Raw genomic sequence first — 57,671 nt, 5'->3', positions numbered from 1 at the left:
GATCCCGGATGATATCGCGGGCCCAGCCTTCGGCCTCCAGTTCCTCGGTGACCACCGAATCCAGCACCACCAGACCGGCATTCCCGGGCAGCGCCGCGGTGGATTCCGGTTCCGCGGCCACGAGCCGCTGGGTGTATTCCTCCGGCAACAGCTCGATTCCGGCCACACTGACCACACCGTCGGCGTTCTCCGACCATTCACCGGCCTTGACCGCCTTGATCACCTGCTGAACCGCCCGCCCCAGCCGCGGCCCGGCGGCCCTGGCGTTGACTGCCAGCTCGAACCGCCCGTGCGCGGCGATATCGGTGGTGAGATCGACCTTCTTGACGTTCACCTCGTCAGCGATGATGTCGGCGTACGGAGCCAGACGGCCGGCATCGGGGGCGGCGATGGTCACCTCCGCCAGCGGCAGCCGGACCCGCAGCTTCTGCGCCTTGCGCAGACTCAACACAGTCGAGCACACCATGCGTGCCTCGTCCATCGCCGCGACCAGTTCCGGGTCGTCCGGCAGGACATCGGCGGTCGGCCAGTCGGCCAGGTGCACCGAACGCCCACCGGTGAGACCGCGCCAGATCACCTCGGTAACCAGCGGAAGCAGCGGTGCGGCCAGCCGGGTCGCCACTTCCAGAACGGTGTGCAGAGTATCGACCGCGTCACGGTCCTCGGCCCAGAAACGTGAACGCGACCGGCGCACATACCAGTTGGTGAGCGCGTCGGCGAAGGTGCGCAGTTCTTCACAGGCACCGGCGATATCGAGGTCCTGCAACGCGGTGGTCATCCGGTCCCGGGTCTGTGCCAGTTTCGCCAGGATGTACCGGTCCAGCACATTCGCCGAATCCGTTCGCCACACACCCGGTTCGACCGCGTAGAGCTGCAGGAAGGTCCACGCGTTCCACAGCGGCCGCAGCGCGTGGCTCGCACCTTCCCGGATCCCGCGTTCGGTCACGATGAGGTTCCCACCGCGCAGAACAGGTGAACTCATCAGGAACCAGCGCATGGCATCGGAGCCGTCGCGCTCGAACACCTCGTTCACATCCGGGTAGTTGCCCTTGGACTTGCTCATCTTGAGCCCGTCGTCGCCCAGCACGATGCCGTGCGCGACCACGTTCGAGTACGCGGGACTGTCGAACAGCGCGGTGGCCAGCACATGCAGTGTGTAGAACCAGCCGCGGGTCTGCCCGTTGTACTCGACGATGAAATCGCCGGGGAAGTGGGTATCGAACCAGTCCTTGTTCTCGAACGGGTAATGCACCTGGGCGAACGGCATGGACCCCGATTCGAACCAGCAGTCCAGTACCTCCGGCACCCGGCGCATGGTGGAGCGACCGGTCGGATCGTCGGGATTGGGCCGGGTCAGCTCGTCGATCATCGGCCGATGCAGATCAGTCGGCCGGACCCCGAAATCGCGTTCCAGCTCGTCGAGGGAGCCGTAGACATCGATCCGGGGATAGTCGGGATCGTCGGAGGTCCACACCGGGATCGGGCTGCCCCAGTACCGGTTACGACTGATGTTCCAGTCCCGGGCGCCTTCGAGCCATTTACCGAACTGCCCGTCGCGGATATGCTCCGGCACCCAGTTGATCTGCTTGTTCAACTCCACCATGCGGTCGCGGAACTCGGTCACTCCGACGAACCACGACGGCACCGCCATATAGATCAGCGGCTGCCCCGACCGCCAGCTGTGCGGATAGGAGTGCTCGATGGTCTCGTGCCGCAACAGTTTCCCGGCGGCCTTGAGGTCCTTGATGATCACCGAGTTGGCGTCGAACACCATGAGCCCCTCGTACGGGGGCACCATCGAGGTGAACTTGCCGCCCGGGTCGAGCGGCTGTACCAGCTCGATCCCGTTGGTGCGGCACACATCCATATCCTCTTCACCGAACGCGGGCGCCAGATGTACCAGGCCCGTACCGGAGTCGGTGGCGACATAGTCCGCCGAGAGCACCCGGTGCGCGCGCGGATGTCCGCGGAAGAAGTCGAACGGCGGCACATAGTCGAGGCCGACCAGTGCGGCGCCGTCGTATTCGCCGAGCACCGCCGGTTCCTCGCCGAGTTCCCGGGCATAGTGGCCGAGCCGTTCGGCCGCCAGCAGGTAGCGCTTACCGTCGACCCCGCGCACCTGCACGTACCGCACATCCGGATGCACAGCGACGGCCAGGTTCGAGGGCAGTGTCCACGGGGTGGTGGTCCAGATCAGTGCCGCCGCGCCGTCGAGCTCGGCCAGCGGATGCTCGGCCGGTACCCGCAGCTCCATATCGACGGTGACTGCCGGATCCTGACGCATCTTGTAGGCGTCGTCGAGGCGGGTTTCCTGGTTCGACAGCGGTGTCTGCTCGTACCAGCTGTAGGGCAGTACCCGGAAACCCTGGTAGACGAGGCCCTTGTCGTACAGCGATTTGAATGCCCACATCACCGACTCCATGAAGTCGAGATCGAGGGTCTTGTAATCGTTGTCGAAGTCCACCCAGCGTGCCTGGCGGGTGACATAATCGCGCCATTCGCCGGTGTAGCGCAGTACCGAATTCTTGCACGCGGCATTGAATTCCGCGAGACCCATCGAGTCGATCTGTGATTTGTCCGTGATACCGAGCTGCTTCTCCGCTTCTATTTCCGCGGGCAGTCCGTGGCAGTCCCAGCCGAATCGCCGATCGACCCGTTTCCCCCGCATGGTCTGAAAACGTGGGATGACATCCTTGACGTATCCGGTGAGCAAATGACCGTAATGCGGCAGACCGTTGGCAAACGGCGGGCCGTCGTAGAAGACGAACTCCCCGTCCCCGGTCGCCCGGTTGTCGACGCTGGCGCGGAACGTTCCGTCGGCGGCCCATGCGTCCAGGACGGCCCGCTCCAACTCGGGGAAGGTCGCGCCGGATCCGCCGCCGAGATCGACACGCGGATATGCGCTGCTACTGGAATTCTGGTCCGCCATCGCGGATTCACGTCTCCTCGTGCCCGGCGCCGCAGCGCGCTGTATACGGCACGGGGACGACGACCGGCACAATCGGTGCGCCGGTACCGCGGTACCACCCCGCTTGTCCACCGGCCCGACGGCCGGTTGGACCTCTCGTTACGAGCTGTGACGGGCTCACCCGTTCGGTTCTAATGAGCGTGCGCGGCCCGGCGGATCATGGGCTGCACGGCGCCGTTCTTCCGAAAGCTCCCCGGTGATGGCCGGATCGTCGCCGACTTACAGGTTTGATTCTAACCGTGACGGTCAACCACTTATACAGCGCCCGCGGAGCCGCACGACCCCGCAGACCCCGGAAGGACGATTTATCTTCGCTCGTAGCAGTTTCGGCTCCGGCATCGCGAGTTCTCGTCAGCGTTTCGCGTGCTGGTCCCGCGGTGGCAACTCTTCATCGGGTGCGCGCATCGACAACGCGCTCACCAGCAACAGCACAGCACCGAGTCCGCACACGACGATGCAACCCCAAGCCCAGATCACCGAACCGGTGGCCAGGGACAGGATCAGCAGGACCAAGCCGATCGCGGCGAGCGCCAGTGTCAAGACAAGCATGATGACCCCCAGGACAGCAGGCCGGGTGCCCGTTCGCTCCCAGCGGTATCGAGCGCTTACTCGCCCTGACCGAAGGACGCGGGTGCGAGCTGGTTGGCCCCGGTATCGAAGCCGTCACCCTCGTCCACCGGTACGGCCGAGCCACGGTTCTCCAGTTCCTCGAGCTGCGATTCCAGATACGATTTCAGGCGCACCCGATACTCGCGTTCGAAGGTTTTGAGTGTCTGGATCCGGCTCTCGAGAACATTGCGCTGCTGGGTGATGGTGCCCATGATCTCGGTATGTTTGCGCTCGGCGTCGGCCTGCAGGGCATCGGCCTTCTCTTTGGCCTGCCGCAACTGGCTGTCCGATCGGGTCTGGGCGTCGGAGAGCATGGAATCGGATTTGTGCCGGGCGTCGGCGATCATCTCGTCCGACCGGGCCCGCGCGTCGTTGACCAGCCGCTCGGAATTGGCCCGCGCGCTCGCCAGCAAATTCTCGGCTTCCGATTTGGCGTCGCTGGTGAGACGGTCCGCCATCTCCTGCGCCAGGCTCAGCACCTTGGCCGCCTGCATATTCGCGTCGGCACCGGCGTCGGCCTGGGCGGGCGCGGCCGGCACCGCCGGGATGGGCACCGACGGCGGAGCCTGGACCGGCGGTTTGACGGGTTCCGGTGGCGGTGCCTGCTGGACCGGTTTCCCGAGCCCGGGACCACCCGAGTTGCGGTTGTTGCTCTTGGCATCGGCCAGTTCCGCGTCGAGCTCGGCAACCCGCTGGCGAAGGTCCGCGTTCTCCTCGATCAGCCGGGAGAGTTCCTGCTCCACCAGATCCAGGAAGGCATCTACTTCGTCCTCGTTGTAGCCGCGTTTGCCGATAGGCGGTTTGCTGAACGCGACGTTGTGCACATCGGCTGGGGTCAGCGGCATGGAAGGATCCCTTCGCGCGTTGTCAGATCTAGCGGCTCTGGCAAGTCTTCTCGGACCATTCTGTCACACCGGAGTTACCGACCCGCCGAGGCTGCTGACGACGGACATGAGGATGAAGACCAGGAACAGCAGGACCATAATCGACAAATCCAGCCGAATTCCGCCGAGCGAGATCGGCGGAATCAGCCGTCGGAGCAGCTTCACGGGAGGGTCGGTGATCGTGAAGATCACCTCGAGGATCACGACGACCACCCCGGTGGGACGCCAGTCGCGGGCAAAACTCCGGATGAACTCGACGATCACCCGGCTGATCAGCAACAGCCAGAAGATGAACAGTACGAAGTACAGCACCGCGAACAAGGCCACGATCTCACTCTGCCGCAAAATCGGCGCGGTGCAAAATGCCCGCGCCGACTGCGTCCCCGACACCCCGCGCCCCGGACGGACGCGGTGCTCGCTATTTCTGGTTGTAGAAGCCGGTTTCCGCGATCCGGCGGCGTTCCTCGGCCGATACGTCGACGTCGGCCGGGGAGAGCAGGAACACCTTGGTGGCCACCTTGTCGAACGAGCCACGCAGCGCGAAGGCCAGACCGGCCGCGAAATCGACCAGGCGCTTGGCATCGGCGTTGCTGAGGTCGACCAGGTCCATGATCACCGGGTTGCCCTCCCGGAACCGCTCGCCGATGATCGCGGCCTCGCTGTAATCACGCGGGCGCAGCGTGGTGATCTTGGACAAGGGACCTCCGTCCTCGAAGATCGCAGGACGGCGGGCGGCAGCCGGTTCGGGACGGACCCGCTCGGCCAGCCGTCGCTCCTCGGCGTCGGGATCGACTGCCAGCGCTCCCCTGGTCGCGCCGCGTAGGGAGGCACCGCCGCCCGGACGATACCGGCCGGAGGCGGCGGCGTCGATCCGGGTGGGGCGGCGCGGGCCCTCGTAATCGTCGTCGTAGGCGTCGCCCGGGTAGTCGTCGCGCCGGGGCGGCGGGTAGCTGGGCTGGTAGGACGGCTTGTACGGCGCGTCGCGGTAGTCGGGGCCGTCGTAACGGTCCTCGGCGTACCGGTCGTAGTCCGGACGATCGTCGTAGTCGCGGGGAGCGCGGTCGGAGTAGTCACGCGGCCGGCGCACGCCACGGTCCTCGACCCCGCGGGGGGTGCGATCGTCGACGTAGTCGTCTTCGTAATCCTCGAGCGGGACCATGCCGAAGTACGCCTTGAACTTGTGCAGCGTGCTCATGCCTGCACCTCGCTGTCGCTCGGCTCCGTCATGATCACGATTGTGGCTGCGCCGATTACTCGCTCGCTGCGCTCGCTCATTCTGGTCGACCTTCCTTCGGCCCCGGTGGCGGCCGGGTGTTGAAGTCTTGCTCAGCCCTCGTCGTGTCCCAGCATATGTGTCGAATGTGACTGATGAGGTTTGTTTGCTACGCCGAGGTTATCGGTCGCTCGCCCATGAGGGCGGTACCGACACGCACACACGTCGATCCATGGGCAATAGCTCTTTCAAGATCGTTTGACATTCCGGCGGACAGCTCCGTGGCCGCCGGGTGTTCGGCACACAGCCGGGTATGTAGTCCGGCCAGGCGCGCGAATTCCGCATCGGGGTCGGCGGCCAGCGGCGGAATTGCCATCATCCCTGCTAAACGCAGTTCTGCCGATTTCGCGATACGGTCCGCCAAGGCGGGCAATCCGTCGGGTCGCACCCCACCGCGACCCGGGTCGGCGTCGAGGCTCACCTGGATCAGCACCTCCAGCGGCGACTCCCGCTCCCCCGCGTCCAGGGCGGCCGCGACAGCCGATTCGAGCGCGGTCGCCAAACGTTCGCTGTCCACCGAATGGACCGCGTATGCCCATCGCGCCACCTGCCGCGCCTTGTTCCGCTGCAACCGGCCGATCAGATGCCAGCGCAGCGGCCGCAATTCGCCCAGTTCGGCCGCCTTGGCGTCCGCCTCCTGAGGACGGTTCTCACCGAAGTCGCGGCGGCCCAGACGATGCAGCTCGGCGATATCGGAGGCGGGAAAATATTTCGTCACCGGCAGCAGCCGCACATCACCGGGATCACGCCCCGCGGCCGCACACGCTGCGTCGATCCGCGCGAGCAGACCCTTCAGCCGGCGCGCCAGAACCTCGGCCCGCACAGGACTTCCGGCCCCGGCCCGTTCGGTGTCCGGGACACCGGACGCCGAGGCACTCACGCGGGGGCCTCCATCCAGATCACGCTGCCCAGCCGGCCGGTGGGCGCGCCGCGGCGATGGCTGAACAAGGTCGCGTCCTCGATAGTGCAGCGGGGATCCTCGGCAATGGCCCCGACCCCCGCCGCCGTGAGCTGGCGGCGGATTCCCGCGCGCAGATCGAGCCCGGGCGTGCCCCGCACGGTGGTGGTGGCGCTACCGGGCAGATGCGCCTCGACATCGGCGCGCATCTCGGCGGGCACCTCGTACTGCCGGCCACTGGCCGCGGGCCCCAGCAGCGCACCGATCCGTTCGGGCCGCGCGCCGGCGGCGATCATCGCGTCCAGGACTCGTCCCACGATCCCGATCCGCGCCCCGACCCGGCCGGCGTGCACCGCCGCGATCACGCCGGCTTCGTCGTCGGAGAGCAGGATGGGCACACAATCCGCGGTCAACACCACCAGCGCCAGACCCGGCCGGGCTGTCACCACTGCGTCCGTGCCCGGGACCGGTTCGGTGCGCGGGCCGTCGACCGTCGCCACGGTACGGCCGTGGATCTGATCCATCCAGATCAGATGATCGGTGGGCAGACCGAGCGAGGCGGCGAGCCGGGCGCGATTGCGCCGCACCGCTTCCGGATCGTCGCCGACATGGTCGCCGAGGTTGAACGAATCGTAAGGCGGCGCGGAGAAACCCCCCGCGCGGGTGGTCACTACTCGTCGAACCGTGAGTACCGGTGCCGCAGTCATGGTGTCGAGCCTAATAGCAACGGCCCGGGACGCTCCGCTGCCGACCACGGGGTGGCGTCCACGCGGCCGGACAGCCCGGTGGCCCGTACCCGCGCGCTGATCGGCGCGAGTACGGGCCACCGGGAGCGATCAGGATCGACCGACCAGATTCAGCGGCGCATGAAATCCGGAACGTCGACGTCATCGTCGTCGTCGGGCAGATCCTGGGTGGGCGGCTGCTGGATATGCGACCGGCTGTTGTGGGTCAGCGTCGGATCCACCGGTCCGCGACCGCGTTCGGTATCCCGGTAACTCGGGGCCGGCCCGCGAGCGACAGCCGAACCAGGGTCGGTCGCCCGCGAGGGCGCGGGTTCCTCGGAGTGCCCGCGGCCCGCGCCGAGTTCGGCGGTACGCGAATGGCCGAGTTCGGCGGTGCGGGTGGATTGCGCGGAGATCTCCGAAGGTCGCCCGGAACCCAGCGAACCCCGGCCGGCCGTTGTCTCGAAGGTACGCCGGGTCGGACCGCCACCGTCGAATCCGGCGGCGATCACGGTCACCCGGACCTCGTCGCCGAGCGAATCGTCGATCACCGTACCGAAAATGATGTTGGCCTCGATATGCGCGGCTTCCTGCACCAGCGATGCGGCCTCGTTGATCTCGAAGAGACCCAGGTCCGAACCGCCGGCGATCGAGAGCAGCACACCGTGCGCGCCGTCCATCGACGCCTCGAGCAGCGGCGAATTGATCGCCGACTCGGCCGCTTTGACCGATCTCCCCTCTCCGCGGGAGGAGCCGATACCCATCAATGCGCTACCGGCCCCGGACATCACACTCTTGACGTCGGCGAAGTCGACGTTGATCAGCCCCGGGGTGGTGATCAGATCGGTGATGCCCTGAACACCGTTGAGGAGTACTTCGTCGGCCGAGCGGAACGCGTCCATCAGGCTCACCGCGGCGTCGCCGAGCTGCAGCAGCCGATCGTTGGGGATCACGATCAGGGTGTCGCAGGATTCGCGCAGCAGGTTTATGCCCACCTCGGCCTGGTTCCCGCGCCGTTTTCCCTCGAACGAGAACGGCCGGGTGACCACGCCGATGGTCAGCGCGCCGAGTTTGCGCGCGATACTCGCCACCACCGGGGCGCCGCCGGTACCGGTACCGCCGCCCTCGCCCGCGGTCACGAAAACCATATCGGCGCCCTTGAGCACCTCTTCGATCTCGTCCTTGTGGTCCTCGGCGGCCTTACGGCCGACCTCGGGGTCGGCGCCGGCGCCGAGCCCTCGGGTGAGCTCCCGCCCGACATCGAGCTTCACGTCGGCATCGCTCATCAGCAGTGCCTGGGCGTCGGTGTTCACCGCGATGAACTCGACACCCTTCAGGCCCTGCTCGATCATTCGGTTGACGGCGTTCACACCGCCGCCGCCGATACCGACGACCTTGATCACGGCAAGGTAGTTGTGCGGGGGCGTCATGAGCTCTCGCCTTCCTTCGATCCCAAGTCTGTCGTTTTCGGATACCCGGTTCCGGTCCGCGGAATATCGATCCGCGGTCCGCGATCCGGACGAACCCTGAACCTCAACCATAGGGTTGGAGTTATGTCAAGTATCCGGCTGGTGCCGAACGCTATTCGCCGCCGTCGCGATCCGCTCGCAGGCGCGCCGAGACGAAAACCAGTTTCTTCGGCGAACGTGCTTCTGCTGGGACGCCGTGCGTCGTATCGTGAACGGTTGCCGTGCGGCCGGCGCCCACATCGTGGGACACCCCCGGCTCCCGCCGTGAGTATTCGCCACCGCGCGGTCGACCTGGGCCGTCGCGGCGCGCCGAACCGAACAGGGTCGAACCGAACAGGATTGCTGGAGTTCATTTTACCGTGACCAGACTGGGACTCGAGACGTCGAACACGGATCCCGGACGCGTCAGCAGCGGCAGCACCACCGCCGATTTGCGTTCGCCGTCCTCGCTGCTGCCCCAGAGTACCGTGCGACCGTCGCGCAATGTCAGCGAAATATCCGAGACGCTCTCGGCGTGCACACTCTCCACCTGCACCGCCAATTCCGGTGGCAGCACTGCGACCACGGCGATCGCCGCCCTGGTCAGGGTATCCGCGGTGCCCGGCCTGGCGGTCAGCAACTCCGGCACCCCGATCGGCGCGGGCTCGACGGCGTACTCGACCCCGTCCGCGTCGAGCAGATGCGCGCCGTCGGGACTGTCGTAGTACAGCACCGGAGTTCGTTCCTCGATCCGGACCCGCATCGTCGACGGCAGCACCCGTTGCACTCGCGCACTGCGGACTTTCGGAATGCTCGCCACCCGCGCGGCCATCGCGGCGGTATCGATCCGCAGAATCGACCCCTGATCCGGGAGTTGCAGCAGCTCCCGGATCTGATCCTCGGATATCGTGCCCGCTCCCTCGATCCGCACCGTCCGCACCGACAGCACCGGCGTGAACCAGGCCAGCGCGACGAACGTGATCACCAACGCCACCGCGACCACCGACCACAGCCGGAACCGCCGCAATCCGCCCACCCCGAACCGTCGCGTCCCGGACCGCACCCCGCGTCACCGCCCGTACTGCGGACGCGCGCGTAGTCCGTCCAAGATCTGGCTGCCGAGCATGGTGACATCCCCGGCGCCCATCGTGATCACCACATCGCCGGGCTGGGCGAGACCGGCGACCTGCCGGCCCACCCGCGACATATCGGGCTGGTAGTGCACGGGTTTGGCGACCGCCTGGGCGACGAGGGCGCCGTTGACCCCCGGCAGCGGTTCCTCCCGCGCCCCGTACACGTCCAGCACCACGACCTCGTCGGCGAGGTCGAGAGCCGAGCCGAATTCGGCGGCGAAAGTCGCCGTGCGGCTGTACAGATGCGGCTGGAAAACCACGATCACCCGGCCCCGGCGCGAACGGGCGCCGTCGCGGGCCTCCTGTTCGACCAATTCCGCGGCGGCGCCCAGAACGGCGCGGACCTCGGTGGGGTGGTGGGCGTAATCGTCGAAAACGCGGACACCGTTCTCCCGGCCCACGAACTGGAACCGGCGGTGTACGCCGCCGAAACCCTCCAGGCCCTGGATGATCTCGTCGATATCGGCGCCCGCGGCCCGCGCCGCCAGCAGCGCGGCCAGCGCATTGAGGGCCATATGCCGGCCCGGAACCGAGAGCCGCAGCGTGCGCGGTGCCGGTTCACCGGTGAGCTGGAACTGGGCGATACCACCGACATCGCGCGGCTCCCAGCTGTGCAGCCGGACACCGACGGGGATGGTCGCGTCGAGCAGATCCCCCGACCCGTAGCCGAGGACCCGGACACCGCGCTCGGCCAGGCGCCGCCCGGTCCGCTCGGCGAGCGCCCGCGCACCCGGATCGTCCAGGCACACCACGAGCAGGCCACCCGTGGCGAGCCGGTCGGTGAAATCGTCGAATACCTGGATATAGGCGTCGTCGGATCCGAAGAAGTCGAGGTGGTCGGATTCGATATTGGTGACCACGGCGACATCCGGGTCGTATTGCAGCAGCGACCCGTCGCTCTCGTCGGCCTCGGCGACGAATGTATCGCCGCTGCCGTGATGGGCGTTGGTTCCCGCCTCGTTGAGTTCACCACCGACCGCGAACGACGGATCCAGTCCGCAATGTTGCAGCGCGACGATCAACATCGAAGTGGTCGAGGTCTTACCGTGCGTCCCCGAGACCAGCAGGGTGCGGTGGCCTTTCATCAAGGCGGCCAGCACGGCCGGCCGCAGCAGCACCGGAATATCGCGGCGGTGGGCTTCGACCAGTTCGGGATTGGTTTTCGGGATGGCGGCGTAGGTCGTCACCACCACCGTCGGGCCGCCGGGCAGCAGGTCCAGCGCACCGGCGTCGTGACCGATCCGCACCTGCGCGCCGCGCGCCCGCAACGCCAGCACACCACGGCTCTCCTTGGCGTCGGAACCGGATACGGCGCCGCCGCGTGACAACAGGATCCGGGCGATACCGGACATCCCGGCGCCCCCGATTCCGACCATATGCACCCGGCTCAGTTCCGGTGGTAGTGCACCCGGCCCGGTGGGGACCGCGGTCGCCTGGTCCTCGCTCACCGGCCCGCCGCCCGCAGCACGATCCGCGCGACTTCGTCGGCGGCGTCGCGGTGGCCGGCGCCGGCGGCGGCGCGGCCCATCTCGGCAATGCGTACTGGATCCGTGAGCAGTGGTATCACCTCGTCGATCACATACTTCGCGGACAGTTCCGGGTCACCGACGATTCTGCCACCACCGGCGGCGACGACGGGTCGCGCATTGAGTTCCTGTTCGCCGTTGCCGTGCGGGAGCGGTACATACACCGCCGGCAGGCCCACCGCCGACACCTCGGCCACGGTCATCGCGCCGCTGCGGCAGACCACCGCGTCGGCGGCCGCGTACGCGAGGTCCATCCGGGAGAGATAGGGCACCGCGACATAGGGTGCGCGAGAATCCGCTGTCGCCACCTCGACGGTGTTCTTGGGGCCGTGCGCGTGCAGCACAGAGACACCCGCCGCGGCCAGTTGCGGCGCGGCACCGGAGATGGCGTCGTTGATCGAACGGGCCCCCTGCGAGCCACCGAACACCAGCAGCACCGGCCCCTCGGCGGGCAACCCGAAATGCTCGCGGGCCTGCGCCCGCAACGCGGCCCGGTCCAGTGAGGTGATCGCCGAACGCACCGGGATGCCGACGATATCGGCGGTCAGCCCCGAATCCGGGACGGCCGCGAGCACCTCGGCGGCGCGCCGGGCGCCCACCTTGTTCGCGATCCCGGCTTTCGCGTTCGCTTCGTGCACCACAACCGGGATCGCGCGCCGGCGGCGCAGCACACCGCGTCCGGCGGCGAGATACGCGGGCAACGCGACATATCCCCCGAACCCGACGACGACATCGGCGCCGACCGCGTCGATGATCTCCCGGGTCCGTGCCACCGAGGCACGGACGCGGCCGGGCAGCCGCAGCAGATCCATGCTCGGCTTCCGCGGCAGCGGCACCGGCGGGATCAGCTCGAGCGGATAGCCACGCTCGGGGACCAGTGTCGTTTCCAGCCCGCGCCGGGTACCCAGCGCGGTCACCCGGATCCGCGGGTCCAACCGGCGCAGCGCGTCGGCGACGGCGAGGGCCGGTTCGATATGTCCCGCGGTGCCGCCACCTGCGACGATCACCGATATCCCGTCCGCCCGGGCCGAATCCTGCCGCTCCGAACCCGCGGCGGCGGAATCCTGGTGGGTCCCGTCCTCGCGGGCGGGATCCTTGTGCGCCGAATCCTCGTGGGCCGAATCCTCATGGGCGGACTGAGGTGCGCTCACCTGTACTTTCCCCGTTCTCGTGCGTGTGTCACCGAATAGGTGGGTTCCCAGGCCCGGGTCGCTCGCAGCGTATCGGTACCCCGGCTGTTCGCCCGGGTGCGGGTACGCGGCCGGTCGTCGGCCCGGGACCGGTCACGTGGCGCCCCACCGGCGGGCCCTTGCCCGCTCTTACCCGGCGCGCCCGAGCGGGACCGGGGCGGATGGTAGACCTCCGGTTTGGGCAGCCGCAGGAACCGGCTGACCCGGCCGTCCTGTCCGGCGTGCAACGCCGCGACCGCCTCGGGTTCGTGCCGGGCGGCATTGGCGAGGATGCCGAACATCAGCAGAGTCAGCGACAGCGACGAACCACCCGCCGACACCAGCGGCAGCTGCAGTCCGGTGACCGGCAGCAACCCGACGACGTACCCGATGTTGATCAGCGCCTGCCCGGTGATCCAGGTGGTCGCGGTGGCGGTCACCAGCCGTAGAAAAGGGTCCACCGAGCGGGCCGCGATCCGCAGCCCGGTGTAGACGAACAGCGCGAACAGCCCGAGCACCAGGGCGCACCCCAGGAAGCCCAGTTCCTCACCGATGATGGCGAAGATGAAATCGTTGTGCGAGTTGGGCAGATAGCTCCATTTGGCCCGGCTCTGGCCCAGGCCACGACCCCACAGCCCGCCGTCGGCGAGCGAGTAGGTCGCCTGGCGGGCCTGGTAGTTGATGCCCTGCGGATCGTCGCCGGGATTGAAGAAGGCCCGCATCCGGTCGGAGCGATACCCGGCCGACAGTGCCAGGACCAGGGCCGCGATCGCACCGGAGGCGAGGATCGCGACGAAAAGCCGCATCGGCAGTCCGCCGAACCACAGCAGCGCCAGCAGCACGATACCCAGCGCGATGGTGGTGGACAGGTTCGGCTGCAACACGATCAACAGGCAGACCAGCAGACCGGCCGGAACCAGCGGTACCAGCAGATTCTTCAACCCACCCGGATCATTGGCCGCCCGGGCCGCGGCGCGCCGCGACACCAGCAGGTGCGCGCCCCACACCACGAAGGTCACCTTGACCAGTTCCGAAGGCTGGATCGAGAACACACCGAGGTCGATCCACCGCCGCGCCCCGTTCGCGTTGGTGCCGATACCGGGAATCAGAACCAGCACCAGTAACAGCACCGACACACCGAACAGCGGAAAAGAGGCCTGTCGCAGCCACCGCAGCGGGATGCGTAGCGCCAGGTAGAACAGCAGCGCGCCGATCACCGCGAACTTGGCCTGATCCATGAACAGTGAATAGGCCGAGCCGTCGTCGGCGTAGGCTTCCACGCTCGAGGCCGACAGCACCATCACCAGGCCCAGCACCGTGAGGAGGGTGGCGATGGTGACCACCAGGTGGAACGAGGCCAGCGGCCGCGCCAGCCAGGCGCCGAACCGGCCCACCTGTAGCTGTCGCATGCCGCGCGGTCTCATAACCGCCGCCCGAGGTCCTCGTCCTTCAGCTCCTCGACCGCGCCGGCGAAGCTGCGGCCGCGGTGGGTGTAATCGATGAACATATCCAGCGAGGCCGCGGCCGGGGCCAGTAGCACCGTATCGCCGGGGCCGGCGAACGCCGCTGCCTCACGCACCGCGCGGGCCATGACCGCGTCGGCGATATCGGTATCCCGCGTGCCGATGATCGCTTCGTCCATAACCGCCTGGCCCATGCCGGAATAATCCCGCGTATCCAGCTCGACCACGGGGACTTCCGGCGCGTGTCGCGCCAGTGCGGACGCGATCACCGGCGCATCCGCCCCGAACAGCACCACGGCGACCAGCCGATCGGCGACCTCCGCCACCAAGTCCTCGACGTGGGCGCCCTTCAACTGACCACCGGCCAGCCAGATCACGTGCTGATGGGCCAGGATCGACGACCGCGCGGCATGCGGGTTGGTGGCCTTGGAATCGTCGATGAAATCGACTCCGCCCAGTTCCCGCACCAGTGCCGACCGATGCGGCCCAACTTTGTGCTCCACCAGGCCTTCGCGCACGAATTGCGGTGCCACGTCGATGGCCCGGGTCAGCGCGGCGGCGGCCAGCGCGTCGGCGATACCGGCCGGACCGGGCGGGCTGATCTCCTTCGACTCGGCCAGGATCGCCGCCTTGGTGAACGCGCGGTCGAGCAGTTTCCCGTCGACCACACCGAGTTCTCCGTCGGCGGGTACACCGATCCGGAAACCGATGGTGCGGCGCGCCTTCGACCGGCGGGCCAGGCCGGCGGCGATCGGATCGTCGAGTCCGACGACCCCGATCCGGCCCAGCAGCGCCCGGGCCTTCGCCGCCGCATAGGCGTCGAGTCCGCCGTGCCAGTCCAGATGATCTTCGGCCACGTTCAGCACCACTCCGGCCTCCGGGCGCACCGAAGGCGCCCAGTGCAGCTGGAACGACGACAGTTCCACCGCGAGTACCTGGGGCCCGGGATTGCGGCGCAGCGCGTCGAGAATGGGCAGGCCGATATTTCCGCAGGCCACGCTGGGAATACCGGCGGCCCGCAGGATGGCGTGGGTCATCGAGGTCGTGGTGGTCTTACCGTTGGTGCCGGTCACCACCAGCCATTTGCGTACCGGTCCGTAGATCCGGGCCTGGTCGACCCACCACGCGAACTCCACATCACCCCAGACCGGGATCCCCTCGGCGACCGCCGAGGCCAGTACGGGCGAATCGGGACGCCAGCCCGGACTGGTGATCACCAGCGCGAACCGCGACCAGTCGGTGTTCTCCAGTTCGGGAGTGGGGGCGATATCGAGCCCCAGCTCGGCCGCTTCGGCCAGCGCGTGCGCGCCACTGTCGGTGACCACCGGGCGGGCGCCGATATCGCGCAGCGGTGCGATCAGCGAACGCCCCGAAACTCCCCACCCCGCGACCAGCACTTCGCGACCGCGCAGGAATTCCAGCATCGGCCCCGGCGAACGCAGGGCCCGTGGTACGTGCTCCTCCATCGTCAGCTCACCCGACCGCCGAGAGATATTCGCTGTAGAACAGGGCGAGTCCGGCCGCCGAGGCCATGGCGGCCAGCAACCAGAACCTGATGATCACGGTCGTCTCCGCCCATTTACTGAGCTCGAAATGATGATGGAACGGCGCCATTTTGAACAACCGGTTGCGGGTGGTCCGGAACACCGCGATCTGCAGTGCCACCGACGCCGCCTCGGCGACGAACAGCGCGCCGATGACGACCATCAGCAGCTCCGTGCGGGTGGTAACGGACAGACCCGCCAGCAGACCACCCAGCGCCAGCGATCCCGTATCGCCCATGAAGATCTTGGCGGGCGCGGCGTTCCACCACAGGAAGCCGATACACGCCGCGGTCCCGGCGGCGCAGACCAGCGCCAGGTCCAGGGGGTCGCGAACGTTGTAGCAACCGGTCTCGGGCTTCGTCTCGCACGAGTGGTAGTACTGCCAGAACGTGATGACCACATAGCCGCCCAGCACCAGGCTCATCGACCCGGCCGCCAGACCGTCCAGGCCGTCGGTGAGGTTCACCGCGTTGGACCAGGCGACGACGATGAAGCAGATGAAGGCCAGGAACACCACCACGCTCATGGTGACGGTGTTGATATCGCGCACATACGACAGTTGCCGGCCGGCCGGGGAAAGCCCGCTGCCGCCAGGGAATTGCAGGGCGAGCACGCCGAAGACAACCGCCGCGGTCACCTGCCCCAGATATTTACCCGCGGCCGTGAGCCCCAGATTGCGGCCCTTGCGGATCTTGATGAAATCGTCGATGAATCCGACCACGCCCAGCGCCGTCGCCAGCCCGAGCACCAGCAGCGCAGACGCCGTGGGCCCCTCGGCCTCGTAACCGATACCGATCAGGTGGGATCCCAGATACCCGGCCCACATACCGATGATGATCGCGACCCCGCCCATGGTGGGTGTGCCACGTTTGGACTGGTGGCTGGCCGGACCGTCGACCCGGATCTCCTGCCCGAAGCCGCGCCGGGCGAATATCCGGATCAGCAGCGGGGTCAACAAGATCGACACCGTCAGTGCGATCGCCGCCGCAAACAAGATCTGTCTCAACGCACTGCCTCCGTGCTCACCCCACCGGCGGCGCCGGCGCCGCCCGGTGCCGGCGTACCGGCACCCGTATTCTCTCCCGCGGCCAGCAGTTGCTCGGCCACGGCCCACAGTCCGACCGACTGCGATGCCTTCACCAGCACCACGTCACCCGCTTCGACTTCGGCGTCGAGCAGTTGTACGGCCGCTTCGATATCCGGGACGAGCACCGACTCCTCACCCCATGAGCCTTCCATGACCGCTCCCTGGTGCATGCCCCGGGAGGGCCGTCCGGTGCCGACCACGATCAGCCGGTCCACATCGAGCCGGACGGCCAGGCGGCCGATCGCGTCGTGTTCCACCACCGATTCCGGGCCCAATTCGGCCATTTCACCGAGTACCGCCCAGCTGCGGCGCGGCGTGTCACCGGCCCGCGCCATGGTGACCAGCGCCTTCAGCGCGGCTCGCATGGAATCCGGGTTGGCGTTGTAGGAATCGTTGATCACCGTGACCCCGTTGGTACCGGTGCGCACATCCATCCGGCGCGCCGACGCCGCGCGGGCACCGGCCAGCGCGGTCGCGAGGGTGTCGAGATCCGCACCGCACTCCAGCGCCACCGCCGCGGCCGACAGCGCGTTACCCACCTGATGTTCGCCGTGCACCGCCAAGGTGATGTCGCGATCACCCGCGGGCGTGTGCAGGGTGAACGAGGCACGGGCCCGGTCGTCGAGAGTGACCCCGCTCGCGCGGATCTGCGCGCCGGCGGCGTGGCCGACCATGACCACCCGCGCGGCTGTCCGGGAGGCCATCGCGCTCACCTGGTTGTCGTCGGCGTTGAGGACGGCCAGCCCGGTTTCCGGCAGGGCTTCCACGAGTTCACCCTTGGTCCGGGCGATCGCCTCCCGGCTGCCGAACTCACCGAGATGCGCGGTCCCGACATTGAGCACCACACCGACAGTCGGTGGCGCCACCCGCGCGAGCGCGGCGATATGACCGGGGCCGCGGGCCGACATCTCCAGCACCAGGAACCGGGTGCTCGGATCGGCGCGCAGGGCGGTCCACGGATGGCCGAGTTCGTTGTTGAAGGATCCGGGCGGGGCGACCACCGGGCCCAGCGGCGCCAGCACCGCCGCCAGCAAATCCTTCGTCGAGGTTTTGCCCGACGAACCGGTCACACCCACCACGGTCAGCCCGCCGGCGGCCACCAGCCGGGAGACGCTTTCACGGGCCAGCGCGGCCAGCGCGTCCAGCACCGCGGCGCCGGCTCCGGTCGAATCATGGCTGAGCGCCAGCGACCTCGACGGCACCACATCGGACGCGGGTGACACGACAATGGCGGGCACACCCACGGGACGGGCGGCCAGTACCGCGACCGCGCCCGCCTCGACCGCCGCGGCCGCGTAATCATGGCCGTCCACACGCTCGCCCGGCAGTGCGAGGAAGATATCGCCGGGACCGATACGGCGCGAATCGAATTCGATCGAACCGGTCACCCGCATCTCCGGGTCACCGATATCGTGCAGCTGTCCGCCCACGACCTCGGCGATATCCCGCAGTGTCATTTCGATCATGAAACTGTCAAGTCCTCCGCGCCCGCCGGCCACGAACCGTTGCCCGATCCCCCGGAACCGTGCGGCCGTGTCGAATCGATCGCCGCCGCGAGTACCCCGCGGTCGTCGAACGGATATTTCACCCCGTTGATCTCCTGCCCTGTTTCGTGACCCTTACCGGCCACCAGCACCGCGTCACCGGCACCTGCCCAACCGACCGCGGCCTCGATCGCCGCGGTCCGATCGCCTATATCGCGCACCTCGCCGCGCTGTTCCTCGGGCACGCTCTGTGTGCCCGCCACCAGCGCCGCGCGGATCGCGGCGGGGTCTTCGGTGCGGGGATTGTCGTCGGTGAGGATCACCAGATCCGCGCCGCGCGCCGCCGCCGCACCCATCAGTCCGCGCTTACCGGGGTCACGATCACCACCGGCGCCGACCACAACAGCCAGCCTGCCTCCGCTGCCCGCGGCGGCGAGGTGGGCACGCAGGGTCGCGATCACCGATTCCACAGCGGCCGGTTTGTGCGCGTAGTCCACCAGCGCGAGGAAATCCTGCCCACGCTCCACCCGCTGCATCCGGCCCGGCACGTCCACGGCAGCCAGCGCGGGCGCCGCCGACGCGGGCTCGACCCCCGCCGCCGCGCACACCGCGAGCGCGAGCAGACCGTTGGCGACGTTGTAGTCGCCGGGCAGCCGCAACCGCACGGGGGTCTCCCCCTCGGGGCCCACGGCGGTGAATTCCTGTTCACCGCCGTGCGCGCGCGCCGGACCGGCCAGCGACCAGTCCGCGGGCCCGGTCGTGCAGACCCGGACCGGCTCGGCCAATCCGTCGGCGAGACGCCGGCCCCAGGCATCGTCGATATTCACCACCGCGGTGCGCGCGGCCACCGGCGAATCGGATTCGAACAACCGGCGTTTGGCAGCGAAATAGTCTTCGAAATCGGCGTGGAAATCGAGATGGTCCTGGGAGAGGTTGGTGAACGCGCCCACCGCGAACCGCACGCCGTCCACCCGGCCGAGCGCCAGCGCGTGACTGGACACCTCCATCACCACCGCGTCCACACCCTGTTCCACCATCAAGGCGAAAACGGCGTGCAACTGCGGCGCTTCCGGAGTGGTGAGCGCACTGGGTACGCGGCGGCCACCGATCCGGGTCTCGATGGTGCCGATCAGCGCCGTGGACCGGCCCGCGGCGGCCAGCCCGGCCTCGACCAGGTACGAGGTGGTCGTCTTTCCGGAGGTGCCGGTGATCCCGATGATCGACAACCGCTCGGACGGATGACCGTAGATCGCTGCCGACAGCTCGCCCAGGACCGCGCGCGGATTCTCCCGCACCAGCACCGGCACGCCGAGCTCACCGGCGGTCTCGGCGCCCGCGGCATCGGTCAGCACCGCGGCGGCACCCCGCGCCACCGCATCGGCTGCGAATCGTGCGCCGTGCGCACGCGCACCCGGTAGCGCGGCGAACAGATCGCCGGGTAGTACCGCGTCGGAGCGCTGTTCGATACCGGTGATCCGCAGGTCGGCGGGCACCGGCGACCGAGGGTCGGCGGCGATCGTTTCCAGCAGATCGGACAAGGGTGTCGACGGCGGCCGGGCGGGCCGCAGCACGTTCTGGCTGGACTGCGCGGGCACGGGGTTCCTCTCTGCGTGATGAAGCGCGCGGATACGACGACGAGTCAGGGTACCGACGCCGGGTCTCGGCCGGTGCAGCCGGTTCGCCGAATCACGACGCCTGCAGGACGAACTGCCGTTGCGGTTCACTCGACGGCGGTATGCGGTCCCGCTGCAACGCCCAGGACGCGATATCGTGGAACAGCGGCGCGGCCGACTGCCCACCGCCACCGTCGGAGCTGCGTACCGGCGCATCCAGCATCAATCCGATCACATAACGCGGATCGTCGGCGGGTGCGATACCGGTGAAAGTGATCCAGTACGAATCGCTCGAATAGCAACCGCAGTCCGGGTTCACCTTCTGCGCCGTTCCGGTTTTCCCGGCGATCCGGTAGCCGTCCACCGCCGCGGCCGCGCCGGTACCCATCTGAACGCCGGTCGGGTCGTTCTGGACCACCGACTGGAACATCGACCGCACGGTGCGGGAGGTCTGCGGGCTCACCACCCGGACGCCCTCGGGCGCCGGCTCCTCGGTCCGCGAACCGTCCGGCGCGACGGTGGCGCGCACAATCCGCGGCGGTACCCGCACACCGTCGTTCGCAATAGCCTGATACATACTCGCCATCTGCAATGTGGTCATCGAAAGGCCCTGCCCGATAGGCAGATTCGCGAATGTACCACCGGACCACTGGTCCCGGGCGGGCACCAGGCCCGAACTCTCCGCGGGTAACCCGACCTCGGTCCGCCGGCCCAGGCCGAACCGCTCGAGCATATCCGCGTACCGATCCTCGCCGACGCGCTGTGCCAGCATGAGAGTGCCGACATTGGAGGATTTGCCGAAGATCCCGGTGGTTGTGTACGGCGCGACGCCGTGTTCCCAGGCGTCACCGACCGTCACCCCCGACATCTGGATCCGGCCGGGCACCTGGTGCACCTCGTTCGGGTCGGTGAGACCGTATTCGATCGCGGCCGCGGCGGTCACCACCTTGTTCACCGAACCGGGTTCGAAAGGCTGGGTCACCGAGGGATTGTCGAGCCCCGCGGGGTCCCAGTGCTCCGGCCCGAGTGCCGGATTGAACGTATTGTCGTTGGCCATGGCCAGCACCTGGCCGGTTTTGGCGTCCAGGACCACCGCGGAGGCCGATTTCGCACCCGAGCGGTCCTTGGCCTGCTGGGTCTGCTGCTGCACGTAGTACTGCAGATACGAGTCGAGGGTGAGCTCGATATCGTTTCCGTCCACCGCGGGCTGGCGGTCGCGCCAGCTCCCCGGGATCACCGCGCCGTCGGAGCCGCGATCGTAGGTGTACGAGCCGTCCGTACCGGCGAGGACCGAATCCAGGGCCCCCTCCAGCCCCACCCGGCCGTGCCCATCCCAGCCGGTGGCCCCGACGATATTGGCCGCGAGCGAACCGCCCGGGTATTCGCGCAGATCCTGCCGCTCCGCCCCGACCTCGGGAAATTCGGCGGTGATCGCGTCGGCCTTGCGGGGGTCGACATTGCGGGCCAGATACACGAACGTATCGTCGCCGCGCAATTTTGCCAGCAGTTCCGCTTCGCTCGGGCCGTCGGAGCCGAGCACACGGTGCACGGTGCGCGCGATGTCCTGAAGCCGCTTATCGGGTTCGGGCGCCGAATCGTCCTTGGCCCGCGCGTCCGCGAGATCCTTACGCACCCGGACCGGCTGGAAACTCAGCGCCTGGGCGATAACGGTGAGCGCCAGCGATTTCCCGTGCCGATCGGTGACTGTCCCGCGGGTGGCGGGCAGATCCTGATAGGTGGTCCGCTGGCCGGCCGCCTGTGCCGACAGTACCGGCGCGGAAATGGTCTGTATATACAGCAGTTGCACTGCCACCACGGTCAACGCGATGAACATGATCACCCGGCCGACACCCAGCCGGAGCCGCACCGGGCCGTCCTTCTTCGCACCGGTCCGCGCCCGCGGCGGCCGGCTCGCGGGAGGCGCCGAACGAGCGGGTACCGATCGGTTCTTCGCGGTCTCCCGGTTCGCCGCGGTGCGGGACCGCGGCGAACCGCGCTCGCGTCCCGACCCGCGCCGATTCATCGCATTCCCTCCCCGGCAACGGCTCCCGGGGCCCCGCCGGGAACCCCGGCCGGTACCGGTACGGCCACCGACGTCGGGACGGCGGGAGCGGTGTCACCGCCGGCCGCCGCCGGATCCGCCACGCCGGGCCCCTCGGCGATCGGCGCCCCGGGCGCGGGAGGCGTAACCGGAGTGGAGGGCTCGGGCGCGGGGGCCGCATCCGGAGCCGGAACACCGGAATCGGCCGGAACGCCCGCTCCACCCTCCGGGGACACCGCACCTTCACCGGGAACGGGCGCGTCCGGAGCCGCCGGCGGCATTTCGGCGTTCAGCGGAGCCGGAGCATCCGGCGCACCAGCGGTTTCCGGACCCGGAAGCACCCCGGCGGGTGACTGTCCCGGCACCGGCTCACCGGGAACCGGTGCCGGGCCGGACTCCGGTGGGGCCTGCCCCTGCGGCTGAGCGGGATCGATACCCGGCGCCGCGAGTACCGCTCCCGGACCGGCTTCGGCGGGTTGCCGCGGGGGCGAGGACGGCACCGGAACGACCCGCTCCCCCGGATCCGCACCACCATGCGGCCCGCTGCGGGGCGGCGGGTTCAGCGGTGGCGCGGCCGGACCCTGCGCCGGGGCGGGTTCCCCGATCACGGTGACCGTTCCGTCCGGTGCGACCACCAGGCGCGCCGGGTCGTCGGCCGGGATCATGCCCAGTTCCCGTGCACGGGTGGCGAGTTCAGGTGCGGAATCGGCCGCGGCCACTTCCCGCTGCAGTGCGGCGCGTTCGTCGGAGAGCACCCGGTTGGCTTCCCGCGCATCGCTGAGGTGGTAGCTGTCCTCGGCGGCGCGAGTGGTCAGGACCAGGGTGAGAGCGAGACCGCAGCCGAACATGGCGAGGATCGCGGCGACGAACGGCACCCGCCCGGTCAGCTCCGTGCCTGCCGGGGCGGTAGGTGTCGCGACACGTTGTCGCCGCCGGGCGTAAGCGCGTTGCGCCGCACCGGATTTCACCCGCTCCGCGTCGTGTACCCGCCGGGCCGGCCGGGTCGGCCGCCCCGTTTCGGTCCGTGTTCCCACGCTCATACCAGACACCCCCGTATCGGTGTGATGGCCCGCGGTTCCGTTCCGCGTGGCCCTGTGCCGCGGTCCGTCGTGCCCGACCGCTGCTCCGATGCCGGGCCCCACCGGCATCCGCTGTTGCGATACCCGGGTATCGCATACACCCTGTCGTACTGGAAAAAACCCTCGGAGACAATCGAATTCAGTCCCGCGCGGCCCAGCTTTCCCGAACTTTCCGTGGTTGCGGCGCACCGGATCACCCCGTGTCCGTAGGACACGACCCGGGCCCGCCGATCGGGCCACTCGTCGAGGCGGAGGCCGGAGCGCAGGCCGAGGTATCGCACCACTTCCGGGCCCGGCCCACTCATTCCGTCTCCTCCGCGATCTTCTCCGCCGCCCGCATCCGCACCGGAGTCGCGCGCGGGTTCTCCTCGATCTCCGCGGCACTCGCCTGTTCGGCGCCGCGGGTCAGGATCCGGAACTGGGGGCCCATACCGGGAAGTTCGACCGGAAGATCCATCGGTGTCCGGGATTTCGCCCGTTCGGCGAGTTCGTGTTTGACGACCCGATCCTCGAGCGATTGATACGACATGACCACGATCCGCCCGCCGGGGCGTAACGCGTCCAGCGCGGCAGGCAGGGCGGCACGCAGCGAATCCAGTTCGGCGTTCACCTCTACACGCAGCGCCTGGAAGGTCCGCTTGGCCGGATGGCCACCGGTACGCCGGGCGGGAGCCGGTATGGCGTCGTAGAGCAGAGCCACCAGTTCGGCACTCGTACGGAACGGCTGCCGGGCCCGGCGCCGCACGACCTCGGCGGCGATCCGGTTCGCGAAACGTTCCTCGCCGTAGACTTTCAAAACCCGGGCGAGCTCACCGTGACTGTAGGTGTTGAGTACATCGGCGGCGGTCGGGCCGGTGGTCGCGTCCATTCGCATATCCAGCGGCGCATCCACCGAATAGGCGAATCCGCGGTCGGCTTCGTCCAATTGCATGGACGACACACCGAGGTCCATCAGCAGTCCGCTCACCGAGCCGGTCGCGGTCAGGCCGGCCTCCGCCAGCGCGTCGGCGATCCCGTCGTAGCGGATATGCACCAGGGTGATCCGGTCCCGGAAGGGCCGTAGCCGCTCGGCGGCGTGGGCCAGCGCGTCGGTATCGCGGTCCAGACCTACCAGGCGCAACTCCGGATGGGTGCGCAGGAAGTATTCGGCGTGACCGCCGAGGCCCAGGGTGGCGTCGAGGTAGACCGCGCCCGGCTCAGCGAGGACCGGGTCGAGCAATTCCGCGGCGCGAGTGAGCAGAACAGGGATATGTCGTGTGCCGTGCTGCTCACGGTTCACCTGACCTCCCGGATATGCCTCGCTGGGAACGACCGTCCTCGGGTCGTATCGGACCGCGGCATCCGGCGCGGACACCGGTGCCGAAGCAGTGCGAAAAGTGCGTGAGATGCGGCGCCGTCACCCGACGGGGTACGGCCACAGCGTGTGCGACAGAAGGAAATTGGGCTTCACGAATGCCGCGGGGTCTCTGACCGAAGCGGCACCTGGCGTCGGGGAAGTACGTCAGGGTCCGCGTCCGGGCAGAGGCCGCGTGGCACTCGCCGGGGGCTAGAAGATTCCGCCCAGTGCCTCGTCTCTCGCTTGTGCGTAGTCCTCCTCGTGTTCGGCGAGGTAGGTCTCCCACGCCTGCTTGTCCCAAATCTCCAAGAAGTCGACCGAGCCGATGACCGTACAGTCGCGGGTGAGGTTGGCATACCGGCGATGTTCGGCCGATAACACGATCCGGCCCTGCGAATCCAGACTCTGTTCGTCCGTTCCCGCCGCCAGCGCCCGGATGAATGCCCGCGCCTGCGGGTTGCTCCGGGATGCCGAGGCAGCTCGCCGGGCGAGCGCACTGAATTCTTCCTTCGGATAGACGGCAAGGCTGTGGTCCTGCCCTTTGGTGACCATCAACCCTCCCGCCAGATCGTCTCGAAACTTCGCGGGCAACGTGAGTCGCCCCTTGTCGTCCAACCGAGGTGTGTAAGTACCGAGAAACAACCCGATACCTCCTACCGGACCACCTCGAATGGTGTTGGCCGGCTGAGCCGGCCGAGCGCCTTACGGCCTCTCCTGTAGTGCGCGCTCCACATTACCCCACTTTCCCCCACTTTCAATCGAAACACGGGGTGATGTGGCTCCCCAGCTCACCGATTTCGCAGGTCATCCCAGCTATCACCGATCAGGTGAACTTTTCGCGCGCTCTGCCTCCTCGCGCGCGTCCGCGCGCCACAAACGCGGCGGCGCCCGTCAACTTCCAGCAAACCCCCTGTTCACACGCCGCGAGAGGGGCCGGTGGGGCGATGTGGAGGGACCCGGTGGAGGGATGTGGGAGGGACGGCCCGGACAAGACAGCGGTGCGGTGTGGATGCGCGAGAACATCACGCGCCCACACCGCACCGGATATGCGCGGACAACGAAGCCGCACCGGATTCCGGTGCGGCTTCGGCCTGGCGTTCGGCGAGTTCGTCTCGCCGGCGACTATTCCTGTTCGAACCTTCTGCGGAAGCGATCTTCCATCCGCTCGGTGAATCCACCGGAGCGACGCTGCCGGCCGCGGCCACCGGTTCGTTGCGACGGTCCCGGTTCACTCGGCGGATCGTTCGGGGAACCACCGCCCCGGCCCGCCGATCCACCTTTGGCTCCGCCGAGCAGGAGCAGCACTCCCGCGCCGAACATCACGATGAATCCGACCAGACTGATGATCGGGAAACCGCCGGGCCGCACCGGGAGGGCGATACCGGCGATGAGCAGGACCAGGCCGAGTACGAACAGGGCCGCGGCCTGAAGTCTGCGTCGACTCGACGCAGTACGGAAACGTCCGCCGCGGACGGACGACGCGAACTTCGGATCCTCAGCATAGAGAGCGCTCTCGATCTGTTCGAGCATGCGCTGCTCGTGCTCGGAGAGTGGCACGGTACCTCCCCCGGCACTAGGTCGTGGCTGTCGCCTCCGGGTAGGCGACAGATAACCCCTTGGCGGCTATCTGCCCCTAATGATACGAGTTCCCCCAGAGCCGTACCACCATATGGGTACAGCTGGGTGAAGTTCGTGCCCGCGCCGGGCCCCGACCGATACAAAAATGCCGTGGTCCGCCCGGTTCCGGGGCCTGATACGGAGGCCCGGAGCGAAGCCGGAGGTACCACTAGCGCGGCGCGCCGTTGTCGTCGCCCGCCGCTCGCAGCCGTGCCGCCGGCGCGATCAGATCCTCGACATCGTGCAGGAATGCGCCGACACGCGCATAGAACTCGTCGGCCCGGGCGTCGTCGATATCCCGGGGCAGGCCCGCCTCCAGGGCGGCCCTGGTCGCGGAATGGCCGCTGAAATAGTCCGCCCACATAACGAATTCGGGCGCGGCGCGTTGCAACATCACCCAGGCGTTACGTGATCGTGCCCGCGGCGCCGAATCGGCACCGGTGAGGGCCAGTACCGCCCCCGCCCCGCGCAGAGCGGCCAGATAGGCGACCCGGAACCGTTCCCCCGGGTCGCTTTCCCCCGCCGCCTCCATCAGCAGTCCGTCGGCGCGTCGCAGCAGCATCCCCGCCCGGCCCGGTTGACCCGGGTGAACGCTTCGATCCGACATGGCCGTCCCTCCGTATCTCACCCGTCGTACCCCGCGGCGGTTTACCGGTATGGCAGGCTGAGCGTGCACCGTGGGGAGCCGAACAGGTATTCGAACGTTTGGCTCGAGCTTGAATATAGAGACGACCACCGACATATTCGCCTGCCGGAAACCCCAGCTCCGGCTGACCGACCGCGAAAGAGCCCACCGATATCGCAATGACCGCCGTCAAGTCCAACCACCTCCCCGCCCCGGTCGTAGTCGACCTCTCCGTCGCCGCGCTGCGTGCCCGGTTGCACGACGCGCTGGCGGTGTACGTCGCGGCCATGGACTACCCCCGCGGCACCGAACACCATCGGGCGCCGATGTGGACCGAACACACCCATCGCGCCGGCTGGCAGGCTGTCGCGGCGGTGGTGCCCGAGGACAACGGTATGTTCGACCTGCGCAGTTCGCCGCTGGTCGCGATCGCCTACGGCTATCGCGGCGGACCCCATCAGTGGTGGCAGCAGCAGGTCCACGCGGGTATGCGCCGGACCGGATGGCCGGAACCCGCGACCCAGGGGTTGCTGGGCGACTATTTCGAACTCACCGAATTACATGTCCACCCGAGCGCGCAAGGCCGCGGTATCGGCGCGACCCTGCTCCGGCAGCTCCTTCGCGACCGGACCGAACGCGCGGTCCTGCTGTCCACGCCCGAGGTGTCGGCCGAGGACAACCGGGCGTGGCGGCTGTACCGGCGGATGGGATTCCAGGACGTGCTACGGGATTTCGTCTTCGCCGGGGACAACCGCCGCTTCGGCATCCTCGGCCGGCCGCTACCGCTGCCGTGAGCGTGATCATCGTCGGTTCCGGCCACAACGCCCTGGTCGCGGCGTGCTACCTGGCCCGGGAGGGCCGACCTGTACGGGTGCTCGAGCGTGATGTCGTGCTGGGCGGCGCGGTATCGACGGTCGAACGTTTCCCGGGCCACCGCGTCGACCGCGGATCGTCGGCGCATCTGATGATCCGGCACACCGGGATCGTCGAAGAGCTGGAGCTGGACCGGTTCGGCCTGCACTACCTCGACTGTGACCCCTGGGCCTTCGTACCCGCATGCCCGGACACCGGGGCCGCACCGATCGTCTTCCACCGCGACCTCGACCGAACCTGCGCATCAGTCGCCGCGGCCTGCGGCGACCGTGATGCCGCGGCCTACCGGCGTTTCGCGGGCGAATGGGAACCCCGAGCGCGCCGCGTGATGCGTTCGTTCGGCGGTGCTCCCACCCCGGGCCGGTTGGTGCGCTCGTTCTGGGGTCTGGACGCCCGCGGCGGCGGAAGCGCGCTGTCGCGCGAATTCCTGCAGTCCGGTGATGCGCTGCTGGACAGCTGGTTCGACGACGAGCGGCTCAAAGCGGCACTGGCATGGTTCGGGGCGCAATCGGGGCCGCCGATGTCGGAGCCGGGAACCGCGCCGATGGTGGGGTTCGCGGCGCTCATGCACACCCTCCCACCGGGCCGCGCGGTGGGCGGCAGCGGTGCGTTGACCGAAGCACTGGTGGCCCGGCTGCGCGCCGACGGCGGCGAGATCGTGGCCGGCGATCCGGTCACCGAACTCACCCGCCGGGGCGACCGGTGGCACGTGCGCACCGGTGCGGGGCGCGACTACGACGCCGCGACAGTGATCGCCGGTACCCATATCCTCACGACATTCGAGCTCCTGCGCGCCGGGGGGTTCGACCCCGGAGTGCTGGACGGGTGGCAGCGGCGGATCCGGGTGGGCCCGGGTATCGGCATGGTCGTCCGGGCCGCTACCAGCGCACTCCCCTCCTACCCGGGTGCGACGACCGCCGAATCCGCGACCGGTCTGCAACTGCTGGTATCCGGCCGCGAACAACTGCGGCTGGCCCACGGCAACGCCCTCGGCGGCCGGCTGCCCCCACGGCCGGTGGTGCTGGGGATGAGCTTCAGCGCCCTCGATCCCGGTATCGCACCCGCCGGACAGCATCAGCTCTCCTTGTGGTCGCAATGGCATCCCTACCGGCTCGCGGACGGCAGCCGATGGGCGGCGCACGCGGAGACGGAGGCCGACCGGATCATCGCCGAACTGGACCGTTACGCACCCGGTGCCGCGGCGTCGGTGCTGCGGCGGCATATCCAGACCCCGGTCGATCTGGAAGCGGAGATGGGGTTGCGTGGCGGCAACGTCATGCACGTCGAGATGAGCCTGGACCAGATGATGCTGTGGCGACCGCTGCCGGAGCTGTCGGGTCATCGGGTGCCCGGTGCGCCGGGGCTGTATCTCACGGGCGCCTCCACCCACCCCGGCGGCGGGGTATCCGGCGCGAGCGGCCGCACCGCCGCGAGCCTCGTACTGCGCGACGGCCGGCGCGGGCGGCAGTGGTTACGCCGGTGAGCGTGGCCGGCCGCCGGATCCGGCTGGACAACCCGCGTGAGCTGATACCGGCCGGTTGCCTGGTGACGCTCATCGCCGCGCAGATCGCGTATCCGCTGACCAGCGGGTCCGCCCGCGATACCGTGACGGTGGCGGTGGTGCTTCTGTCGGCGGGCACCGCACTGGTGCACGCGACACTGACCCGCGGTCTCCGGTACGCGGCGGGTTTCGCGGTGATCGTCTCCGGTATCGGCCTGGCGGCCGAAGCGGTGGGCACGGCCACCGGGATCCCGTTCGGTGCGTACGACTACGCGATCGGGCGGCTCGGCCCGGCGCTGTTCGAGGTACCACTGGTGGTGCCCCTCGCATGGACCGGCGGTGTGTATCCGATCTGGGTGGTCGCGGGGATGCTGTGCCGCGCACCGGTGTCGCGTATCGCCGCCACCGCGGTGGGCGCGGTGGGCTGGGATCTGTTCCTGGACCCCCAGATGGTGGCCGACGGACAGTGGCGCTGGCACGACACCGGCTCGGGACTTCCGGGGCTCGATACCATCCCCGCCACCAACTATCTCGGCTGGTTCCTGGTGGCGGTCACCATCGCTGTCGCGCTCACCGGATGGGACCGGACCGCCCCGCGCTCCGATCGGGTGTGGGTTCCGGTGCTGATGTTCCTGTGGACCTGGCTGGGTTCCGCGCTGGCGCACGCGGTATTCCTCGGGCTGCCGTACTCGGCGGCCTACGGCGGTGTCGTACTCGGCATCCTGGGGGTTCCGCTGCTGGTCCGGCTGATTCGCACCGGCTTCGGACCGGTCGGCGCCCGGAACGGCGACGCGGCCGGGCCCGTCGCATGGCGTCGGTGAGTTCCGGCCTGGCACCATGTCATCCGTGACTTCGAGTCCCGTTACCGCAAAACCCGGTTCCCCGGCCCCTGTTCCACGCTCACGCCGCCTCCGGGCCCGGGTGACGGCAACCCTTGTCCTCGCGGCACTGCTGGTTCCCGCGCTGGCCGGATGCCTGCGGGTGCAGGCCTCGATGGGACTGTCGTCCAACGACCGGGTATCGGGCCGGATCGTCGCGGCAGTCGTACCGGAGAACAGCGAGGACAAGGGGCCGCAGTTCACCGCGCCGGAAGCATTGGCCACGAAGGTACGAATCGAGCCGTACAACCAGGACGGGTATGTCGGCAACGAGATCTACTTCGACGACCTGAACTTCGGTGAGGTCGAACAGCTCGGGCAGATGTCCGAGCAGGCGCAGGGCCTGTTCGAGCTGAAGTTCCAGCGCAACGGTGATCTGGTGAGTCTCAACGGCCGCGTCGATCTGGAAACGCTGGCCCCGCACGGCTCGGATGTGCAGTTGAGTGTGGCGTTCCCGTCCCGGGTCGCCAAGACCAACGGCACCCGGGAAGGGGATTCGGTGGTCTCCTGGAAGCTGCCTGCCGGTGAGGTGAGCACGGTCCGGGCCGAGGTCGGCTACGCCGATCCGAACACCCGCTCCTTCGCGGGCTGGGCCGGTATCGTCGGCGGTATCACCCTGGCTGTCGCGGCCGTTATCGCCGCCCTCGCCTTTCTCGACCGTAATCCGCCCGCACCGGGCGCCCCGGCCGGTTTCTCACTGCGCCGCTGGTGGGGTGAGGTCAAGAACAACGCGTGAGGTCCACCGCGCGCGCCCGCCGGCTCCGGGCACGGGTCGTGACCACGGGCACCGGCCTCGCCCTCGGCAGCGCGGGACTGACCGCCTGGAACGCGATCACCCTGCCCCGGCTACCGCGCACGTCCGCGCCGGTCGCCGAAGCGGTGACAGTCTGTGTGCCCGCCCGGGACGAAGCCGACCGGCTCCCGCCGCTGATCGCCGATCTGCGCGCCCAGACCGGGGTCGAGAAGCTGCGCATCCTCGTATTCGACGACGCCTCCGCCGACGGTACGGCCGAGCGCGCGCGGGAGGCGATCGACGGCGACCCTCGCTGCACTCTGCTGCGCGGTACCGCCGGCCCGCCGCCGGGCTGGACCGGTAAGGCGGCGGCATGCCGGACACTCGCCGATACCGCCCGGCAGCTCGCGGCCACCACCGGATCCGGGGCCGGGGTACTGATCTTCCTGGACGCCGATATCCGCCTCGCTCCCGGCGCGCTCGCCGCCGCGGCCGGGGAGCTGCGGCGCCGGGGTTCCGCACTGCTGTCCCCCTGGCCGCAGCAACAGGCGCGGACCCGCGCCGAGCGCCTGGTACAGCCGCTGCTGTGCTGGTCGTGGGCGTCCACGCTGCCGGTGGTGTGCGCCGATCGCGGTACCCGGGCGTCGACGGTGGTGGCGTGTGGCCAGTTCCTGGTGTTCGACGCGGCCGCCTACCAGGCGATCGGCGGGCATACGGCGGTCGCGGGAAGCGTTACCGAGGACCTCGATATCGCCCGGGCGCTGCGCCGCGCCGGATACCGCACCGCACTGGCGGCAGCCGGCGGGCTGGCCCGGACCCGGATGTACCGGGGGCCGGAGGAACTCGCGGCCGGGTATCGCCGCTGGCTCTGGTCCGCCTACGGGGGTTCGATACCCGCGGGCCTCGCGGTGGGAGTTATCGCCGCGTGGGCGTATTGGCTGCCTCCGCTGGCCGCGACGCTGGGTCGCGGCCGCCTCCGCCGGTTGGGGTTTCTCGGGTACACCGCCGCCGTCACCGGGAGGCTGCTGGCACGGAGCTTGGAAACCGGACGTCCGCCGGTACGGCGTGACCTGACGGCGGCGGCGGCCCATCCGCTGTCCGTCGCCACCTATTTGTCTCTGTGGGCCCGCTCACACCGCGACCGGCGCCGCGATGCTCTCACCTGGAAAGGACGCGTCCTCGACCCCCGGCCAGACCTGGACTCTCGCTGATTCTTGGTCTTGTGCCCGCACGTACCGGATCGGATGATGAATCGGCCCGGACCGTTCGACGGGTGACAGACCTTCCGGCCCGGGTTTCGAGGAGGCTCGTATGACCATCGCCATCTACCCCAGCGCCGATACCGACTGGGCACAGTGGCATACCCGGTACGCGGCCCGGCTGCGGAGCCCGCACTCCGGACCCGATCCGATCGCGCAGCACTGGATCGGCGAATCACCCGAACAGTTGCCGGGGCTCCCGGGCACCTGGTGGGTTGTCGACGGCCGGGTGTTCATCGCGGCCAAACCGGGCGATCGGCTGGATCACGACGGCACCCGAATCGCGGGGATAGAAATCCTCGACCCGGTCGACGACGCCCCCGGGATCATCCTGCGGCACGACGAGCACGCAGTGGAAATCATCCGCCGAAATGGGCAGACGTCGATCCGCGTCCACGCCCCGGCCGACTAGCGGTACCGTCCCGGAATCGAAGAACCCCCGGGCCCGGTGCGCCGGCGTCGTCCGTGCCGCCGACGATATTGCCCGTGCGCTCGGCGGGCCTAGGCGCTCAGCGGCGCCGCCGTCACCCCGTACCCGAGATTCGTCAGCACTTCACTGGTGGCCTTGGCGAAATTCAGGGTGATGAAGTGCAGGCACGGGGCGCCCTCGGCGATCAGCCGCTCCCCCATTTCGGTGGCGATCTCGATACCGGCGGCGCGGACCGCGGCGCGATCCTCCTCCGGCCCGGATCCCGCGGCGCGGCGCAGCCGGTCCAGCACCCGCTCCGGGAGTGGCCGGCCACACAGCTGCTCGGCGCGCTCCACCGTGCGCAGCGAGGTGATCGGCATCAACTCCGGAATGATCGGCTTGGCACCTTCGACCGGATCCCGGGCGACGACCCGGTCGCGCAGCCGCAGATAATCGTCGACATCGAAGAACATCTGGGTGATCGAGTACTCCGCGCCCGCACGCAGTTTCGCCGCCAGATAGTCGGTGTCCCGGTCGAGGTCCGGTGAGCGGTGATGGCCCTGCGGGAACGACGCCACACCGACATGGAAATCACCGAGGTCACGCACGATCCGCACCAGCTCTTCGGCGTACTCCACCCCGTCCGGATGTTTATGCCATTCGCCCAGCGGATCACCCGGCGGGTCACCGCGCAGGACGAGGATATTGCTGATCCCGGAATCGGCGTAGGCACCGACGATGGACCTGAGTTCGGCAACGCTGTGATCGACCGCCGTGAGATGCCCGACCGGCAGCAGAGTGGTTTCCTCCGCGAGCTGCCCGGTGACCCGAACCGTGCGTTCGCGGGTGCTGCCGCCGGCGCCGTAGGTCATCGATACGAAGGCCGGGTGCATCCGCTCGAAGGTCCGCACCGTACGCCATAACCGCTGTTCACCGGCTTCGTCGCGGGGCGGCGAGAACTCCACCGAGAAGGGCACGGCGCCGTCGGCGTGCTGCCGCAGACTCTGCACGACCGAAGGCGTCGCGGAGACGTTCGGTGACGTGGGAGACGGCCGGCCAGGGGTCGGTAGTCCCCGCGCGTTGTCGAAAGTCACCGGCCCAGTCTAAAGCCGCACTCCGGTACGGCCCGAGTCTCTCCCCGGCCCCGGCACCCTCCGCTCCTGACCGGCGGTCTCCCCCGCGTATTCTGCGATCAGGTCCCGCCGAGACGGCGGGTGCCATGGACACCACCGGATATGGCCCCCGCGGGCGGCCTCCGCGGCCCGGAGCCCATGGCGAACCAACGATTTGGGAGGTCATCCTGTCCGCCGGAACCGGTACTCCGACCCGGTCGGGTCCTATAACGGCCGTGCCCGGAACAGCGGCCTTCGCGACGGCCGTCGAACAAGCGCTCACCGCTTATTTCGCCGGCCGCGAGAACTCGGTCACCGAACTGGGTCCCGTTTTCACCGAGGCGGTCGGCGCGCTCGAATCGTTCGTGCTGCGCGGGGGTAAACGCACCCGGCCCGGCTTCGCCTGGATGGGCTGGCTGGGCGCCGGTGGCGATCCGGCGGACCCCGGCGCCGCGGCCGTCCTGCAAGCCTGCGCGGCACTGGAGCTGGTGCAGGCGTGCGCACTGATCCACGACGACATCATCGACTGTTCCCGGACCCGGCGCCGCTTCCCGACCGTGCATGTGGACTTCGAGCAGCGCCACCGCTACCAGGGCTGGGCGGGCGATTCGGCGCAGTACGGCGAATCGGTGGCGATCCTGCTCGGCGATCTCGCCTTGGCCTGGGCCGACGATATGGTGCACGGCAGCGGCCTGGATCCGGCGGCCCTGGCCCGGTTCGCCCCGGTCTGGGCCGGTATGCGCACCGAGGTCCTCGGCGGTCAGCTGCTCGACGTGCACGGTGAGGCGAGCGGGGACGAATCCGTGGCCGCGGCGCTGCGGATCAACCGGTACAAAACCGCCGCGTATACGGTCGAGCGCCCGCTGCATCTCGGAGCCGCTCTGGCCGACGCCGGCCCCGGCCTCATCGCGGCCTACCGCGCCTACGGCACCGATATCGGGGTCGCTTTCCAGCTCCGCGACGATCTACTCGGGGTGTTCGGCAATCCGGAGGTCACCGGTAAACCGTCCGGTGACGATCTGCGCGAGGGAAAACGCACGGTACTGGTCGCCGAGGCCCTGCAGCGCGCGGCTGACAAGAATCCGGCAGCCGGCGACCGGTTGCGCGCCGCGATCGGCACCGATCTCTCCGACGAGCAAGTGGGCGAACTGCGCGAACTGCTGATCGAGCTGGGCGCGGTCGACGCCGTAGAGGCCCGGATCACCGCGCTCACCGACCAAGGCCTGACCGCCATCGAGGCAAGTTCCGCCACACCGGAGGCCAAGGAACGTCTGCGGGCGATGGCATCGGCCGCCACCCGGCGCGCGGCATGAGATCGGTGAAAGGCCCGGTGGACCGGGTTGTCGTGGTCGGGGCCGGGCTGTCCGGGTTGTCGGCGGCGCTTCATCTGACCGGTGCGGGCTGCTCCGTCACTCTGGTGGAGCGCGCCGATCACCCGGGCGGCCGGGCCGGGCGCTACCGGTTCGACGATTACGAGATCGATTCCGGCGCCACTGTCCTCACCCTCCCCGAATTGGTGGACGACGCGCTGGCCGCAGTCGGCCTGGATACCGATTCCGCCGTGCCCCCGCTGCGGATCCGGCCGCTGGCACCCGCGTATCACGCCCGCTTCGCCGACCGGTCCGAGATCCGGGTCTTCTCCGATCCCGACCGGATGAGCGCCGAGGTGGCGCAGGCCTGCGGACCGGACGAGGCCGTGCGCTACCGGCGGCTCCGCGACTGGCTGGGTCGCGTCTACCACGCCGAATACGACGAGTTCCTGGCGGCGAATTTCGATTCCCCGCTGGATCTGGTCCGGACTCCGGCGAAACGGGCCGCTCTGCTCGACCTGATCCGGCTCGGGGCTTTCGGCCGGCTGGGCCGGCGGGTTTCCCGCACCCTGCGCGATTCACGGCTGAGCCGGCTGTTCACCTTCCAGGCGTTGTATGCCGGGATGGCGCCCGCGCAGGCGCTGGGAGTGTACGGGGCCATTCCCTTCATGGATACGGGCCTGGGCGTCTATTTCCCCGACGGCGGGATGCGTGCTGTCGCCGATACCTTGGCCGGGGCGTTCACGGCCGCCGGCGGCCGACTCGAACTCGGCGCCGAGGTCACCGGTATCGACTACGCACCGGGCGGCGGGCCACGCCGGGCGCGGCAGATCACGCTGGCCGACGGCCGGGTGCTGCCGTGTGACGCGGTGGTACTCACCGCGGATCTCGGCTCGCTCGGCCGGTTCGGTATGCGGCCGCGCCGCGGTCTTCGGGCTTCGCCCTCGGCCGTTGTCGCGCACGGGATCGTGCCGGTCGCCGTCGCCGAACAGTGGCCGGTGCAGGCACATCACACGATCGAGTTCGGCGCCGCCTGGGCGCAGACCTTCCGCGAGATCACCGCGCGGCGCGGCAGCCGGCCGATGAGCGATCCGTCACTACTGCTCACCCGGCCCGCGCTCACCGATCCCGGTCTCCACATCACCCGGGACGGGATCCGCTACGAGCCGTTCTCACTGCTCGCGCCGTGCCCGAACCTGGATTCGGCGCCGCTGGATTGGGCCCGGCTGGGACGCGCGTACCTGCGCGAACTGCTCGCGGTACTGGAAGAACGCGGTTATCACCGGATAACGACGGAGTTCGTCGCCGAATATCTCGACACGCCCGCAACGTGGCGGGATCGGGGAATGATCGCCGGAACCCCCTTCTCGGCGGCGCACCTGTTCCGCCAGACCGGCCCGTTCCGGTCTCGTAACCTCCCGCGCGGCAGCGAGAACGTGGTCCTGGCAGGTTGCGGAACTACGCCCGGGGTCGGTGTTCCGACCGCGCTGCTGTCCGGAAAACTCGCGGCACAACGCATTCTGGGCGAGAATCGCAGGGCCCGGACGCGCGCCCCCGCCACCGTCCGGCGGACATCCCGGAGGGAAGCCGTAAACTGATCGCCGACCTATTCGCCTGCGGTTGCGACCGCCGACCACCCGGGGGGACCGACACCTGATGCCAGCCCCCTATATGCACACCACAGCCACCGCGGTTCAGATCCCCGATACCGACGTACCCACGCCGGCCACGCCCACCCACGCGCGTGCCGCCGGCCGGGCCGGATTCGCGCCCGGACTGCTGGGCTGGCTGCGGTTCTGCGCCGATTTCCTGCGCAGCCCGGAGGGGCATGCGGCGCTGCTCGGCTTCACCGGGGCGATCATGATCACCTTCGGCGGCTTCGGCGCCGGTAGTGTGCGCAAACGAGACCCGCTGCTCGAGGCGGTCCACCTGTCCTGGCTGCGGTTCGGCCACGGGTACGCGCTATCGATGATCTGCGTCTGGGCCGGGGTGCTGATGATGGTGGCCGCCTGGGTGCGGCTGGGTCGTATCACGCTGGGATTCGGTGGTCACACCGGCGATGTCCGCCTCAACGAGTTGCGCGCGATCGTCGGTATCTGGATCGCGCCGCTGATGTTCGCGGTGCCGATGTTCAGCCGGGACGCCTACTCCTACCTCGCCCAGGGCGCGCTGCTGCGGGACGGTTTCGATCCGTACCAGGTGGGGCCGGTGGCCAACCCCGGAGTCCTGCTCGACAATGTGAGCACCGTCTGGACCACCACCACCGCCCCCTACGGCCCGGTGTTCCTGCTGATGGGCCGCGCGATCACCGCGGTCACCGGCGATAACGTGGTGAGCGGCACCATCGCGATGCGGTTCGTCATGCTGCCCGGACTGGTGCTGATGATGTGGGCGGTGCCGTATCTGACCAAACACCTCGGCGGCAAGCCCACGGTCGCGCTGTGGCTGGCCGTGCTCAACCCGCTGGTACTGATCCACCTGATCGGCGGCGTGCACAACGAAATGCTGATGGTCGGCCTGATGTGCGCGGGGATCGCGCTGGTCCTGGAGCGTCACCATGTCGCGGGGATCGTGGTGGTGGCGATCGGGGTCGCGATCAAGGCGACCGCGGGGGTGGCGCTACCGTTCCTCGTCTGGATCTGGATGCTGCACGAACGTGACCGGCGCGCCGAGGACGGCCAGCGGGCGGCGCTCGGGACGAGCAGCCGGGAATTCCTGGCGCATCACTGGAAGATGTTCGTCAAGATCGCGTCGCTCGGCTTGGCCGTGTTCGCCGTGGTGTTCGCGGCGGCCTCGGCGATCGCCGGCGTCGGGATCGGCTGGCTCACCGCGCTGTCGGGGTCGCAGAAGATCATCAACTGGCTGTCCATGCCGACGGTCATAGCGCACGCCACCACCTGGATCACCCCGTTCGGCCTGGACTCGTCGCTCGAAGTGACCCGGATGCTGTGCATGCTCGCACTGCTGGTGCTGCTGGTCTGGACCTGGTGGAAGTTCAAACTCACCGAACGGGACGCGGTGCTCGGGATCCTGATCGCTTTCGTCGCGATCGTCATCCTGTCCCCGGCGGCGCTGCCCTGGTACTACTCGTGGCCGCTGGCCCTGGCCGCCGGTTTCGCGCTGTCGACCACCACGCTGATGACACTGGTCGGAGTGTGTACCTGGCTGATGCTGGTTTTCCAGCCGGACGGGTCGATCGGGCTCTACAACTTCTGGCACGTCGCCGCCGCGACATTCGCTTCCGTCGTCGCCGCGCTCTCGCTGCGTACGGTGGACCCGCTGCGGTTGCGCGGAGCACCGCACCGGATCACCGCGCCCACGGTCCCCGGACCGTGACAGGCGAGCAGGGTACCGAGATCGCCGCTCGACGCACTCCCGGCTGCACAGCTACCCCTCCTGCCCGCCCCGAGACGCCGCACGACGACAGCACGCTCATATCCGCCGGCACGAACCGCTGTGCCGATCCCGGCACCCTGCGCCGGGCATACCTCCGGTGCCGCAGGACGGCCGCCGCCCACGGGCGCACCTATTACCTGGCGACTCGGCTGCTGTCCGCCGAGCAACGCCCCGCCGTACACGCGCTCTACGCCTTCGCACGCATGGTGGACGATATCGTCGATCTCCCGGGGCGCACACCGTCCGATCCCGGCCCCGCCGCAGTGCTGGACTCCGTGGAGTACGCGCTGCGCACCGCCTGGTCACCGCCGGGCGAGAACCCCCCGATCGGGACCGGCCGTCCGGCCTCGCTGCCCACCGGATTCGACGAGATCGTCCTCGCACTCACCGATACGGTCGCCCGGTTCGCCATCGACCCCCGCCATTTCTGGCTCTTCCTGGACTCCATGCGCATGGACGCGGCCGATTCACCACTGTTCCGGAACCGCTATCCGAGCATGACCGCCCTGTACGAGTACATGCGTGGTTCGGCCGCGGCCATCGGCCTGCAACTGCTACCGGTCCTGGGCACGACCGGCCCCCGCGCAGCGGCCGAACCCGCGGCGGCAGCTCTCGGCAATGCTTTCCAGCTCACCAACTTCCTGCGCGATATCGGCGAGGATCTCGACCGCGACCGGATCTACCTGCCGGCCGACGAGCTCGCCGCGTTCGGAGTCGACGAACAACTCCTCGCGCACTGCCATCGCACGCGCCACACGGACCAGCGGGTCCGCCGCGCGCTGAGACACCTCATCGCGATCAACCGGGACCTGTACCGCGGCGCCCACCCCGGTATCGAACTGCTCAGCCCGCGCGTACGCCCCGGTATCCGCACCGCGGCCGCCGTCTACGCGGCCATCCTGGATCGCATCGAGGAGAACGGCTACGACGTGTTCGCCCGGCGCGCGGTCGTACCGAACCATCGCCGCCTGCGCCTCGCCGCGGGCGCCGCATTACTCGGCGAGCGCCCACCGAGCACTCCCCACTGAGACCGAGGCGCGCCAAAAGACTCAGAACGGGTCTGCGGCGGCGCGGCGGAGAACTTCGCGGGCCAGTGGCCCGTGCAGGGCCTCCACCGGTTTACCCGGCAGCGTGTCGTCGTCGGTGAAGATCCACTCCAGGATCTCCTCGTCGGTGTACTTCGCGTCGCGCATCACCGTGATCAGGCCCGGCAGCGATTTCAGCACCGCGCCCGTATCGTCGAAAAAGATCTCCGGAACCCATACGACACCGTCGCGGCGGATCGCGAGCAGCTGATTGTCCCGCAGCATCTGATGGACCCGGGTCACCACAACACCCAGGTTCTTGGCGACATCGGGTAACGAGAGCAGTGGTACCGAAGCGGGCAGGACGTCGGCACTACAAGGAAAGGCACTCACGGGAGATAACGGTAGACGTTGTCCGCCCGACCGCGGTGAGACACCCGCACCTGTTCGGCCGATAACATCGTGGGAGCCGCGTGGGGCGGTCACCGTGTGGACACGGTACGAAGGTGGAGAGGTTCGTGACAGCCGGAGGACAATTGATCGGCGCCGTGCTCGACCGGCGCTACCGGATCGACGCGCCGATCGCCAGGGGCGGGATGTCGATGGTGTTCCGGGGTGTGGACACCCGGCTGGGCCGTCCGGTCGCCATCAAGGTGATGGACCCCAGATTCGCCGGTGACCCGCAGTTCCTGAGCCGGTTCGAATTCGAGGCCCGCGCGGTGGCCGGGCTCAAACACCCGTCCCTGGTCGAGGTGTACGACCAGGGCATAGACGGTGAGTATCCGTTCCTGGTGATGGAACTGGTCCAGGGCGGGACACTGCGTGAACTACTGCGTGAGCGCGGGCCGATGCCACCGCACGCGGTACGTGCGGTCGCCGAACCGGTGCTGGCCGCGATCGGCGTCGCGCACGCGGCCGGGCTGGTGCATCGCGATGTGAAACCGGAGAACGTCCTCATCTCCGACGCCGGGGACGTGAAAATCGCCGACTTCGGCCTCGTCCGGGCGGTCGCCGCCGCCAACACGACGTCCGCCAGCGTCATCCTGGGTACCGCCGCCTACCTCTCGCCCGAACAGGTGACCAGCGGAAGCGCGGACGCCCGCAGCGATGTGTACGCCTTCGGGATCCTGATCTTCGAGCTGCTCACCGGCAAGGTCCCGTTCACCGGCGACAACTCGTTGTCGGTGGCCTATCAGCGGGTGGAGAACGATGTGCCGAGCCCCAGTGGGCTCATCGCCGGGGTACCGCCCGAATTCGACGATCTCGTGGCCCGCGCCACCGCCCGCGAACCCGGGCACCGGTTCGCCGATGCCGGCGAAATGGTGGCCGAACTGCGGGCCGTCGCCGAACGCCTGAATCTGCCCGCCTACCGGGTTCCGGCGCCCCAGGAATCGGCCGAGCACACCAGCTCCCGGCACCCGGTCTCCCGCCCCGCACCGGACCCCGTCGCGGCGCCGGGACCACATGCGACCCGGATGGTGACCGCTGCCCGGCCGCGCACCGACGCGCCACCGCCCGCCTATATCCCGCCGCAGCGCCCCACCCAGTACAGCTCCTATCAGGAGAATCGCGCCGGTAAACGCCGTAACGGGATGATCTGGACGGCGGCCGTCGTGGTGCTGACCCTCCTGGTCGGTATCGGCGGCTGGTGGCTCGGGATGGGCCGTTACAACACTGTTCCGTCGGTCGCCGGTATGACAGTCGAACAGGCGACCGCGGAACTCCAGGACGCCGGATTCGAAACCGGAACCCGCGACAAAGCCTCCGATACCGTGCCCGAAGGCGGTGTCGTCGGCACCGATCCGGGCCCGGGCGCCAGGGAAACGAAGGGGTCCGCCGTAGACATCCTGGTGTCCAGCGGTAAACCCGAGGTGCCCGCCCTCTCCCCCGGCGACGACTGGGACGAGGTCCAGGGCCTGATCCGCGATCAAGGATTGCAGCCTGTCGACGCCGGCGAGGTCGCCAGCACCGCCCCCGAGGGAACTCTCGCCCGGGTGGATCCCGCACCCGGCACGGTGCTCCCGGCGGGCGCCCACGTCCAGGTCTGGAAGAGCAACGGATCGAAACCGGTTCAACTGCCGGATCTGCGGGCCGATACGCCCGACCAAGCGCGGAAGAAACTCGAGAGCCTCGGCCTCACGGTCGCGGGTGAACGGCCCGCCTACGACAAGTTGGTCGAGGTCGGGCGGGTTATCGGCACCGAACCCGGCGTCGGGACCACTGTCGACGCGGGATCCTCGGTCACCCTGGTGGTCTGTGAGGCGGTGACCATGCCCTCGGTGGTCGGAAAATCGGTCTCGGAGGCCCGGAGGATTCTGGAGGGGCTCGGCCTGCAGGTCGAGGTGCGGCAGTTCGCGCCGCTCGATTCCTCGGTCGTGGTATCACAGAATCCGGCGGCGAATGCCAATGTCGAAACCGGCGCGGCGGTCTCGGTGGTCGCCATACCGTGAATCTCGACGCCGTGTGCTCGGCGCGGTTGTTCGCGACGGTGAGGGACAGGTTGCAGCAGGGGCGGGCGGGACAGAACCGCGACGGTGACGAGCAGGACGAGCCGCCAAGGTGACAAGCAGGACAGTCCGTCAAGGTTCTGTGTTTTTTGGCGTCGCCTCCGGCGCCGCGGGTTCGGGGCCCCCTTGGTCTCGTTCTTCACTCCCGGCGATCGGTCGCTGCGCTCCTTCGCTCTGGTCGCTCCAGAACGAGACGGGCCCCGAACCACCAAGGCGGACCGGTCGCATGCGGGAAAACGGGGTGGGGTCGCATGCGGACAGACGGGCGGTAGGGGGATCAAACGCGCCGGGGGCGGCGGGGGTACCGGGCTTGTCACCTTCGCGTTCCGGTTCACCTCCTGCACCGGACCAGCGCGCCGGAATTACCGCAGCATCTCCGCTACCAGAAACGACAGTTCCAGGGACTGCTGAGTGTTGAGGCGGGGGTCGCAGGCCGTTTCATAACGTCCCGACAGGTCCAGATCGGAGATGTCCTGAGCACCGCCCAGACATTCCGTGACGTCCTCACCGGTGAGCTCGATATGCAGGCCGCCCGGGTGGGTTCCGAGCGAGTGGTGGACCTCGAAGAAGCCCTGCACCTCGTCGACGATCCGGTCGAAATGCCGCGTCTTGAACCCCGTGGAAGATTCATGGGTGTTGCCGTGCATCGGGTCGCACTGCCAGATCACCTGGTGTCCGGTGGCCTGCACCTTTTCCACGATCGCCGGGAGAACCTCACGGACCTTCGTATTGCCCATCCGTGATACCAGCGTCAACCGGCCGGGTTCGTTGTTCGGGTCGAGCCGCTCCACATATTCCACCGCTTGGGCGGGTGTGGTGCCCGGCCCGATTTTGAGGCCGATCGGGTTGGCCAGGAGCTCGGCGAACGCGATATGCGCACCGTCGAGCTGGCGGGTACGTTCCCCGATCCACAGGAAATGCGCGGACAGGTCGTAGAGCACCGGGTCGCCTGCCGTGTTCTCGGCCAGGCGCAGCATGGCCCGCTCGTAGTCCAGCACCAGCGCCTCGTGCGACGCGTAGATACGAGCCGATTTCAGACTGGGATCGTTGACCCGGCAGGCGGTCATGAACCGCAGGCCGCGGTCGATCTCCTCGGCCAGCGCCTCATAGCGTGCCCCGGCCGGTGACTGCGATACGAAATCCCGGTTCCAGTCGTGCACCCGGTGCAGATCCGCCATCCCGGCGCTGGTCACCGCGCGCACCAGGTTCATGGCCGCGCTGGCGTTGGCGTAGGCGCGCACCAGGCGCGACGGGTCGTGTTCGCGCACGGCGGCATCGGCCACCAGCGAATTCACCATATCGCCGCGGTAGGATTTCAGCCCCAGCGCATCGGTATCCGACGATCGCGGCTTCGCGTACTGACCGGCGATCCGCGCCACCTTCACCACCGGCAGGCTGGCCCCATAGGTGAGGACCACGGCCATCTGGAGCAACGTCCGGATATTGCCCCGGATATGCGGCTCGGTGTTGTCGGCGAATGTTTCCGCGCAGTCCCCGCCCTGCATCAGGAACGCTTCACCACGCGCCACCTCGGCGAGCTGCTCCCGCAACTCGTCGACTTCGGCGGGCAGGCAGATCGGCGGCACGCTCTCCAGCACCGTTCGCATATTCGACGCCTGCTCGGGATCCCACGACGGCTGCTGCAGCGCCGTCCTCGACAGTGCGTCGTCGAGCCGTTTACGCAGTTCCGCCGGCAGCGGCGGCAGCTCGGGCAAACGGTCGATGGGAACGTCGACGGTCCAATTCACCAGTTCAGGATAAGTGGTGCCCGATCCGGAGAGATCGCCGGAGCCCCTTCCTCCACCCCTACCGGTCACAGACCCGAGTCCCGCGGACAAACCCTCACCCGCAAACCCGCATCACTCAGCATGCATCTCCACCCCCGTTCTCCGCATGCGGCTGGTCGGCCTTGGTGGTTCGGGGCCCGTCTCGTTCTGGAGCGACCAGAGGGAGGGAGCGCAGCGACCGACCGGCGGGAGTGAAGAACGAGACCAAGGGGGCCCCGAACCCGCGACGCCGCAGGCGGCGCCAAAAAACACAGCACCTTCACGAACGGTCCCGCTCCCCACCTTCGCGGTCCAGCGCGCCAAAACACATCCAGCCAACCCCTCGGTGAGCCAACCATGGCCCCCAATCCCCGCGCACACCCCCTCCGAACCTCCCCGCCCCCGAACTCGCCGTCGCCCCGGGCGCGTTTCATCCCCCACCGCCAGTCCGTGCGCATCCGACCCCCACCCCCGTTTCCCGCATGCGACCGGTCCACCTCGGTGGTTCGGGGCCCGTCTCGTTCTGGAGCGACCAGAGCGAAGGAGCGCAGCGACCGACCGGCGGGAGTGAAGAACGAGACCAAGGGGGCCCCGAACCCGCGCGCGCCAGCGCGCCGAAAACACAGCTAGGCTCGTCGCGTTCTGTTGTCGCCGAGGGGACCCCCCACTTGAGGTATTTCTACGATTCGGAGTTCATCGAGGACGGTCGCGTTATCGACCTCGTGTCGATGGGTGTCGTCTGCGAGGACGGGCGCGAGTTCTATGCCGTGTCCTCGGAGTTCGATGCCGGGCGGGCAGGTCCGTGGGTGAGCAGGCATGTGCTGCCGAAACTTCCGCCGGAAACCTCTCCCCTGTGGCGGACCCGGGCGCAGATCCGGGATGAGCTGTACCGGTTCCTGGTTCCCCGGCCCACGGTGCAGCCCGAGATGTGGGCCTGGGTGGGGGCCTACGACCATGTCGTGCTGTGTCAGCTGTGGGGTTCGATGGTGGATCTGCCACAGGAGCTGCCACGCTATACCAACGAGCTGCGGCAGCACTGGGAGGCACACGGCCGTCCGGAATTGCCGCCGCCCCCACGTGATGCCCATGACGCTCTGGCCGACGCGCGGCACAACCTCGCCAAGTTCGAGGCTATCGAGGCAGCGCGCCGCCGCTGACCTGATCTCCGGTGAGCGTCCGAGAACTCGGAATGGTCCGGTCTCGGACGCTCACGTCGATAAGCAGCCGATATTCCGGGCGTAGGCAGCATCGAACAGGTCCCAGCCGCTGCGGCGGCCGGCGGTGCGCGCCTCGGCCATCCAGCCCGCCTCGACGGCCGCGTCGACAAACGCCCGGACGACGCCGGGCATGTTCAGGTTCAGCACACAGTCACCGATCCCGATGCCCCCGGCAGCAGAGAACCCGCTGTCCGGGATATGGCGCTCACCATCGGGGCGGAAGACCAGTGTCAGTCCTGCCACCGACCCGATCTGCCGCAGTCGCAGGACTTCCTCGCAGCCGTCTATGTGCTGGTGGTAGGTCTTCCACAGATACTGCTGCTCCCCCACCGCAAGCACTCGGCGGCGGTGTTCTTTCGTCATCGGCCGATGCTAATGCGGATCCCTGGATCCGGGCTATCGGTTTGTCGAGCGGGCCGACCGCCATGGCATGGTCATAACTCACCGCCGGCCGCGGCAGCCGGAAGTTCTCGGACGCTCACCCAGGAACGACGATGGCGCCCCCGGAATGTTCCGAGGACGCCATCGTGTGCTGCTCCGGCTGCGGATCAGTGTCCGTTCTGGCCGTTCTGGCCGTTCGAGCTCGCCTCGTCCTGCACTCGTTTGAGGACCGCGAGCTGCCTGTGCTCCTCTTCCAGTTCGGCAGCGAAATGCTGTTCGCTCTCCGAACGCGGGTCGGCTCGCAGGAAGCTGCCGGTGCCCGGCTGACCCGCCGAACCCAGCTGATTCATCTTCTTGGGCACGACCGCACCCTGGTATTCCAGGGGCAGCGGGTGGCCGTGGTCGTCGACCGGGCCCAGCGGCTGGTGCACCTCGATGTATTCGCCGTGCGGCAGCCGTTTGATCACACCGGTTTCGATGCCGTGTTCCAGGACCGCCCGGTCGCTGCGCTGCAGTCCGATGCAGAACCGGTAGGCCAGGAAGTAGGCGAGCGGCGGTGCGACGAGCAGGCCGATGCGACCGATCCAGGTGGTGGCGTTCAGCGAGATATCGAACTTCAGCGCCAGGATGTCGTTGACGCACGACAGGGTGAGCACCACGTAGAAGGTGATCGCCATGGCACCGATCGCGGTACGGACCGGCACATCACGCGGCCGCTGCAGCAGGTTGTGCCGGGCGGTGTCGCCGGTGAGCCTCTTCTCGATCCACGGGTAGGCGATGAGAACCATGAACACCAGGCCCATGATCAGGGCCACCCAGAAGACCGCGGGAATCGTGTACCGGCCGAGATAGATCTCCCACGGTGGCATCAGACGGGCCATACCGTCGGTCCACATCATGTAGAAGTCCGGCTGCGAACCGGCCGATACCTGCGACGGGTTGTACGGGCCCAGATTCCAGATCGGGTTGATCTGCAGGAGCCCGCCCATCAGGGCGACGAAACCGAGCGTGAACGCGAAGAACGCGCCCTGGTCGGCGGCGAACACCGGCACGATCCGGGAGCCGACCACATTGTTCTCGGTGCGGCCCGGTCCGGGGAACTGGGTGTGCTTCTGGTACCAGACGATCGCGACGTGCGCGGCGATGAGGGCCAGCATGATGCCCGGGAACAGCAGCACATGCGCGATATAGAGGCGCGGGATGATGATGTCACCTGGGAAATCGCCGCCGAACATCAACCAGTGCATCCAGGTGCCGATCACCGGGATACCGATGGTGATACCGGAGAACGCGGCCCGCAGGCCGGTGCCCGACAGCAGATCGTCCGGCAGGGAGTAGCCGAAGAAGCCCTCGAACATGGCCAGGATCAGCAGCAGCGAACCGATCACCCAGTTCGCCTCACGCGGTTTGCGGAACGCGCCGGTGAAGAAGATGCGGAACAGGTGGATGATGATCGACGCCGCGAACAGCAACGCCGCCCAGTGGTGCACCTGCCGGACGAACAGACCACCGCGCACCTCGAAGGAGATGTTCAGGGCGGTCTCGTAGGCCCGTGACATGCCGACACCGCGCAGCGGCTGATAGGCACCGTCGTAGGTGACGTGCGCCATCGACGGGTCGAAGTACAGCGTCAGGTACACACCCGACAGCAGCAGGATGATGAACGCGTACAGCGCGATCTCACCCAGCAGGAACGACCAATGGGTGGGGAACACCTTGTTGATCGATCGCTTCACGAAGGCAGCGGCACGATACCGCTCGTCCATTTCGTTGGCCTGTGCCGCGAGCTTGCGGCCAGCCGTTCCAGCACTCATGATCGACGCTCCCAGTAGGCCGGGCCGAGGGGTTCGATGAAGTCACCGTTGGCGACCAGGTACCCCTCTGAGTTTACGGTGATCGGCAGCTGCGGCAGCGCTCGGGCGGCAGGACCGAAGATCGGCTTGCCCCATTCGGTCGCGGAGAACTGCGACTGATGGCACGGGCACAGGATCCGGTTGGTCTGCTGTTCGAACAGCGAGGTCGGGCAGCCGAGGTGGGTGCAGATCTTCGAGTAGGCGAAATAGTCGCCGAAGTTGAAGCTTTCCTGGCCCTTGCGTTTGATCGCGTTCTTCGCGTCCTCGGGGCGCAGGCGGATGAGCATCACGGCGTTGCGGATACCGCGCAGCGACTGCAGGGTCTCGTGCTCGTCACCGCGCCAGGATTCCTTCCACGGGAAGACGGTCTCCATGGCGCCCGCGTCCAGATCCTCCGGGCGGACCAGCACGATGTCCTGGGGCCGGCCGGTGTCGCGGCGGATGTAGACGGTTTCGCCCTTGTAGTCGGGGGTCCAGCCGGAGACCCACAGCGGCGATTTATCGCCCTTCGCCCACGGGTTCTTGACCATGCCGCCGACGAACACCAGCAGCGCGCCGATACCGAGCACGCCGACGCCGGCGCCCGCGGTGCGGGTGATCAGCTTGCGACGGCCCAGTGTGCTGGTGTCGAGCGCGTCACTCAGCTCGGCGGCCAGCGTGCGCCGCTCGACCTCGGCGGATTTGCCGTCGTGCCGGTCCTGGACCGACAGTTCCGCGGGAATGAACTTCTTGCGGATCAGCACCACCGCGATACCGATGGCCAGAATCGAGATACCGAAGGTCAGGCCGTACAGCGGCGTGGTGAGCGAGTACAGGCCGTGTCCGCCGTCGTCCTTGCCCTTGTACTCCCAGGGCCAGAACAGGAACACACCCACCAGCGCGGCAGCGGCCAGGCCGGAGATCGCGAACCACAGCGCGACCTGCCGCTCGGCGCGTTTCTCGGCGCGGGTACCCGGCACCGGCCAGCGTTCCCGCCGGTAGGCCACTTCCACGCCGTCCCGCGCGGTACCGAGCTCGACCAGCTCGTCGCGCGACATCGCGTCCAATTCGGCCTCGGTGGGATCCGCCGGGGTCGCGGCCGCGGAATCTTTGTCCAGGCGACCCATCTCGTTCCGCTCCTGTTCTTCACTCATGACTTAGCGCCCTTCTGATGGGACGTGCCCGGACGGCTTCCGTGACTACTCGGGCTACCGCCGCGGGGGCTCGACCCGGTCATGTCCGGGATCCGATCCAGATCGCCGCACCGACCACGGCCACGATGCCGATGACCCACATGGCCAGGCCTTCGGTGGCGGGACCGAAACCGCCCAGACCCCAGCCGCCGGGAGTCTTGGCCTCGGTCGAGTCCTTGACGTAGGCGATGATGTCGCGCTTCTCCTCCGGGGTGAGCTGCCGGTCGGAGAATTTCGGCATGTTCTGCGGGCCGGTGACCATCGCGGTCCAGAGCTGCTGCTCGGACGCCTGGTCCAGCGGCGGGGCGAACTTACCCGAGGACAGCGCGCCACCGCGGCCGGTGAAGTTGTGGCAGGACGCGCAGTTCATCCGGAACAGTTCGCTACCGCGGCCGATATCGTCGCCGCGCAGCGACTCCTGGGCGATCTGGCCGTTGGCGTCGCGGACCACGGTCGGGCCGCCGCCGTTGGCGGCGACATAGGCGCCGATCGCGTCGGTCTGGTGGGCGTCGAACTTCACCGGTTTACGTTCGGCCTGCGCCTCGTTCCGGGTCATCGGCATACGACCGGAGGACACCTGGAAGTACACGGCCGCCTCGCCCACGCCGACCAGGCTCGGGCCGCGGTCGGGCACACCTTGGAGGTTGGCACCGTGGCAGGTGATGCAGGAGGTCTCGTACAGCTGCTGACCCTCGCGGATCAGCGCCACCGAATCCTCGTTCGCGGTCGCGACCTGCGGTTCGGGGGTGAGCGCAGTGGCGAGGAAACCGGCTCCGACGAGGCCCACCAGGAGCGCGAGGCCACCCGCCATCCGTCGGCGGATGCGGCGCTGCCTGCGCTTTTTGCTGGCCTCGCCGTGCCCACCGCTGGCGGGCGCTGGCGCTGTCGGGGGCGATGAACTCATCTGTGTCCCTTTGGAGTAGACGGAACCGTGGTGGGCAGTGCTGGCTTGTGCGCCCGAGCTACGCCTGCGTGGCTACGCTGCGCTACCTCCTCCGGCGCTGACGCCCGGGCGCTGGCCGGCGTCATTGGACGAAGTAGATCACGGCGAACAGCCCGATCCAGACGATGTCGACGAAGTGCCAGTAGTACGAGACGACGATCGCGGCGGTGGCCTGCGCGGGGGTGAACTTGCTCATCGTGGTGCGCGCGAGCAGGAACAAGAACGCGATCAGACCGCCGATGACGTGCAGACCGTGGAACCCGGTGGTGATGTAGAACACCGACCCGTAGGAACTGCCCGGGATCGAGGTCCCCTCCGCCACCAGGTGGATGTACTCGTAGCCCTGACCGGCCACGAAGAACGCTCCCATGAAGAAGGTCAGCAGATACCAGCGGCGCAGCCCGAACACATCACCGCGCTCGGCTGCGAACACACCCATCTGGCAGGTGAACGACGAGGCGATCAGCACCGCGGTGACCGGGATGGCCAAGCCGAGGTTCAACTCTGTCGGCGGCATCGGCCATTCGGGGGCCTGACTGCGCGCGACGAAGTACATCGCGAAGAGGCCGGCGAAGAACATCAGCTCGCTGGACAGCCAGATGATGGTACCGACGCTGACCATGTTGGGCCGGTTCAGCGAGTGCACACGCTGGGTTATGGCCGATCCTGAGGTACCTACTGCGGTCGTCACGGGGTAAGTATGACTCTTCGTAGTACGACAGTCGAAGTCGGGTTCCCATCTTGATCTTTTGTGTCGGGATTCACCGGCTCAGTGAGTGTCTCGCCCTTGCGCGGCGTGTCGGGTGCGGACGGACATCCGAACAGGACAGATGCCGTTGTCCGGCCGGTATCATGCGTCGCGGTCAGGTGTAGCTGCGCCGCTGTCACGGCGGTGCGCGGTCTGCGGATGGGCTCGGCCCGGGTTCCCATTAGGGTGTGCATGACCGTTCGGTCACCGGTATCGGCGCGACGAGGAGATTGAGATGAGCGTGCGCAGCTGGCCCCAGATGCTCGGGGCCCTCGCCGACGGACACGACCTCACCGCGGACGATACGACCTGGGTGATCGACGAGATCTTCACCGATAACTCGACCTCCGCGCAGATCGCGGCGTTCGGCGTGGCGATGAAGATCAAGGGCCCCACCTCGGCCGAACTGTCCGGTATGGCCCGCGGGATGCTCGGCCACGCCCGGCTGGTGAAGATCGACGGCGACGCGGTCGACATCGTGGGCACCGGCGGTGACCGTAAGGGATCGGTGAACATCTCCACCATGTCCGCGATCGTGGTGGCCGCCGCGGGTGTTCCGGTGGTCAAGCACGGTAACCGGGCCGCGTCCTCCAAGAGCGGCGGCGCCGATGTGCTCGAGGCGCTCGGGGTGAAACTCGCCCTCGGGCCGGAATCGGTGGCCCGCTGCGTCCGCGATGTGGGGATCGGCTTCTGTTTCGCGGCGCTGTTCCATTCGGGTCTGCGGTTCTCCGGGCCGGCGCGCAAGGAGATCGGGATTCCGACGGTCTTCAATGTGCTCGGCCCGCTGACCAATCCCGCCCAGCCGCGAGCCGGTCTGGTCGGCTGCGCGTTCGATGATCTGCTGGAAACCATCGCCGGGGTGTTCGCCGCCCGCGGGGCGGGTGCGCTGGTGGTTCGCGGCCGCGACGGCCTGGACGAGATCACGACCTCCGATGTCACCGATGCGTACGTGGTGGCCGACGGTAAGGTCCGGCACACCGTCATCGACCCGCTGCGCCTCGGTATCCCCCGGGTGGACCTGGAGGCCCTGCGGGGCGGCGACGCCCAGGTGAACGCGGAGGTCGCCCGGCGGGTATTCGCCGGTGATCCCGGCGCGGTACGTGACGCCGTGCTGGTCAATTCCGCCGCGGCGATCGCCGCCTACGACCTGTCACGCGGCGTGGTGGATCCGGGTGCCGATCTGGACGACCAGCTGGTCGCCGGGATCGAACGCGCCACCACCGCGATCGACAGCGGCGCGGCGGCCGCCCTCCTGGACCGGTGGGCCGCCCTCACCCGAACCCTCGGCGACGACTGACCGGGCCGCTTACTCCCCGATGGAGAACCCGGCCTCGACATCGGCCCGGGAATACGATTTGAACGCGATATGGGTGACGGTGCGCTGTACACCGGGCACCTTGTCGATCCGCGCGGTGACGACCTCGGCGATCTCTTCGTGGTCGCGCACCCGCACCAGCGCGATCAGATCGACATCCCCCGCACACGAGTACACCTCGGTGACACCGTCGGTCTCGGCGACCGCCTGCGCGGTCTCCGGAATACGCCCGTTGTCGGCCTGGATCAGAACGATCGCGGTAATCATGGGAACAGCCTAAGCACCCCGCGCCCCGGCGGGGCGCGGCAGCGCCGGGCTAACCCCGCTCGTCGTCGTAGAACTGTGCACCCCGGGCGGCGTCCGCGGCGGCGTCGGCGGTATCGGCCCAGCTCGCCCAGCGGGCGGCGCCGCGGGCAGGTTCGGCGTAGCCCTCGCCGGTCCGCACGATCCGCACCCCGGGGCGTTCGAGCCAGCGCGCGACCAGCGCAGCCTCCTCCGGCGGGGCGCCACGCAGTGGCGGATACTGCTGCCCCGCATCCGCCAGCGGTAGTTCCGCGCCGCCTGGTTCCGCCGCGGCCGGGCGCACGGTTTGCGCGGCGGCAACGATCTGTTCGACCACGGGCATCGGCGGCGTCCCCCGTGCCGCGGTTCCGGCGCCGACGAGCCGGCCGTACCGGATGACCGCGAATTCCCAGCCGCCCGCACCGTCCGGGTGGGCGGCGATCAGTTCAGGTAGCCGGGCCAGAGACGCCAACCGCTGGGTGCGATGCAGCGCGCGGATAACAGCGGCGGCTCGGTCACGCAGCCGGGCCGCGGATTCGTATTGTCCGGTGTCCGCGAAACGCTCGATTCTCGCCAGCATTGCGCGGATCACGGCATCGTCCGTGCCGGCGAACAGGGCGCGAGCGGTCGCGGGTGCGGCGGCGTAGGCAGCTGCCCCGCGCGGTGTCGCGGCCGCGGCGGGACAACCACCGACCGCTTCCGGCGTGCACATATGCGATGCCTTGCGCGACAGGCGGGTTGTGCAGGTGCGCAGCCCGCAGTATTCGGCCAGTGTGGCGGCGATATCCGCGGCGGCGGCCCGGGCATGGAACGGGCCCACCGCCGGACCGGCGGGATCGCGGACCAGCGTCAGCCGGGGAAAGGCCTCCGCGGTGAGCGTTATCCACCAGACGCGTTTCGGGAATTTGGAGCGCCGGTTGTACGGCGGCGCGTGCGCGGCCAGTAGGCGCAGCTCCCGGACCCCGGCCTCGAGCCCGTGCGCGCACACCACATGGTCGACCCGGGTGGCCAGCCGGACCATTTCACGGATCCGCCCACGAGTCTCGGATCCGGTGAAGTAGCCGCGGACCCGGCGCCGCAGATTCACCGCGGTCCCTATATAGAGGACTTCGTCCGACGGCCCACGGAACAGGTAGACCCCGGGCGCGGTGGGCAGGTCGGCGGCGAGGGCGCGTTTCGCGCGCTGACCGGCGGTCACCTCGGGGAGGTAGTCGATCAGTTCGGTGAGGCTGTGCACCCCCTGATTACCGACCCGGCCGATGAGCGCGTGCAGGACGTCCACTGTCGCACGGGCGTCGTCGAGCGCGCGATGGGTGGGCGTCGTACTCGCGCCGAGCAACCGGGCCAAGACCCCGAGCCGTGCCGAGGGTGCCTCGTCCTTACTCAGGACCCGCCGCGCGAGCCGCACGGTGCACACCACCTGCGGCCGTGGCCACGCCGTATCGCAGCGGGCCGCCGCGGCCTTCAGGAATCCGATATCGAAGCGGGCGTTGTGCGCGACCAGCACCGCACCGGCCGCGAATTCCAGGAAGCCGGGAAGTACCACCTCGATGGGTGGCGCCGCCCGCACCATCGCCGTCGTGATCCCGGTGATCTGGACGACCGCGGGCGGGATGGACCGGCCCGGATCCACCAGGGTGGCGAATTCGCCCAGGACCTCGCCGCCACGCACCTTCACGGCGCCGATCTCGGTGATGGCGTCACCGGCCGGGCTGGTACCGGTGGTTTCCAGGTCGACAACCACGAAAGTGGTGTCGTAGAGCGGGGTATCGAGCTGATCGAACGCCAGCTGCCGAGCGGGCAGCGGGGCGGGTCGGGACACGGCGGGCAGCGTACGACCGGGGTACGACAAGTTCGCGATATCGGACCGTTACGGCCGTATCGACGCAAGCCGGAACTTGTCCGTGTTCCCCGGAATGCACCCACTGACCACATATATGTGCGCCAGCTCACACATGATGTTTATTTGCTATCTAATTGCCCGGATTTGCGGAAAATAGTCGACCGGCCCAAAACTCGCGGACACGAATCAGGCAAACAGGCGATCCCGCCCCCTTCAGGCCACTGTCGCGTCCGCGACATCCACCTGCTCGAGCTGTGGAAATCCGCGGCAAAACACCACGAGAACCGATGTAACACCCATAAATACACACCCAGGGATCATGTCGACGTAACCCCGGTGCAATCGTTCGCGCCGATGTGATTCAACTCGCACAATTTGCCGGTGAAAAACTGAGCGGCGGGCACTTATCGGCATCTCAGGCTTTACAAAGCACCGTGATCTGTTCGTAATCTTTTCGAGACCTCGCGGAGTTCGGCGCACCAGCCCGGTGCCGCCGGCGGGGAGATCGGAAGGACCGCATCATGGCGTTCACCACCGTCAAGCGACAGGCGCGGCGTGCTGCCGCAACCGGAGCCGTCGGCGCTGCCACCCTCGGCGCGTTCCTGCTGCCCGCCGCCCCGGCCGCCGCCCAGCCGGTGACTATCCACGGCGTGGGCACCTTCGAGGTTCCCAACGAGGTCCCGATCCCCGCCGGCATCCCCGGCCTCGAGGCGCCCGACGCCCCCGGCGCACCGCCCTTCGTGACGCCCACCAAGACCGCCGGCGACCTCGCCCTCGATGCGGCGCTGTCCAAGGTCGGTTCCCCGTACGTCTACGGCGCGGCCGGACCGGACGCCTTCGACTGCTCCGGTTTGGTGCAGTGGTCGTACAGACAGGCGGGACGCGAGCTACCGCGCACCAGTGACGCCCAATTGTCGGCCGGTTCCCCGGTCTCGATCGACAACCTCCAGCCCGGCGACGTCGTATCGTTCTACGGCGGCGGACATTCCGGCCTGTACGCGGGCGACGGCAATATCGTGCACGCCTCCACCTCGGGCACCCCGGTACAGCTGGCCCCCATCTCGTCCATGCCGATCGCCGGAGCTCGCCGCTACTGAGCCGGCCCGGCCCGTGGATCTCCTCGCGACGCGGCACTTTCATCGGATGACGTGACCGTTCCGTGTCGTACTGGACACTCCACGGGCCTGTTCCGTAATCTAATCGAGATCTTTACAGGTTGATCTTCAACAGGCGTCACAAGGAGAGCGGGGCACGGCAGGCCGTGGCAACACATCATCGGAGTCACCGCACCCCCGGACCGGCTCGCCGGCCCGCCCGCACGATCCTCGCGGCCGGACTCCTGGCCGTGGCCCTCTACGGCGGCGGCCCGGCAGGCGCGGACCCCGCACCCGCGCCGACCTCGGCGAGTGAAGCGATGCAGCAGATGATCGACCTGTCCCGGCAGACCGAACAGCTCAACCAGCAGGCCCTCACCGCCCAGGCCGATCTCGACGCGAAACTCGCGATACAACGCGATGCCGACGCGAAGGTCGCGACGGCCACCACGGCCGTCGACGCCGCGCGCAACGAAGTGGCGAAATACCGCCCGATGATCGACCGGACGGCCATCGCGGCCTATCAGGGCGCCCGCACCAACCGGTTGTTCTCCGTACTGGTCAGCGATTCACCGCAGCAGCTCCTCGATCAGATGTCGACCCTGGACGTAGTCGCCGGCCAGACCTCGGACCAGCTGAAACAGTACAAACGCGCCACCGACTCGGCGACCGCCGCGCAGTCGGCCGCCCGCGCCGCCGCCGATACCGCGCGCACCGCGACCGATCAGGCGAACGCGGTCCGCGACGATGTGAGCCGCAAACAAACCGATCTGCAGAATGCCGTCGCCCGGGTCATCGAGGTCTGGGGCACCCTCTCGACAACGGACCGGACCGCCCTCGCCGGCTCCCCGTTCCCGCCCGGATTCGACCGCGACAGCCTGCTGCGGGATCTGGTCCCCGGTAGCGGCACCAGCGCGCTCGCCGCCGGCCTCACCCGCGTGGGCGACCCGTACGTCTGGGGCGCCACCGGACCCGATCAGTTCGACTGCTCCGGACTGGTGCAGTGGGCGTTCGCGCAGGTCGGCAAGGAGGTCCCGCGCACGAGTTCCGCGCAGGCCGCTTACGGCACCCCGGTCGATCGCGCGGATCTGCAACCCGGCGACGTCGTATTCTTCTACGACGACATCTCCCATGTGGGCATCTACGCCGGTAACGGCCTCATGCTGCACGCCTCCACCTTCGGGGTACCCGTGGCGGTAGCGCCCATGGACTCCACCCCCTACCATTCGGCCCGCCGATACTGAACCCCCGGAACTCCACCGGCGACCGGCCGCCAATAGTCTGAATCCCATGGCTCGAACTCTGCTGGTTACCAACGATTTCCCGCCACGTCCGGGTGGTATCCAGTCGTATCTGCAGGCGCTGACCGGCCAGCTACCGCCGGACGACCTGGTCGTCTACGCACCCCGGTGGCGCGGTGACAGCCATCTCCGGTTCGACGCGAAACAGCCGTTCCAGGTGGTGCGCCATCCCACCCCCCTCATGCTGCCGACTCCCGGCGTCCTGCGCCGGGCCCGCAAGATCATGCGGGCCGAAGGCTGCGAAACGGTGTGGTTCGGTGCCGCCGCACCGCTGGCACTACTGTCTCCCCTGCTGCGCCGGGCCGGCGCCGAACGGATCATCGCCAGCACCCACGGTCACGAGGTCGGCTGGTCGATGCTGCCGGCGGCGCGCCAGGCGCTGCGGGTCATCGGGGAACACACCGATGTCGTCACCTATGTCAGCAAATACACCCGCGGCCGGTTCGCCGCCGCGTTCGGGCCGAACGCGGCACTCGAACATCTGCCACCGGGCGTGGACACCGAGAAGTTCCGGCCCGACCCGGAAGCCCGCGCTCACCTGCGCGAACGCTACGGCCTCGGCGACCGCCCGACAATCCTGTGCCTGTCCCGGCTGGTCCCGCGTAAAGGGCAGGACGTCCTGCTGGTCGCCATGCGCCGCATCCGGGAACGTATCCCCGGCGCCGTCCTGGTGATCGCCGGCAGCGGCCCCTACGAAGACCGGCTGCGCGGCCTGGCCGAAGCTCTCGGCGTCGCCGACGACGTCATCTTCACCGGCCGCGTGGCGTCGGCCGAACTCGCCGCCCACCACAGCATCGCCGATGTCTTCGCCATGCCCGCCCGCACTCGCGGCGCGGGCCTGGACGTCGAAGGCCTGGGCATCGTCTACCTGGAAGCCTCCGCGACCGGGGTACCGGTGGTCGCCGGAACTTCGGGCGGCGCACCGGAAACGGTGCTGGACGGGGAAACGGGGCGGGTCGTGGACGGGCGCCGCGCCGACCGGGTCGCCGAGGCGATCGCCGATATCCTCGACGATCGGGACGCCGCCGCCGCGATGGGCGCCGCGGGCCGCGCCTTCGTCGAACGCCATTGGCGCTGGGATACCCTCGGCGCCCGCCTGCGGATGTTTCTCTAGAAGCGCTCGGCGGTTTCCTTCGACCGGGCGGCGCGGATAAACACCGCGCCAGCAGCACAACCACGGGTATCTACTACGCTCAGCCGGGTGAGCAGTATCCAGGTCGCCGACCAGACATTCCTCGCCGCTCCCGGCACCGCCGTGGCGGGGGTGCTGGCCGCCCCGGGCCACTGGCGGCGCTGGTGGCCCGATCTCGAGTTGGATGTCCGGGAGGACCGGGGCGACAAGGGGATTCGCTGGTCGGTGCGGGGAGCGCTGACCGGCACGATGGAGGTGTGGCTGGAACCCTCGCTGGACGGGGTGATCCTGCACTACTTCCTGCACGCCGAACCGCCACAGCAGCTGCCGCCGCGCAAACTCGCCGCGGCCAACCGGGTACGGCGGGTCGCGGGCAAGGCGATGACGTTCGAACTCAAGGATCGACTCGAGGGCGACCGGCCGGCCGGAGTCTCCCCCGCGGGTAACTGACGAATTCCATACCGCCGAAAGGAACGACTGAGAACCTATGGCCGATCGGACCCAGAGATCGATCGTCATCGCGGCCCCCGCACGGCAGGTGATGTCCGTTATCGCCGATCTGGCGTCCTACCCGGAATGGGTATCGGCGGCCAAATCGGTGGAGGTGCTGGAGACCGGGCCCGGCGGCCGTGCGCGCACCGCCCGGTTCGTACTCGATGCCGGTGTCGTCAAGGACACCTACGTCCTGTCCTACACCTGGAGCCCGGACGATCTGGCGGTGAGCTGGACGCTGGTGCACGGCGAACTACAGAAAGCGCAGGAAGGCCGCTACGAGCTGGTGGAGCAGCCGGACGGCGGCACCGAGGTGCGTTACGAACTGACGGTGGACCTGACCATTCCGATGATCGGTATGTTCAAACGCAAGGCGGAGAAGGTGATCACCGATACCGCGCTCAAGGAACTGAAGAAACGGGTCGAAGGCTGACCGGGCCGCGCACCACCGGAGAGCCTGCCCGTGGCGACGGCCCGCCGGGCCACAGCCGGCGATCGCGTACCCGTGTCGAACTGTTCGTCGGTAAGGGCGGTGTCGGTAAGACGACGCTGGCCTGTGCGCAGGCCATGGGGTATGCGCGGGAGGGGCAGCGGGTCCTGGTGGCTT

Annotated in this window: 51 protein-coding genes (2 of these 51 only partly in view); 19 read left to right on the top strand and 32 right to left on the bottom strand. The window is 68.5% G+C overall.

The window, feature by feature from the left end:
* The 22 genes from ileS to ABZ827_RS12165 form a co-directional block, all read right to left on the bottom strand.
* Positions 1-2,929 carry the 5' portion of an isoleucine--tRNA ligase gene (gene ileS, locus ABZ827_RS12270; RefSeq protein ID WP_357236255.1) on the bottom strand. Its footprint begins 212 nt before the window's first position, so the window shows 2,929 of its 3,141 coding nt (coding positions 1-2,929); its start codon is at positions 2,927-2,929; the stop codon falls past the left edge of the window.
* Positions 2,930-3,319: 390 nt separating this feature from the next.
* A complete protein-coding gene (locus tag ABZ827_RS12265) occupies positions 3,320-3,517 on the bottom strand; it encodes a hypothetical protein (RefSeq protein WP_357236254.1) in 198 nt (65 codons plus the stop codon).
* A 56-nt stretch (positions 3,518-3,573) separates the two neighbouring features.
* Positions 3,574-4,422, bottom strand: coding sequence for a DivIVA domain-containing protein (locus ABZ827_RS12260; protein WP_357236252.1), 849 nt, complete (start codon positions 4,420-4,422; stop codon positions 3,574-3,576).
* A gap of 63 nt (positions 4,423-4,485) precedes the next feature.
* Positions 4,486-4,788: a YggT family protein gene (locus ABZ827_RS12255; protein WP_280398432.1), complete on the bottom strand. Its 303-nt coding sequence runs from the start codon at positions 4,786-4,788 to the stop codon at positions 4,486-4,488.
* A 91-nt stretch (positions 4,789-4,879) separates the two neighbouring features.
* On the bottom strand, positions 4,880-5,656 hold the full coding sequence (gene sepF / locus ABZ827_RS12250) for a cell division protein SepF (protein WP_357236250.1): 777 nt from the start codon (positions 5,654-5,656) through the stop codon (positions 4,880-4,882).
* A gap of 187 nt (positions 5,657-5,843) precedes the next feature.
* On the bottom strand, positions 5,844-6,557 hold the full coding sequence (locus ABZ827_RS12245) for a YggS family pyridoxal phosphate-dependent enzyme (RefSeq protein WP_357236646.1): 714 nt from the start codon (positions 6,555-6,557) through the stop codon (positions 5,844-5,846).
* A 53-nt stretch (positions 6,558-6,610) separates the two neighbouring features.
* Positions 6,611-7,339, bottom strand: coding sequence for a peptidoglycan editing factor PgeF (gene pgeF / locus ABZ827_RS12240; protein ID WP_357236248.1), 729 nt, complete (start codon positions 7,337-7,339; stop codon positions 6,611-6,613).
* 149 nt (positions 7,340-7,488) lie between these two features.
* Positions 7,489-8,787 carry a cell division protein FtsZ gene (ftsZ, locus tag ABZ827_RS12235; RefSeq protein ID WP_357236246.1) on the bottom strand — a complete coding sequence of 433 codons (1,299 nt, stop codon included), beginning with the start codon at positions 8,785-8,787 and terminating at the stop codon, positions 7,489-7,491.
* A 388-nt stretch (positions 8,788-9,175) separates the two neighbouring features.
* On the bottom strand, positions 9,176-9,868 hold the full coding sequence (locus tag ABZ827_RS12230; protein WP_357236244.1) for an FtsQ-type POTRA domain-containing protein: 693 nt from the start codon (positions 9,866-9,868) through the stop codon (positions 9,176-9,178).
* Positions 9,869-9,874: 6 nt separating this feature from the next.
* Positions 9,875-11,314 carry a UDP-N-acetylmuramate--L-alanine ligase gene (murC, locus tag ABZ827_RS12225; RefSeq protein WP_357236644.1) on the bottom strand — a complete coding sequence of 480 codons (1,440 nt, stop codon included), beginning with the start codon at positions 11,312-11,314 and terminating at the stop codon, positions 9,875-9,877.
* Between the two features lie 68 nt (positions 11,315-11,382).
* Positions 11,383-12,477 (bottom strand): undecaprenyldiphospho-muramoylpentapeptide beta-N-acetylglucosaminyltransferase, encoded by a 1,095-nt coding sequence (gene murG / locus ABZ827_RS12220; protein WP_357236643.1) that lies wholly within the window; start codon positions 12,475-12,477, stop codon positions 11,383-11,385.
* A gap of 134 nt (positions 12,478-12,611) precedes the next feature.
* Complete coding sequence (ftsW, locus tag ABZ827_RS12215; protein ID WP_357236242.1) at positions 12,612-14,042, bottom strand: putative lipid II flippase FtsW; 1,431 nt, start codon at positions 14,040-14,042, stop codon at positions 12,612-12,614.
* Positions 14,043-14,053: 11 nt separating this feature from the next.
* Positions 14,054-15,520, bottom strand: coding sequence for a UDP-N-acetylmuramoyl-L-alanine--D-glutamate ligase (gene murD, locus ABZ827_RS12210; protein WP_357236641.1), 1,467 nt, complete (start codon positions 15,518-15,520; stop codon positions 14,054-14,056).
* Positions 15,521-15,569: 49 nt separating this feature from the next.
* Positions 15,570-16,646 (bottom strand): phospho-N-acetylmuramoyl-pentapeptide-transferase, encoded by a 1,077-nt coding sequence (gene mraY / locus ABZ827_RS12205; RefSeq protein WP_357236240.1) that lies wholly within the window; start codon positions 16,644-16,646, stop codon positions 15,570-15,572.
* The gene (gene murF, locus ABZ827_RS12200) at positions 16,643-18,193 is read right to left on the bottom strand and encodes a UDP-N-acetylmuramoyl-tripeptide--D-alanyl-D-alanine ligase (RefSeq protein WP_357236239.1); all 1,551 of its coding nucleotides are present in this window, start codon (positions 18,191-18,193) and stop codon (positions 16,643-16,645) included. Before murF ends, mraY begins: the two co-directional genes overlap by 4 nt.
* The gene (locus tag ABZ827_RS12195; protein ID WP_357236238.1) at positions 18,190-19,806 is read right to left on the bottom strand and encodes a UDP-N-acetylmuramoyl-L-alanyl-D-glutamate--2,6-diaminopimelate ligase; all 1,617 of its coding nucleotides are present in this window, start codon (positions 19,804-19,806) and stop codon (positions 18,190-18,192) included. Before ABZ827_RS12195 ends, murF begins: the two co-directional genes overlap by 4 nt.
* Before the next feature lie 91 nt (positions 19,807-19,897).
* Entirely contained in the window at positions 19,898-21,658 is a 1,761-nt protein-coding gene (locus tag ABZ827_RS12190) for a penicillin-binding protein 2 (RefSeq protein ID WP_357236640.1), read from the bottom strand.
* A 185-nt stretch (positions 21,659-21,843) separates the two neighbouring features.
* On the bottom strand, positions 21,844-22,905 hold the full coding sequence (locus ABZ827_RS12185) for a hypothetical protein (RefSeq protein ID WP_357236237.1): 1,062 nt from the start codon (positions 22,903-22,905) through the stop codon (positions 21,844-21,846).
* A 340-nt stretch (positions 22,906-23,245) separates the two neighbouring features.
* Positions 23,246-24,223 (bottom strand): 16S rRNA (cytosine(1402)-N(4))-methyltransferase RsmH, encoded by a 978-nt coding sequence (rsmH, locus tag ABZ827_RS12180; protein WP_357236235.1) that lies wholly within the window; start codon positions 24,221-24,223, stop codon positions 23,246-23,248.
* A 267-nt stretch (positions 24,224-24,490) separates the two neighbouring features.
* A complete protein-coding gene (mraZ, locus tag ABZ827_RS12175; RefSeq protein WP_357236234.1) occupies positions 24,491-24,922 on the bottom strand; it encodes a division/cell wall cluster transcriptional repressor MraZ in 432 nt (143 codons plus the stop codon).
* Positions 24,923-25,402: 480 nt separating this feature from the next.
* Positions 25,403-25,837: a DUF3040 domain-containing protein gene (locus tag ABZ827_RS12170; protein ID WP_357236233.1), complete on the bottom strand. Its 435-nt coding sequence runs from the start codon at positions 25,835-25,837 to the stop codon at positions 25,403-25,405.
* A gap of 229 nt (positions 25,838-26,066) precedes the next feature.
* Positions 26,067-26,504 carry an SAV_6107 family HEPN domain-containing protein gene (locus ABZ827_RS12165; protein WP_357236232.1) on the bottom strand — a complete coding sequence of 146 codons (438 nt, stop codon included), beginning with the start codon at positions 26,502-26,504 and terminating at the stop codon, positions 26,067-26,069.
* 197 nt (positions 26,505-26,701) lie between these two features.
* Here ABZ827_RS12165 and ABZ827_RS12160 point away from each other — a divergent pair, with 197 nt between their 5' ends.
* The 6 genes from ABZ827_RS12160 (at position 26,702) to ABZ827_RS12135 (ending at position 32,178) form a co-directional block, all read left to right on the top strand.
* Complete coding sequence (locus ABZ827_RS12160) at positions 26,702-27,316, top strand: N-acetyltransferase (protein WP_357236230.1); 615 nt, start codon at positions 26,702-26,704, stop codon at positions 27,314-27,316.
* A complete protein-coding gene (locus ABZ827_RS12155) occupies positions 27,313-28,878 on the top strand; it encodes an NAD(P)/FAD-dependent oxidoreductase (RefSeq protein ID WP_357236229.1) in 1,566 nt (521 codons plus the stop codon). Before ABZ827_RS12160 ends, ABZ827_RS12155 begins: the two co-directional genes overlap by 4 nt.
* 23 nt (positions 28,879-28,901) lie before the next feature.
* Positions 28,902-29,717, top strand: a complete 816-nt coding sequence (locus tag ABZ827_RS12150; protein ID WP_357236639.1) for a carotenoid biosynthesis protein — start codon at positions 28,902-28,904, stop codon at positions 29,715-29,717.
* A gap of 16 nt (positions 29,718-29,733) precedes the next feature.
* Positions 29,734-30,510 carry a DUF3153 domain-containing protein gene (locus tag ABZ827_RS12145; RefSeq protein ID WP_357236228.1) on the top strand — a complete coding sequence of 259 codons (777 nt, stop codon included), beginning with the start codon at positions 29,734-29,736 and terminating at the stop codon, positions 30,508-30,510.
* 77 nt (positions 30,511-30,587) lie between these two features.
* Positions 30,588-31,718: a glycosyltransferase gene (locus tag ABZ827_RS12140; RefSeq protein ID WP_357236637.1), complete on the top strand. Its 1,131-nt coding sequence runs from the start codon at positions 30,588-30,590 to the stop codon at positions 31,716-31,718.
* 100 nt (positions 31,719-31,818) lie between these two features.
* Positions 31,819-32,178 carry a hypothetical protein gene (locus ABZ827_RS12135; protein ID WP_357236226.1) on the top strand — a complete coding sequence of 120 codons (360 nt, stop codon included), beginning with the start codon at positions 31,819-31,821 and terminating at the stop codon, positions 32,176-32,178.
* 89 nt (positions 32,179-32,267) lie between these two features.
* Here ABZ827_RS12135 and ABZ827_RS12130 read toward each other — a convergent pair whose 3' ends face one another.
* The gene (locus ABZ827_RS12130; protein ID WP_357236635.1) at positions 32,268-33,185 is read right to left on the bottom strand and encodes a methylenetetrahydrofolate reductase; all 918 of its coding nucleotides are present in this window, start codon (positions 33,183-33,185) and stop codon (positions 32,268-32,270) included.
* A gap of 329 nt (positions 33,186-33,514) precedes the next feature.
* Between ABZ827_RS12130 and ABZ827_RS12125 the strand changes: the two genes are divergently transcribed.
* The 4 genes from ABZ827_RS12125 (at position 33,515) to ABZ827_RS12110 (ending at position 39,021) form a co-directional block, all read left to right on the top strand.
* Complete coding sequence (locus ABZ827_RS12125; RefSeq protein ID WP_357236633.1) at positions 33,515-34,600, top strand: polyprenyl synthetase family protein; 1,086 nt, start codon at positions 33,515-33,517, stop codon at positions 34,598-34,600.
* Positions 34,597-36,195, top strand: a complete 1,599-nt coding sequence (gene crtI, locus ABZ827_RS12120) for a phytoene desaturase family protein (protein ID WP_357236225.1) — start codon at positions 34,597-34,599, stop codon at positions 36,193-36,195. The genes ABZ827_RS12125 and crtI overlap by 4 nt, the downstream gene beginning before the upstream one ends.
* A gap of 58 nt (positions 36,196-36,253) precedes the next feature.
* Positions 36,254-37,933: an alpha-(1->6)-mannopyranosyltransferase A gene (locus ABZ827_RS12115; RefSeq protein ID WP_357236223.1), complete on the top strand. Its 1,680-nt coding sequence runs from the start codon at positions 36,254-36,256 to the stop codon at positions 37,931-37,933.
* 98 nt (positions 37,934-38,031) lie between these two features.
* Positions 38,032-39,021 carry a phytoene/squalene synthase family protein gene (locus ABZ827_RS12110; RefSeq protein WP_357236631.1) on the top strand — a complete coding sequence of 330 codons (990 nt, stop codon included), beginning with the start codon at positions 38,032-38,034 and terminating at the stop codon, positions 39,019-39,021.
* Between the two features lie 21 nt (positions 39,022-39,042).
* Here the strand turns inward: ABZ827_RS12110 and ABZ827_RS12105 are convergent, their stop codons facing one another.
* Positions 39,043-39,411 carry an Rv2175c family DNA-binding protein gene (locus ABZ827_RS12105; RefSeq protein WP_357236222.1) on the bottom strand — a complete coding sequence of 123 codons (369 nt, stop codon included), beginning with the start codon at positions 39,409-39,411 and terminating at the stop codon, positions 39,043-39,045.
* Positions 39,412-39,536: 125 nt separating this feature from the next.
* Here ABZ827_RS12105 and pknB point away from each other — a divergent pair, with 125 nt between their 5' ends.
* Positions 39,537-41,468, top strand: coding sequence for a Stk1 family PASTA domain-containing Ser/Thr kinase (gene pknB / locus ABZ827_RS12100; protein WP_357236220.1), 1,932 nt, complete (start codon positions 39,537-39,539; stop codon positions 41,466-41,468).
* 419 nt (positions 41,469-41,887) lie between these two features.
* On the opposite strand, the gene ABZ827_RS12095 is transcribed toward pknB, so the two are convergent.
* Positions 41,888-43,273 carry a class II 3-deoxy-7-phosphoheptulonate synthase gene (locus ABZ827_RS12095; protein WP_357236219.1) on the bottom strand — a complete coding sequence of 462 codons (1,386 nt, stop codon included), beginning with the start codon at positions 43,271-43,273 and terminating at the stop codon, positions 41,888-41,890.
* A gap of 686 nt (positions 43,274-43,959) precedes the next feature.
* On the opposite strand from ABZ827_RS12095, the gene ABZ827_RS12090 reads away from it, so the two are divergent.
* Positions 43,960-44,448: a polyadenylate-specific 3'-exoribonuclease AS gene (locus ABZ827_RS12090; protein ID WP_357236217.1), complete on the top strand. Its 489-nt coding sequence runs from the start codon at positions 43,960-43,962 to the stop codon at positions 44,446-44,448.
* A 51-nt stretch (positions 44,449-44,499) separates the two neighbouring features.
* On the opposite strand, the gene ABZ827_RS12085 is transcribed toward ABZ827_RS12090, so the two are convergent.
* From ABZ827_RS12085 to ABZ827_RS12065, 5 genes are all read right to left on the bottom strand, one after another.
* Positions 44,500-44,871 (bottom strand): hypothetical protein, encoded by a 372-nt coding sequence (locus ABZ827_RS12085; protein WP_357236215.1) that lies wholly within the window; start codon positions 44,869-44,871, stop codon positions 44,500-44,502.
* 185 nt (positions 44,872-45,056) lie between these two features.
* Entirely contained in the window at positions 45,057-46,703 is a 1,647-nt protein-coding gene (locus ABZ827_RS12080) for a cytochrome bc complex cytochrome b subunit (RefSeq protein WP_357236213.1), read from the bottom strand.
* The gene (locus ABZ827_RS12075) at positions 46,700-47,848 is read right to left on the bottom strand and encodes a ubiquinol-cytochrome c reductase iron-sulfur subunit (RefSeq protein ID WP_357236630.1); all 1,149 of its coding nucleotides are present in this window, start codon (positions 47,846-47,848) and stop codon (positions 46,700-46,702) included. The genes ABZ827_RS12080 and ABZ827_RS12075 overlap by 4 nt, the downstream gene beginning before the upstream one ends.
* Before the next feature lie 106 nt (positions 47,849-47,954).
* Positions 47,955-48,818, bottom strand: coding sequence for a cytochrome c (locus ABZ827_RS12070; protein ID WP_357236212.1), 864 nt, complete (start codon positions 48,816-48,818; stop codon positions 47,955-47,957).
* 121 nt (positions 48,819-48,939) lie between these two features.
* On the bottom strand, positions 48,940-49,548 hold the full coding sequence (locus ABZ827_RS12065; RefSeq protein WP_357236211.1) for a heme-copper oxidase subunit III: 609 nt from the start codon (positions 49,546-49,548) through the stop codon (positions 48,940-48,942).
* 292 nt (positions 49,549-49,840) lie between these two features.
* Between ABZ827_RS12065 and trpD the strand changes: the two genes are divergently transcribed.
* A complete protein-coding gene (gene trpD / locus ABZ827_RS12060; protein WP_357236210.1) occupies positions 49,841-50,902 on the top strand; it encodes an anthranilate phosphoribosyltransferase in 1,062 nt (353 codons plus the stop codon).
* 9 nt (positions 50,903-50,911) lie between these two features.
* Here trpD and ABZ827_RS12055 read toward each other — a convergent pair whose 3' ends face one another.
* Positions 50,912-51,187 carry an Lrp/AsnC ligand binding domain-containing protein gene (locus ABZ827_RS12055; protein ID WP_357236208.1) on the bottom strand — a complete coding sequence of 92 codons (276 nt, stop codon included), beginning with the start codon at positions 51,185-51,187 and terminating at the stop codon, positions 50,912-50,914.
* 49 nt (positions 51,188-51,236) lie between these two features.
* Positions 51,237-53,024 carry a DEDD exonuclease domain-containing protein gene (locus ABZ827_RS12050; protein WP_357236206.1) on the bottom strand — a complete coding sequence of 596 codons (1,788 nt, stop codon included), beginning with the start codon at positions 53,022-53,024 and terminating at the stop codon, positions 51,237-51,239.
* Positions 53,025-53,566: 542 nt separating this feature from the next.
* Here ABZ827_RS12050 and ABZ827_RS12045 point away from each other — a divergent pair.
* From ABZ827_RS12045 to ABZ827_RS12020, 6 genes are all read left to right on the top strand, one after another.
* Positions 53,567-54,142, top strand: coding sequence for a C40 family peptidase (locus ABZ827_RS12045; RefSeq protein WP_357236205.1), 576 nt, complete (start codon positions 53,567-53,569; stop codon positions 54,140-54,142).
* Between the two features lie 224 nt (positions 54,143-54,366).
* The gene (locus ABZ827_RS12040; protein WP_357236628.1) at positions 54,367-55,383 is read left to right on the top strand and encodes an NlpC/P60 family protein; all 1,017 of its coding nucleotides are present in this window, start codon (positions 54,367-54,369) and stop codon (positions 55,381-55,383) included.
* Positions 55,384-55,429: 46 nt separating this feature from the next.
* Positions 55,430-56,554 (top strand): glycosyltransferase family 4 protein, encoded by a 1,125-nt coding sequence (locus ABZ827_RS12035; RefSeq protein WP_357236203.1) that lies wholly within the window; start codon positions 55,430-55,432, stop codon positions 56,552-56,554.
* Positions 56,555-56,641: 87 nt separating this feature from the next.
* On the top strand, positions 56,642-57,022 hold the full coding sequence (locus tag ABZ827_RS12030) for a polyketide cyclase / dehydrase and lipid transport (RefSeq protein WP_357236202.1): 381 nt from the start codon (positions 56,642-56,644) through the stop codon (positions 57,020-57,022).
* 37 nt (positions 57,023-57,059) lie between these two features.
* On the top strand, positions 57,060-57,497 hold the full coding sequence (locus tag ABZ827_RS12025) for an SRPBCC family protein (protein ID WP_357236201.1): 438 nt from the start codon (positions 57,060-57,062) through the stop codon (positions 57,495-57,497).
* 80 nt (positions 57,498-57,577) lie between these two features.
* Positions 57,578-57,671 carry the 5' end (the start) of an ArsA family ATPase gene (locus ABZ827_RS12020; RefSeq protein WP_357236626.1) on the top strand. It continues 1,199 nt past the right edge of the window, so the window shows 94 of its 1,293 coding nt (coding positions 1-94); the start codon lies at positions 57,578-57,580; its stop codon lies beyond the right edge, outside the window.

This window comes from Nocardia sp. NPDC019395 (assembly GCF_040632335.1).
Classification (GTDB): domain Bacteria; phylum Actinomycetota; class Actinomycetes; order Mycobacteriales; family Mycobacteriaceae; genus Nocardia.
This window is presented reverse-complemented; position numbering and strand designations above follow the sequence as displayed.

Bases quoted from the DNA above. Each gene is read 5' to 3' on its own strand.
- ABZ827_RS12135 (WP_357236226.1), top strand. From the start codon at position 31,819: ATGACCATCGCCATCTACCCCAGCGCCGATACCGACTGGGCACAGTGG.
- ABZ827_RS12265 (WP_357236254.1), bottom strand. From the start codon at position 3,517: ATGCTTGTCTTGACACTGGCGCTCGCCGCGATCGGCTTGGTCCTGCTG.
- ftsZ (WP_357236246.1), bottom strand. From the start codon at position 8,787: ATGACGCCCCCGCACAACTACCTTGCCGTGATCAAGGTCGTCGGTATC.
- crtI (WP_357236225.1), top strand. From the start codon at position 34,597: ATGAGATCGGTGAAAGGCCCGGTGGACCGGGTTGTCGTGGTCGGGGCC.
- ABZ827_RS12165 (WP_357236232.1), bottom strand. From the start codon at position 26,504: ATGTCGGATCGAAGCGTTCACCCGGGTCAACCGGGCCGGGCGGGGATG.
- ABZ827_RS12045 (WP_357236205.1), top strand. From the start codon at position 53,567: ATGGCGTTCACCACCGTCAAGCGACAGGCGCGGCGTGCTGCCGCAACC.
- ABZ827_RS12085 (WP_357236215.1), bottom strand. From the start codon at position 44,871: ATGACGAAAGAACACCGCCGCCGAGTGCTTGCGGTGGGGGAGCAGCAG.
- ABZ827_RS12025 (WP_357236201.1), top strand. From the start codon at position 57,060: ATGGCCGATCGGACCCAGAGATCGATCGTCATCGCGGCCCCCGCACGG.
- ABZ827_RS12075 (WP_357236630.1), bottom strand. From the start codon at position 47,848: ATGGGTCGCCTGGACAAAGATTCCGCGGCCGCGACCCCGGCGGATCCC.
- ABZ827_RS12070 (WP_357236212.1), bottom strand. From the start codon at position 48,818: ATGAGTTCATCGCCCCCGACAGCGCCAGCGCCCGCCAGCGGTGGGCAC.
- pgeF (WP_357236248.1), bottom strand. From the start codon at position 7,339: ATGACTGCGGCACCGGTACTCACGGTTCGACGAGTAGTGACCACCCGC.
- murF (WP_357236239.1), bottom strand. From the start codon at position 18,193: ATGATCGAAATGACACTGCGGGATATCGCCGAGGTCGTGGGCGGACAG.
- ABZ827_RS12145 (WP_357236228.1), top strand. From the start codon at position 29,734: ATGTCATCCGTGACTTCGAGTCCCGTTACCGCAAAACCCGGTTCCCCG.
- ABZ827_RS12035 (WP_357236203.1), top strand. From the start codon at position 55,430: ATGGCTCGAACTCTGCTGGTTACCAACGATTTCCCGCCACGTCCGGGT.
- ABZ827_RS12115 (WP_357236223.1), top strand. From the start codon at position 36,254: ATGCCAGCCCCCTATATGCACACCACAGCCACCGCGGTTCAGATCCCC.
- ABZ827_RS12260 (WP_357236252.1), bottom strand. From the start codon at position 4,422: ATGCCGCTGACCCCAGCCGATGTGCACAACGTCGCGTTCAGCAAACCG.
- murD (WP_357236641.1), bottom strand. From the start codon at position 15,520: ATGCTGGAATTCCTGCGCGGTCGCGAAGTGCTGGTCGCGGGGTGGGGA.
- ABZ827_RS12190 (WP_357236640.1), bottom strand. From the start codon at position 21,658: ATGTTCATCGCGTTGACCGTGGTGGCAGTGCAACTGCTGTATATACAG.
- ABZ827_RS12055 (WP_357236208.1), bottom strand. From the start codon at position 51,187: ATGATTACCGCGATCGTTCTGATCCAGGCCGACAACGGGCGTATTCCG.
- ftsW (WP_357236242.1), bottom strand. From the start codon at position 14,042: ATGCGACAGCTACAGGTGGGCCGGTTCGGCGCCTGGCTGGCGCGGCCG.
- trpD (WP_357236210.1), top strand. From the start codon at position 49,841: ATGAGCGTGCGCAGCTGGCCCCAGATGCTCGGGGCCCTCGCCGACGGA.
- ABZ827_RS12185 (WP_357236237.1), bottom strand. From the start codon at position 22,905: ATGAGCGTGGGAACACGGACCGAAACGGGGCGGCCGACCCGGCCGGCC.
- murC (WP_357236644.1), bottom strand. From the start codon at position 11,314: ATGGTCGGAATCGGGGGCGCCGGGATGTCCGGTATCGCCCGGATCCTG.
- sepF (WP_357236250.1), bottom strand. From the start codon at position 5,656: ATGAGCACGCTGCACAAGTTCAAGGCGTACTTCGGCATGGTCCCGCTC.
- ABZ827_RS12160 (WP_357236230.1), top strand. From the start codon at position 26,702: ATGACCGCCGTCAAGTCCAACCACCTCCCCGCCCCGGTCGTAGTCGAC.
- ABZ827_RS12080 (WP_357236213.1), bottom strand. From the start codon at position 46,703: ATGAGTGCTGGAACGGCTGGCCGCAAGCTCGCGGCACAGGCCAACGAA.